At 68.7% G+C, this 57671-nt stretch carries 46 protein-coding genes and 3 pseudogenes; 26 read left to right on the forward strand and 23 right to left on the reverse strand.

Annotated features, from left to right (window positions below):
• Nucleotides 1–29: 29 nt before the first annotated feature.
• Both AB8998_RS27565 and AB8998_RS27570 read left to right on the forward strand, forming a co-directional pair.
• Complete coding sequence (locus AB8998_RS27565) at nt 30–161, forward strand: hypothetical protein (protein WP_369741078.1); 132 nt, start codon at nt 30–32, stop codon at nt 159–161.
• Nucleotides 158–841, forward strand: coding sequence for a TetR/AcrR family transcriptional regulator (locus tag AB8998_RS27570; protein WP_475582077.1), 684 nt, complete (start codon nt 158–160; stop codon nt 839–841). The genes AB8998_RS27565 and AB8998_RS27570 overlap by 4 nt, the downstream gene beginning before the upstream one ends.
• 2 nt (nt 842–843) lie before the next feature.
• On the opposite strand, the gene AB8998_RS27575 is transcribed toward AB8998_RS27570, so the two are convergent.
• The 6 genes from AB8998_RS27575 to AB8998_RS27600 all read right to left on the reverse strand — a co-directional run bounded on the left by AB8998_RS27575 (nt 844) and on the right by AB8998_RS27600 (nt 6985).
• Complete coding sequence (locus tag AB8998_RS27575) at nt 844–1140, reverse strand: hypothetical protein (protein WP_369741079.1); 297 nt, start codon at nt 1138–1140, stop codon at nt 844–846.
• Nucleotides 1137–2648, reverse strand: a complete 1512-nt coding sequence (locus tag AB8998_RS27580; RefSeq protein ID WP_369741080.1) for a class I adenylate-forming enzyme family protein — start codon at nt 2646–2648, stop codon at nt 1137–1139. Before AB8998_RS27580 ends, AB8998_RS27575 begins: the two co-directional genes overlap by 4 nt.
• A 45-nt stretch (nt 2649–2693) precedes the next feature.
• A complete protein-coding gene (locus AB8998_RS27585; RefSeq protein WP_369741081.1) occupies nt 2694–3485 on the reverse strand; it encodes a crotonase/enoyl-CoA hydratase family protein in 792 nt (263 codons plus the stop codon).
• Between the two features lie 116 nt (nt 3486–3601).
• Complete coding sequence (locus AB8998_RS27590) at nt 3602–5011, reverse strand: WS/DGAT/MGAT family O-acyltransferase (RefSeq protein ID WP_369741082.1); 1410 nt, start codon at nt 5009–5011, stop codon at nt 3602–3604.
• Between the two features lie 42 nt (nt 5012–5053).
• The gene (locus AB8998_RS27595) at nt 5054–6238 is read right to left on the reverse strand and encodes an alpha/beta hydrolase fold domain-containing protein (RefSeq protein ID WP_369741083.1); all 1185 of its coding nucleotides are present in this window, start codon (nt 6236–6238) and stop codon (nt 5054–5056) included.
• A gap of 84 nt (nt 6239–6322) precedes the next feature.
• Nucleotides 6323–6985 carry a class I SAM-dependent methyltransferase gene (locus AB8998_RS27600; protein ID WP_369741084.1) on the reverse strand — a complete coding sequence of 221 codons (663 nt, stop codon included), beginning with the start codon at nt 6983–6985 and terminating at the stop codon, nt 6323–6325.
• 252 nt (nt 6986–7237) lie between these two features.
• Here AB8998_RS27600 and AB8998_RS27605 point away from each other — a divergent pair, with 252 nt between their 5' ends.
• Entirely contained in the window at nt 7238–8131 is an 894-nt protein-coding gene (locus AB8998_RS27605; RefSeq protein ID WP_369741085.1) for an alpha/beta hydrolase, read from the forward strand.
• A gap of 31 nt (nt 8132–8162) precedes the next feature.
• Here the strand turns inward: AB8998_RS27605 and AB8998_RS27610 are convergent, their stop codons facing one another.
• Together AB8998_RS27610 and AB8998_RS27615 are read right to left on the reverse strand one after the other, a co-directional pair.
• A complete protein-coding gene (locus tag AB8998_RS27610; protein WP_369741086.1) occupies nt 8163–9476 on the reverse strand; it encodes an amidohydrolase family protein in 1314 nt (437 codons plus the stop codon).
• Nucleotides 9470–10663 carry a CoA transferase gene (locus AB8998_RS27615; protein ID WP_369741087.1) on the reverse strand — a complete coding sequence of 398 codons (1194 nt, stop codon included), beginning with the start codon at nt 10661–10663 and terminating at the stop codon, nt 9470–9472. The genes AB8998_RS27610 and AB8998_RS27615 overlap by 7 nt, the downstream gene beginning before the upstream one ends.
• 970 nt (nt 10664–11633) lie before the next feature.
• Between AB8998_RS27615 and AB8998_RS27620 the strand changes: the two genes are divergently transcribed.
• The 7 genes from AB8998_RS27620 to AB8998_RS27650 all read left to right on the forward strand — a co-directional run bounded on the left by AB8998_RS27620 (nt 11634) and on the right by AB8998_RS27650 (nt 20943).
• A complete protein-coding gene (locus tag AB8998_RS27620; RefSeq protein WP_369741088.1) occupies nt 11634–12797 on the forward strand; it encodes a PPE family protein in 1164 nt (387 codons plus the stop codon).
• Nucleotides 12798–13056: 259 nt separating this feature from the next.
• Nucleotides 13057–13998: a WecB/TagA/CpsF family glycosyltransferase gene (locus AB8998_RS27625; RefSeq protein ID WP_369741089.1), complete on the forward strand. Its 942-nt coding sequence runs from the start codon at nt 13057–13059 to the stop codon at nt 13996–13998.
• Nucleotides 13999–14014: 16 nt separating this feature from the next.
• Nucleotides 14015–15520, forward strand: coding sequence for a sugar transferase (locus AB8998_RS27630; protein WP_369741090.1), 1506 nt, complete (start codon nt 14015–14017; stop codon nt 15518–15520).
• Nucleotides 15521–15532: 12 nt separating this feature from the next.
• The gene (locus AB8998_RS27635) at nt 15533–16084 is read left to right on the forward strand and encodes a hypothetical protein (protein WP_369741091.1); all 552 of its coding nucleotides are present in this window, start codon (nt 15533–15535) and stop codon (nt 16082–16084) included.
• A 292-nt stretch (nt 16085–16376) separates the two neighbouring features.
• Entirely contained in the window at nt 16377–17840 is a 1464-nt protein-coding gene (locus AB8998_RS27640) for an oligosaccharide flippase family protein (protein WP_369741092.1), read from the forward strand.
• A gap of 44 nt (nt 17841–17884) precedes the next feature.
• Complete coding sequence (locus AB8998_RS27645; RefSeq protein ID WP_369741797.1) at nt 17885–19888, forward strand: glycosyltransferase; 2004 nt, start codon at nt 17885–17887, stop codon at nt 19886–19888.
• An 11-nt stretch (nt 19889–19899) separates the two neighbouring features.
• On the forward strand, nt 19900–20943 hold the full coding sequence (locus AB8998_RS27650) for a glycosyltransferase (RefSeq protein WP_369741798.1): 1044 nt from the start codon (nt 19900–19902) through the stop codon (nt 20941–20943).
• A gap of 21 nt (nt 20944–20964) precedes the next feature.
• Here AB8998_RS27650 and AB8998_RS27655 read toward each other — a convergent pair whose 3' ends face one another.
• Both AB8998_RS27655 and AB8998_RS27660 read right to left on the reverse strand, forming a co-directional pair.
• A complete protein-coding gene (locus tag AB8998_RS27655; protein ID WP_369741799.1) occupies nt 20965–21918 on the reverse strand; it encodes a class I SAM-dependent methyltransferase in 954 nt (317 codons plus the stop codon).
• A gap of 80 nt (nt 21919–21998) precedes the next feature.
• Nucleotides 21999–24014, reverse strand: coding sequence for a hypothetical protein (locus AB8998_RS27660; protein ID WP_369741093.1), 2016 nt, complete (start codon nt 24012–24014; stop codon nt 21999–22001).
• Between the two features lie 430 nt (nt 24015–24444).
• Between AB8998_RS27660 and AB8998_RS27665 the strand changes: the two genes are divergently transcribed.
• Nucleotides 24445–25569 (forward strand): glycosyltransferase family 4 protein, encoded by a 1125-nt coding sequence (locus tag AB8998_RS27665; RefSeq protein WP_369741094.1) that lies wholly within the window; start codon nt 24445–24447, stop codon nt 25567–25569.
• Here the strand turns inward: AB8998_RS27665 and AB8998_RS27670 are convergent.
• Nucleotides 25523–26620, reverse strand: a complete 1098-nt coding sequence (locus AB8998_RS27670) for a polysaccharide deacetylase family protein (RefSeq protein WP_369741095.1) — start codon at nt 26618–26620, stop codon at nt 25523–25525. The genes AB8998_RS27665 and AB8998_RS27670 overlap by 47 nt on opposite strands.
• 224 nt (nt 26621–26844) lie before the next feature.
• Between AB8998_RS27670 and AB8998_RS27675 the strand changes: the two genes are divergently transcribed.
• The 3 genes from AB8998_RS27675 (at nt 26845) to AB8998_RS27685 (ending at nt 28983) form a co-directional block, all read left to right on the forward strand.
• A complete protein-coding gene (locus AB8998_RS27675) occupies nt 26845–26985 on the forward strand; it encodes a hypothetical protein (RefSeq protein WP_369741096.1) in 141 nt (46 codons plus the stop codon).
• Nucleotides 26982–27926 carry an FkbM family methyltransferase gene (locus AB8998_RS27680; protein WP_369741097.1) on the forward strand — a complete coding sequence of 315 codons (945 nt, stop codon included), beginning with the start codon at nt 26982–26984 and terminating at the stop codon, nt 27924–27926. The genes AB8998_RS27675 and AB8998_RS27680 overlap by 4 nt, the downstream gene beginning before the upstream one ends.
• 118 nt (nt 27927–28044) lie before the next feature.
• Nucleotides 28045–28983: a class I SAM-dependent methyltransferase gene (locus AB8998_RS27685; RefSeq protein ID WP_369741098.1), complete on the forward strand. Its 939-nt coding sequence runs from the start codon at nt 28045–28047 to the stop codon at nt 28981–28983.
• 45 nt (nt 28984–29028) lie between these two features.
• Here the strand turns inward: AB8998_RS27685 and AB8998_RS27690 are convergent, their stop codons facing one another.
• From AB8998_RS27690 to AB8998_RS27705, 4 genes and pseudogenes are all read right to left on the reverse strand, one after another.
• Complete coding sequence (locus AB8998_RS27690) at nt 29029–30495, reverse strand: O-antigen ligase family protein (protein WP_369741099.1); 1467 nt, start codon at nt 30493–30495, stop codon at nt 29029–29031.
• Nucleotides 30492–31873: pseudogene (locus tag AB8998_RS27695) on the reverse strand (tyrosine-protein kinase domain-containing protein). Before AB8998_RS27695 ends, AB8998_RS27690 begins: the two are co-directional and overlap by 4 nt.
• Before the next feature lie 181 nt (nt 31874–32054).
• Nucleotides 32055–33887 carry a hypothetical protein gene (locus tag AB8998_RS27700; RefSeq protein ID WP_369741100.1) on the reverse strand — a complete coding sequence of 611 codons (1833 nt, stop codon included), beginning with the start codon at nt 33885–33887 and terminating at the stop codon, nt 32055–32057.
• A gap of 233 nt (nt 33888–34120) precedes the next feature.
• Nucleotides 34121–35760 (reverse strand): annotated as a pseudogene (locus AB8998_RS27705) (copper resistance CopC family protein).
• Between the two features lie 184 nt (nt 35761–35944).
• Between AB8998_RS27705 and AB8998_RS27710 the strand changes: the two are divergent.
• The 3 genes from AB8998_RS27710 to AB8998_RS27720 all read left to right on the forward strand — a co-directional run bounded on the left by AB8998_RS27710 (nt 35945) and on the right by AB8998_RS27720 (nt 38833).
• Complete coding sequence (locus tag AB8998_RS27710) at nt 35945–36763, forward strand: FkbM family methyltransferase (RefSeq protein WP_369741101.1); 819 nt, start codon at nt 35945–35947, stop codon at nt 36761–36763.
• 151 nt (nt 36764–36914) lie between these two features.
• Nucleotides 36915–37991, forward strand: coding sequence for a class I SAM-dependent methyltransferase (locus AB8998_RS27715; protein WP_369741102.1), 1077 nt, complete (start codon nt 36915–36917; stop codon nt 37989–37991).
• A 404-nt stretch (nt 37992–38395) separates the two neighbouring features.
• Nucleotides 38396–38833 carry a methyltransferase type 11 gene (locus AB8998_RS27720; protein WP_369741103.1) on the forward strand — a complete coding sequence of 146 codons (438 nt, stop codon included), beginning with the start codon at nt 38396–38398 and terminating at the stop codon, nt 38831–38833.
• 45 nt (nt 38834–38878) lie between these two features.
• Here AB8998_RS27720 and AB8998_RS27725 read toward each other — a convergent pair whose 3' ends face one another.
• Complete coding sequence (locus AB8998_RS27725) at nt 38879–39883, reverse strand: MaoC family dehydratase (protein WP_369741104.1); 1005 nt, start codon at nt 39881–39883, stop codon at nt 38879–38881.
• Between the two features lie 38 nt (nt 39884–39921).
• On the opposite strand from AB8998_RS27725, the gene AB8998_RS27730 reads away from it, so the two are divergent.
• Nucleotides 39922–41076, forward strand: coding sequence for an acyl-CoA dehydrogenase family protein (locus AB8998_RS27730; RefSeq protein WP_369741105.1), 1155 nt, complete (start codon nt 39922–39924; stop codon nt 41074–41076).
• A 2-nt stretch (nt 41077–41078) separates the two neighbouring features.
• On the opposite strand, the gene AB8998_RS27735 is transcribed toward AB8998_RS27730, so the two are convergent.
• Together AB8998_RS27735 and fadD4 are read right to left on the reverse strand one after the other, a co-directional pair.
• Complete coding sequence (locus AB8998_RS27735) at nt 41079–42029, reverse strand: enoyl-CoA hydratase/isomerase family protein (RefSeq protein WP_369741800.1); 951 nt, start codon at nt 42027–42029, stop codon at nt 41079–41081.
• Nucleotides 42030–42031: 2 nt separating this feature from the next.
• Nucleotides 42032–43573 (reverse strand): fatty-acid--CoA ligase FadD4, encoded by a 1542-nt coding sequence (gene fadD4 / locus AB8998_RS27740; protein ID WP_369741106.1) that lies wholly within the window; start codon nt 43571–43573, stop codon nt 42032–42034.
• A 98-nt stretch (nt 43574–43671) separates the two neighbouring features.
• Between fadD4 and AB8998_RS27745 the strand changes: the two genes are divergently transcribed.
• From AB8998_RS27745 to AB8998_RS27760, 4 genes are all read left to right on the forward strand, one after another.
• Nucleotides 43672–44031: an AAA family ATPase gene (locus tag AB8998_RS27745; protein ID WP_369741107.1), complete on the forward strand. Its 360-nt coding sequence runs from the start codon at nt 43672–43674 to the stop codon at nt 44029–44031.
• A gap of 26 nt (nt 44032–44057) precedes the next feature.
• The gene (locus AB8998_RS27750; protein WP_369741108.1) at nt 44058–44363 is read left to right on the forward strand and encodes a hypothetical protein; all 306 of its coding nucleotides are present in this window, start codon (nt 44058–44060) and stop codon (nt 44361–44363) included.
• A gap of 239 nt (nt 44364–44602) precedes the next feature.
• Entirely contained in the window at nt 44603–44935 is a 333-nt protein-coding gene (locus AB8998_RS27755) for a helix-turn-helix domain-containing protein (RefSeq protein ID WP_369741109.1), read from the forward strand.
• Between the two features lie 160 nt (nt 44936–45095).
• Nucleotides 45096–45236 (forward strand): hypothetical protein, encoded by a 141-nt coding sequence (locus AB8998_RS27760; protein ID WP_369741110.1) that lies wholly within the window; start codon nt 45096–45098, stop codon nt 45234–45236.
• A gap of 10 nt (nt 45237–45246) precedes the next feature.
• Here the strand turns inward: AB8998_RS27760 and AB8998_RS27765 are convergent, their stop codons facing one another.
• The 3 genes from AB8998_RS27765 to AB8998_RS27775 all read right to left on the reverse strand — a co-directional run bounded on the left by AB8998_RS27765 (nt 45247) and on the right by AB8998_RS27775 (nt 49908).
• Nucleotides 45247–47076, reverse strand: a complete 1830-nt coding sequence (locus AB8998_RS27765; protein ID WP_369741111.1) for a phosphoenolpyruvate carboxykinase (GTP) — start codon at nt 47074–47076, stop codon at nt 45247–45249.
• 172 nt (nt 47077–47248) lie between these two features.
• Nucleotides 47249–48802: a hypothetical protein gene (locus AB8998_RS27770; RefSeq protein ID WP_369741112.1), complete on the reverse strand. Its 1554-nt coding sequence runs from the start codon at nt 48800–48802 to the stop codon at nt 47249–47251.
• Nucleotides 48799–49908, reverse strand: a complete 1110-nt coding sequence (locus AB8998_RS27775) for a hypothetical protein (RefSeq protein ID WP_369741113.1) — start codon at nt 49906–49908, stop codon at nt 48799–48801. Before AB8998_RS27775 ends, AB8998_RS27770 begins: the two co-directional genes overlap by 4 nt.
• Nucleotides 49909–50139: 231 nt before the next feature.
• Here AB8998_RS27775 and trmB point away from each other — a divergent pair, with 231 nt between their 5' ends.
• Genes trmB through mmpL3 form a run of 3 tightly spaced genes read left to right on the forward strand, consistent with a single transcriptional unit; the run spans nt 50140 to nt 54543 of the window.
• Nucleotides 50140–50952, forward strand: coding sequence for a tRNA (guanosine(46)-N7)-methyltransferase TrmB (trmB, locus tag AB8998_RS27780; protein WP_369741114.1), 813 nt, complete (start codon nt 50140–50142; stop codon nt 50950–50952).
• Nucleotides 50949–51662 carry an NYN domain-containing protein gene (locus tag AB8998_RS27785; RefSeq protein ID WP_369741115.1) on the forward strand — a complete coding sequence of 238 codons (714 nt, stop codon included), beginning with the start codon at nt 50949–50951 and terminating at the stop codon, nt 51660–51662. The genes trmB and AB8998_RS27785 overlap by 4 nt, the downstream gene beginning before the upstream one ends.
• A gap of 49 nt (nt 51663–51711) precedes the next feature.
• Nucleotides 51712–54543: a trehalose monomycolate exporter MmpL3 gene (mmpL3, locus tag AB8998_RS27790; protein WP_369741116.1), complete on the forward strand. Its 2832-nt coding sequence runs from the start codon at nt 51712–51714 to the stop codon at nt 54541–54543.
• Between the two features lie 18 nt (nt 54544–54561).
• Here mmpL3 and AB8998_RS27795 read toward each other — a convergent pair.
• Nucleotides 54562–55714, reverse strand: a pseudogene (locus AB8998_RS27795) (AI-2E family transporter).
• A gap of 127 nt (nt 55715–55841) precedes the next feature.
• Here AB8998_RS27795 and AB8998_RS27800 point away from each other — a divergent pair.
• Nucleotides 55842–57017 carry a lysylphosphatidylglycerol synthase transmembrane domain-containing protein gene (locus AB8998_RS27800; protein ID WP_369741117.1) on the forward strand — a complete coding sequence of 392 codons (1176 nt, stop codon included), beginning with the start codon at nt 55842–55844 and terminating at the stop codon, nt 57015–57017.
• Nucleotides 57018–57048: 31 nt separating this feature from the next.
• Here AB8998_RS27800 and AB8998_RS27805 read toward each other — a convergent pair whose 3' ends face one another.
• The gene (locus AB8998_RS27805) at nt 57049–57573 is read right to left on the reverse strand and encodes a hemophore (RefSeq protein ID WP_369741118.1); all 525 of its coding nucleotides are present in this window, start codon (nt 57571–57573) and stop codon (nt 57049–57051) included.
• Nucleotides 57574–57671 lie beyond the last annotated feature (98 nt).

The following is a 57671-nucleotide window of genomic DNA, read 5'->3' on the forward strand; positions in this document are numbered from 1 at the left end:
AAAGGCCCCACACGGCCGGGGAGAAAACCATGTGGATCATCGAGCTCAACGTCGGCGGCTACCAGTTCACGCGACAATTGCCGGACCTCAAGCGGCGGCCGTTCCGCTTCGGTCCGCGCGACATACACTGGCCGGTACCCCGGCATTCGCACGCTGCATGACCCCGGCCATTGGAGGTACGACCGTGCCGACTAACAGGCCGACGACCACCGACAAGGCTCCCGACCGTCCCGCCGCCAAGCGGTGCGACACGCGCACGAACATGCTGATCAGCGCTGCCGAGGTGATGCGCGAACGCGGGGCGGCCGGCGTGACCATCGACGAGGTGCTCGCCCGCAGCGGCGCGCCACGCGGCTCGGTGTATTACCACTTCCCCGACGGGCGCAGTCAGATCCTCAGCGAGGCGCTGCGGTACTCCGGGGACTCCATCACCGCGATGATCGACGACGCCGCCGGCTGGGGCGCGCGGGCGCTGTTGCGCGAGTTCGTCGAGTTCTGGGAGCGCCTGCTGACCGAGGGTGACTTCGGCGCCGGCTGTCCGGTGGTGGCGGCCGCGATCGGGTCCACCGACGACGAACGCGCGCTGTCGACGGAGGCCGGTGCCATCCTCGGCCGCTGGTGCGCGGCGATGACGCGGGCGTTCGTCGCCGACGGCTTCGACGAGGGCGACGCCGCCTCACTGGCGGTGATGTCGATCGCCGCGCTGGAGGGCGCGATCCTGCTGTCCCGCTCGACGCGCAGCATCGATCCGCTCCACCATGTCTGCGATCAGATCGAATTCCTGATCAAGGCAAAGGAATTCGTCATCCGCAACGGCCTGCCCGACAAGCGGGAGAGCTAGTGCTAGTCGCTGGCCGGTAGCGGCTTGACCTCTTTGAGCTGCAGCGGGGTCGCGCCGATGCTCAGGCTTCCGGCGCCGGGCTTGGTCACCAGCACCTCGGCGCCGTCGTCGTCGACGTAGCGCTTGCCCATCACGCTGCCCCCGGCGAACGCCGGGTCGAGCTCGCCGGACCGCGGCGCGCCGATCTCCACCATCGGCGCGCCACCGCAGCGCAGGTCGTCGAGGCTGTCGGCGCTGCGCACCACGATGACCTGGGTGTCGCACACCTGGCTGGCCAGACGGGTTCCGTTCTTGATCATGCGTGCAGTCCTTCCAACTGTTCGACTATCTCGCGGCGCAGCACCTTGCCGGTGGGGGTGGCCGGCAGCTCGTCGCGGAACACCACCCGGTCCGGGGTCCGCGACCCCCGCAGGTTTTTGCGGACGTACTCGCGCAGGTCCTCGGGGTCGGGCTCGCACCCCGGGGCCGGCACCACCACGGCGACGATCGCCTGGCCCCACTGCGGATCCTCCACCCCGACCACGGCGACGTCGCGCACGTGCGGGTGCTCGACGAGCACCTCCTCCAGCTCGGCGGGGGCGATGTTCTCCCCGCCGCGGATGATGGTGTCGTCACTGCGCCCGCCGATGAACAGGTAGCCGTCCTCGTCGAGCATGGCGATGTCCTTCGTCGGGAACCAGCCGTCCTCGTCCAGCACGGAACCGATCCCGGTGTAGCGCCCCGAGACCTGCTCGCCGCGCACGAACAACTCCCCGGTCTCCCCCGGCCCAAGCACCGTGCCGTTCTCGTCGCGGATCTGCACCTCCACGCCGGGCAGGGGCCGCCCGACCGAGCCCAGCCGCCGGGCGCCGGCGGCGTCGGACGCGGCCTGTGCCGCGCGGTGGTCGTCGGGGGTCAGCACCGCGATCGTCGAGCTGGTCTCGGTCAGGCCGTAGGCGTTGACGAACCCTACGCCCGGCAACAGTTCCAGCGCCCGGCGCACCAGCGGCAGCCCGACCTTGGAGCCGCCGTAGGCCAGGTTGCGCAGCGACGGCAGCTCGCGGGAGGCTGCGCCGCCGGCCTCCAGCGCGGTGACGATGCGGTCCAGCATCGTGGGCACCACCGTCGCCGTGGTCACCCGCTCGGCGTTGACCAGCCGGACCCACTCGCGGGCGTCGAAGTTGGGCAGGTACACCATCTTTCGCCCGGCGTACAGGTTCGACAGCGCGGCGCTCACCCCGGCGATGTGGTAGGGCGGCACACAGATCAGCGCCGCGTCGGTGTCGTCGGCCGAGGCGAATTCGACGCTGCCGGTCACGTAGCTGGTGAGGTTGTTGTGCGTGAGCTCGACGGCCTTGGGTTGCGACGTGGTGCCCGAGGTGAACAGCACGATCGCGACCGAGTCCGGGTCGGCGAACGCAGGGACGTCGGGGCCCGGCTCGCACTCGCGCGCGGCGGTCAGGAAGTCGTCGGAGACCAGCACCCGCGGCGAGGCGTCCCCGACCGCGTCGCGGTAGCGGGCGTCGACGATCACCAGCGGTTCGGGTAGCCGCCGGATCAGGGTCTGGATGCCCTCGGCCGACAGCCGGTAGTTGATCGGGGTGAACGCCACCCCGGCGCGGGCGGCCGCGAAGATCAGCACCGGCAGCATGTCGCCGCCGGTGCCGACGTAGGCCACGTGCCCGGCGCCCGAGGCCGCGATGACGCCCGCGCCGCCGTCGGCGAGATCGCTGAGCTGCTGCGTGGTCAAGCGCACGTCGTCGCAGACGACCGCCGTGCGATCGGGGTTACCCGACGCGGCCATCTCGAGCAGCAGCGAAATGCTCATCCCCGAACCCCCGAAGTGGACTCTACGAACATAGTGTATCGGTGATCAGGAGCCCGTCCAGCGCGGCGGACGCTTCTCGGCGAACGCGACGGCACCCTCCTTGGCGTCGTTGGACGCGAACACCGGGCCCAGGATCTTCATCTGTTCGGCGAACATGGTGTCGCGGCTCCAGCCGCGGGACTCGACGATGATCCGCTTGGTGGCCGCGACCGCCAGCGGCCCGTTGGCGGCGATCCGCTCGGCCAGCGCGATCGCTCCGTCCAGCGCCCCGCCCGGCTCGGCCAGCGCGTTGACGAGCCCGAGGTCGTGGGCGCGCTCGGCCGACAGGTTGTCCCCGGTCAGCGCCAGCTCCATCGCGACCGCGTACGGGATGCGCTCGGGCAGCCGCAGCAATCCCCCGCCGCCGGCGACCAGACCCCGCTTGACCTCGGGGATCCCGAACGCCGAGTCCCTCGACGCCACGATCAGGTCAGTGGCCAGCGCCAGTTCGGTGCCCCCGGCCAGCGCGTATCCCTCCACCGCGGCGATCAGCGGCTTGTCCGGCGGACGCTCGGTGAACCCCATGCCACGGCCTTCGACGACGGGCAGCTCACCCCGGGCGAAAGCCTTGAGATCCATACCGGCGCAGAACGATCCGCCCGCGCCGGTGATGATCCCCACCGACAGGCCGGCGTCGGCGTCGAGCCGGTCCATGGCGTCGGCCAGGCCCCGGGCGACCGCGGCGTTGACCGCGTTCTTGGCCTTGGGGCGGTTGATCGTGACGATCAGGATCCGGTCCCGTTGCTCGACCAGGACCTCGGGTTCCCCCGCGCCGGCCTCTTCATTCCCTGTGTTCACGGTGCGCCGAAGCTCCTTACCAAGTCGGTGGCTGTTCCCGGTTGATGGTAGCGGTCGCCGGAAACGGCGTTAGCGGCAGTCGAGAGTCCGGTTACCCGCCGCGGCGCGGGCCGCGTTCAGGCGGGAGCCATCGCCGTCTCGACGACCGTCAACTCCTCGGAAAGCCCTGCGGCGCGGCGGATCTGGACGAAGTCGGCGACCATGGCCTCGGTCACCTCGTGGGGATCCTTGAGGGTGGCGCCGTCGGACAGCACCGAGATGTTGAGCTGGTCGACGTAACTCCACACCGTGATGTTCAGTCCGCTGCCGGCGGTCAACGGGCCCACCGAATAGATCTCGGTGACCAGCGCCCCGCCCACCCGGCCGCGCTGCCGGGGACCGGGAACGTTCGAGATGTTCAGGTTGAGCACTTTGTTGTGCGCCTCCCGGCCGGACGCCCACCGGAAGAAGGATTCCGTGGGTGCCGGCGGCATGTAGGCGGCCCATCGGCTGACCAGCTCGGGGCCCATGAGCTGGTTGCTCTCCTTGGCCAGGAGGGCGTTCTCGCGGCTGCACCGCACCCGCGCCAGCGGGTCGTCGGAATTCGTCGGGAGGCCCACCAGCACGCCGGTGAACCGGTTTCCGGAGATTCGCTCGGGAGAGAAGTCGAAACTCATCGGCACCGACGCCAGCAGCGGTTCGGCTTTGCCGTCGTAGCGGAGCAGCAGCGTGCGCAGCGCTCCCGCCGCCATCGCGAGCACCATGTCGTTGATCGTCGCCCCGAGGCGCTTGCCGGTCTCCTTGACGTCGGCCAGGGCCAGCGTGGCGGTGGCGAATCGCCGCTCCGGGGTGATCTTGTGGTTCATGAACGTCGGCGGCGGCTCGAACGGCCGGGTCAGCTCCGGGGACAGCTTGCGCGAGCTGCGGCGCACCCGGGCCAGGCCGTCGGCGGTGTAGCGGATCGTGTGGGGGATCCGGCTGATGTGGCGCAGGTGGTCGGCGAACGCCGAACCCACCAGCCGGCCCGTCGTGGGCGCCGGGTCCGGCACGTAGGGGCCGCCTTCGGGCCCGGGCTGCAGGTCCATGCCGCGGGCCATCAGGTTGGCCGAGGCGACGCCGTCGGCGAGCGCGTGGTGGATCTTGCCGACCACCGCGATCCGGTTGTCGGCCAGCCCCTCGACGAAGTACATCTCCCACAGCGGCCGGTCGCGGTCCAGCGGGGTGCTGGCGATGCGTCCGATCGCCTCGTCGAGTTCGCGGCGACCGCCGGGAGCCGGCAGCCGCCACGGGCGGATGTGGTAGTCGAGGTCGACCTCGCAGTGCTCGCGCCACATCGGGTGGTGGAACTTCAGCGGGATCTCGACGAGCTGATAGCAGAACGGCTCGAGCTTGTTCAGCCGGCCGCCGATGACCTGGCGGAACTCTTCGATGCCGAAGTCGCGTCTGTCCTCGCTCAATTCGATGACGGCGACCTTGATCGTGTGCATGTGCACGTTCGGCGTCTCGCTGTACAGCAGGACCGCGTCCCAGCCGCTGAGCCGTTTCACCGCTGCCCCTTGCCCATACGGCGACGATACTCAGCGGTGGCCTCAGATGACCTCTTTTGCGCCGATCCGCGCCTTGGTGCGGTGGACCTGGTTGAGGAATAGCGCCGTCGCGTGCGCCATCTCGCCGGCCCGCTCGCCGTCGACGAGGTCAAAACCGTGGCCGGCGCCGGGCAATTCGACGTAGCCGACCTTCGAATGCGACGCCGCGCGCAGCCGTTCGACGAAGCTGCGGGCCTGCGCCACGGGGATCACGGAGTCCTTGCTGCCGTGAATCACCAGAAACGGCGGGGCATTGCGATGGACCCGCGCGATGGGCGACGCGTCGCGGAACAACTCCGGGTGCCGCGCGATCGAGCGTTTGACCACAACACGTTCCAGGAAGTCGACGAAGCGGGCGCGCTCGGGAGTGGAGCGGTCCTCCCAGTCGTAGCGGCCGTAGATGCCGACCACCGCGTCCACGGAAGTGTCGGCCCCCTCCGGCAGCTTCTCCCGGTGCGCGGGGTCGCCGGGGGTCAATCCGGCCAGCGCCGCCAGGTGCCCGCCGGCCGAACATCCCGCCACCGCAACGAAATCGCGGTCGCCGCCGAACTTGTCGACGTTGGCCCGCGCCCAGGCGATGGCGGTCTTGGCGTCGACGATGTGGCGCGGCCACCGGTGGTGCGGCGCGACGCGATAGTCGACCGCCAGGCACACCCAGCCCTGCTCGGCCAACCGTGACATCAGGGCGGACCCCTGGCCCACGCACCTGCCGTGCACCCACGCCCCGCCCGGGAGGAACACCAGGACGGGCGCGGGCTGCGCCGGCAGGTCTTTGCGCCGCCACACGTCGAGGACCTGCGCGGGGTGGTCGCCGTAGTGCACCGCGCGGCGGTAGAGGTAACGGCGTCTGCGCAGCGCGTCCCAGATCGGCGGGGTGCGGTCCGCGGTGGGCCATTCGCCGTCGAGATCGGCCGTCGGCACGACTTCCCGCAGCGCCGCGACGGAGACGTCGCGGGTGGACTCCCGGTCGCGGCGGCGCGCGTCCTGGATGCCGGGGGTCAGCAGGTCTTTCGTCATCGAGGCCAGGGCCTCGGGCGCCTGCCGCACCCCCCAGACGCCCATCGCGGTGACACCGCCCAGCGGCTCCAGGTGCTTGCCGACCACCGGCAGCGACGCCCCTGCAACGCTGAGGGCCAACGCGTAATCACCGGGGCGGGTCCGTAGCAACCACTTCACGCACGATGTCATGCCCGGTACCTCGCCGTCATTCCGCGAGGGTACCCCCGCGCGCCGCGCGGAAACTGACGTTTGCGTCGAACACGTCCGCGTCGCCTAGAGGGCCGTGAGGCTCGCGATCACCCGGGCGCCGACGAGGCGCACGTCGGTCAACGTCAGCCCCACCTGCGCGGCCAGCGTGTCGGCGCTGTCGACACCGACGGACGCCCAGCGGAACCACGGCCCGACGTCGCCGCCGGACTCCAACCGCACCCAGTGCACCCGGATGCCGATGGCCTCGGCGTCGAACTCGGCGACGCAGCGTCCGCCGCGGCACAGCAACTCGGCGGCGCGGCCCAGGATGCGCAGCGGGTCCCCGCCGAGGCCGATGTTGCCGTCGACCAGCAGGACCGTCTGCCACTGCCCCGTCCCGGGCAGCGGCTCGAAGACATCGCCCAGCAGGGCCGGCGCACCCCCGCGGCCGGCCAGGCGGATCGCGGCCGCGGATCGGTCGATACCCAGCGCGGGCACCCCCCGCTGGATCAGCCGTGCCACCAATCGCCCTGGGCCGCAACCGAGTTCGATCGTAGGACCGTTGCACAGCTGGGTGACGGCCTCGTCGAAGTCCTCGTCGAGCGCCTCATCGGGGGCGGCCGCTTCGCCCGGCGGGGACCGCACCCCAAGCCAGCGGTGAACCGGCAGCAGCCGCACCTCTCCGTCCTCGTGGCGGATCCAGCATCGTTCACCGCCCAGCGCCCGATCGTAGAGATGCCCCAGCAATTCTGTCCCTCGCTCCTGCCCGGCCCGCCGGCCCGGGCGCGTGGGGCGCCCGTCGGGGAGGGGTTGTGGCCAACCCGCATCGCCGGGTGCCGGCATGCGCCGCGTCCACCGGCATTCCCACCGATACCCCGATCTTTGCTCGGCTAACCCAGAGCCTGCCAGAGCCGCGCGCCGGCGGCGCGCGGTGGTTCGGCGTGCGGGTCACCGGTTCCGCCGGCGCGGACGAATCGCCGCGTGCGTAATACTCGATCCATGCCGAACAGCGACGTTCACCCCGACTTGCGCAGAGCCGCCCGATTCACGCCGCGGCACATGATCGGCCCGCGGACGCTGCGGATCATGCGGGCGGCGACGAGGCTGCGCGGGCGCGGCGGCGCCGGCGACGTCGAGGTGGTCGGGTTGGGTCCGGGTAACGGGGTGCGGGTGTCCCGGCCCGTCGGCGTGACCGGGCCGACGCCCGCGCTGCTGTGGATCCACGGGGGCGGCTACGTGATCGGCAGCGCCGACCAGGACGACCCGGTGTGCCGGCGGTTCAGCACCCGTTTGGGCATCACCGTCGCGTCCGTGGAATACCGTCTGGCGCCCGAACATCCGTATCCGGAGCCGCTGGAGGACTGCTACGCGGCGCTGAGCTGGCTGGCGGGGCTGGGATCGGTGGATCCGGGGCGGATCGCGATCGGCGGCGCCAGCGCCGGCGGCGGGCTGGCGGCGGCCCTGGCGCTGCTGGCCCGGGACCGCGCCGAGGTCGCCCCCCTGTTCCAGCTGCTGGCGTATCCCATGCTCGACGACCGCAGTTCGGCGTCCGGGGATCACCCGGACCACCGGCTGTGGAGCGCGCGCAGCAACCGGTTCGGCTGGGCGGCCTATCTGGGCGGCGCCGATCCGGAACTCGCCGTCCCGGGCCGGCGCACCGACCTGGGCGGGCTGGCGCCCGCGTGGATCGGCGTCGGCACCCACGACCTGTTCCACGACGAGGACTTGGCCTACGCCGAACGGCTGCGGGCCGCCGGGGTGCCGTGCCAGGTCGAGGTCATCCCCGGGGCGTTCCACGGCTTCGACATGTGGGTGCCCAAAGCCGCAGTGTCCCAAAGGTTCTTCGACAGCCAGTGCGACACCCTGCGCGCGGCGCTCACCCGGGCGGCCTGAGCGGCGCTCACATGGCCGCTCACATGGCCGCTCACATGGCGAAGTAGACGAGCTCACCGCCGATGACGGTGGCCGCGACCATGCCGGCATCCAGCTCGGCCAGCGCCGTGGCCGGCGGCTCGCTGAGCACGCAGAGGTCGCCCGGCTGCCCGGGCTCGACGCTGCGGGACCGGGCCGGCCGATCCGGTTGGCCCGTGAACATCGTCAGAGCCCGGCGCGCCGAGACGCTCTCGCCGGCGTTGAGGACGGCCCCGCTCGGCGTGGTGCGGTACACCGCGGCGCGCATCGCCGTCCACGGGTCCCCGTGGCCGAACGGCATGTCGGTGGCCAGCGCCACGGGCACCGCCGCGGCGAGCAGCGACGCGACGCGCCACAACTGCCCGTGCTCGGCGGCGGGGACGTCGGCGAGGTACTGATCGCCGCGCTCGGCGACGAAGTTGGGCTGGGTGACCACCGTGACGCCGAGATCGGCGAGGTCGGCCAGGGTGTCGTCGGGCACCACGGCGGCATGCTCGATGCGGTCCCGCGGATGGCTTCCGGCGGCGCGCAGGGCCGCGATCGTCACCACCAACTGGGCGGCGGTGACGCAGTGGACGGCGACCGGCCCACCGCCGGCGTGGCGGTCGGCGATCCAGCCGGTGAGCTCGTCGAGGTCGAGGCGGTCGTCCTGCAGGATTTTCTTGCCCGGGGACAGGAAACGCAGCCGTGGCCGGAACTCGCCGCCACGGTGCGCCTCGACCAGCGAAGCCATGCCGGCCGGATCGAGGTCGGGGGTGGCGTCGGTGACGCCGGTGACGCCGTACGCGGTGATGCGACGGCTCAGCTCGGCGAGGTCGCTTTCACGCCGCAGCACGGCGTCCGACCAGCCGCCGTCGGCGCTGCGCAGGCGCCCGTCGGGATGATCGGCCAGCCCGACCCGGCCCAGCGCCTCGGAGTTGAGGATCCACAGCGCGCCACTGCGGTGCTGGATGCGCACCGGGATCGTGGGCACCATGGCGTCCAGGGCGCTGCGGTCCAGATCGCCGGCGACCGATTCGTGATAGCCGATGGCGCGGATCCATCCGTCCGGGCCCGGCGTGGCGTTCGACAGCAGTTGGGTCAGCTCGGCCTCGGTGCTGACGCCGGGGGGCCCGACGACGAACGAGTCCAACGCCGACGCGGCCGAGCGCACGTGCACGTGGTGGTCATGCAGCCCGGGCAGGACGGTGCCGCCGTTGGCATAGAGCACGCCTTCCCCCGGCCTGGCCTGCAGGCCGTCAGAGAGCGCGGCCACCTCCTCGATCCGTGCGTTGACCCGGACGTCGACGATTCGGCCGTCGAGCAACGTCGCTTGCTTGATCAGCATGACGGGCAGCGTCTTTCGGCGATCAGGCGGCGCACGGTGCGATTGTCCGCGCCGAGTTCGGCCGCCCGGCCCGAGGGGCGCGGCGGGCGCGGCGGCAGCGCCGGGCAATGCGACACCGACGGCTCGGTCGGCAGCGCGGCATAGGTCGCGGCGACGCCTGCCATCGCCACCTCGATCAGCTCGCCGCCACCACGGTCGAGCGAGTCGGCCAGCGCCGCGGCGGCCTCCAGCCCGGTCAGCGGGTCGGCGATGGCGTCACCGCAGAACACCGGCCCCTGCGGGCTGGCGCCGACCAGGCCGCCGCCGACCGCGGCGTCGTCGCCGAACGCCGGCCTGGGGTCGCCATATCCGCTGATGCGCAACCAGATTCGGCCCGGTCTCGGTGCAAGGTGCTCCGGCCCGAGACCGCGCCGGGCCAGCGCGGCCGGACGCGAGCCCTCGATCACGACGTCGGCCACCGCCAACAGTTCCCGCAACTCGTCGGCCTGTTTGTCGAAATCGACACAGCACGAAAGCTTTCCAGCGTTGACCCAGTCGAAGAACGCGCGGTTGCCGTTTCGGGTGCCGTCCGGGCGGCGCGGGCTTTCGACCTTGACGACGGTGGCCCCGGCACGCGCCAGCAGTCGCCCGCACAACGGTCCGGCCCACATCGAGGACAGGTCGGCCACCAGCAGGCCCGGCCCTCCGCGGGCGGGCGCGCGCGGGCCCGTTCGGCGGATCCGGGGCGCCGTGGGCGTGGCCTCACCAAGTCGGGCTGCCGGAATGTCCAGCAGGGTGGCGCGTTCGGTGATCTCCGACGCCGGACGCGTTGCGGCCCAATGCGCGAGCGCCGGCCACGGGTCCTCGGGCACGTCGTCGGCCCGCAGCAGCGCCGGGACGGCCGCGCGGTCGTCGGGCCGAGACAGCGTGAGCGCACACCAGTCGTCGCGGGCCGCCAACAGCCGCGTGGCGCCGCCGACCGACACCCGGCCCCCGCGGGAAAGTTCGAGCAGCGCGGCGCGCCCGGTCAGCAGTCCGGCCGCATCGACGTCGACACCTAGCCGGCGAGCGGCGGCGGCGCCGACGGCGTCGGCCCGCGCGAGCACGTTCGCCCGGGAGAAGTCGGGGGGGCCGTCGGGCCGGCCCGTCAGACAGGCCAGTCCACTGTCACCCCACCTGCTGAGCCACGTGTTCGGCGCCGAACTCACCCCACCATGGTGCTCGCAGAGCGCCGGGCCCGCGGCGCAGGGGCGAGTCGGTCACGACGGGCGATGCGCCAGCGAGTGCCCGCGTTTGTGCGCCCCGGGGACCGGGCGATCTCTCCCCTCCGATAAAGACTGGAAGGATCTTTTGCCGACATTAGCAACACTTTTGGTACGCGGCTGGGCGTACACCCCGTCCCCCGCTTTTGACGATGACCGGGCCCAGCGGAGCCGTGGGGCCGAATCCCTTGCGCCCGTCGGCTCGCCCGATCCGACCGCCATGGGGCCTGGGCGTATCCGGTCCTCAACGCCCGCGATGCGATGCTTCCGCGCCGATTGTACTGGCCTTTTCCTTGGCGCCGACTCGTGTGTAGCAGGGCCCGGACGCTTCCGACGCCCTGCGCCGCGAGGTCGCCAGGGTGTCCCATGACATGCAGGCCGCCGACGGCGGGAACGGACTAGGCGGCATTACCGGCAGACCCGCCGGATCCGACGGACCTCGGACTACGTGCGGCGCGACCGAGCGAGCGCGCAGCGGCGGGTAGCGCAGCGGTCGACATCAGATGCCGTTGACGCAGCTCACACCGGTGCGAGCCCAAACCTTGAGGCGGAACGGTGCGCCATGGGCGTAATTGTGACGCGGAGCATATTGTACTTGTGTTTTACAGATAATCGGTTTTAAATAGGTCGGTCCCTCATACTCTGAGTGCACTACGGGTCGTAGTCATCGTTGACACATCGGGCCTCGGGAAGGCAGTCGGACAACCTCCAGCGTTGTTCGACGGACCAGGTGTCACCAAACAGGCAGGCGGTTTCGGATGCAGTCATGCAGGCAGGTGAGTTGCGGGCCTCGGTGGACGCGTTCACCGGGTCGGCTCGGTGACTCGCATGCGCCTGGGCGGGACAACCGCTGGTGCGGTTGTCGCGCAATCACGGCCCGCACGACGCAGGAGTCCACCGCCGTTCGGGGCTTGACATGATCGACTTTGGTGCCCTGCCACCGGAGGTCAACTCCGCGAGAATGTATGCCGGTCCCGGCGCCGGTTCGCTGGCTGCCGCCGCGCTGGCCTGGGACAACTTGGCCGCCGAATTGAACTTCGCGGCGGGCCACTACAGATCGGTGGTCGCCGGTTTGACCGCGGGACGATGGCTGGGCCCCGCGTCGCTGTCGATGGCATCCGCATTCGGACCGTATGTGGCATGGACGGTCGGCCTCGCCGCCCGCGCGGCGGAATCTGCCGGCCAAGCCAGACTCGCCGTGGAGGCCTATGAGGCCGCGTTCGCGATGACGGTGCCGCCGACCGCGGTCGCCGCCAACCGGGTTCGACTCGCGACGTTAGTTGCCACCAATTTTTTCGGCCAGAACTCGGCGGCAATCGCCGCCACCGAAGCCGAATACGGCGAGATGTGGGCGCAGGATGCCGCGGCCCTCTACGAATACGCCGCACATTCGGCCATTGCTTGCGAATTGACGCAACTGGTCCAGCCGCCGCAGGTGGTCAACCCGGCGGGGGCGGCCGCTCAGGCGACGGCGGTTGCCAACTCCGCGGCGGCATCGCCGGCACAGCAGCTGTCGCTGACCAACCTGGTTTCCTCTATTCCTTCCATGCTGTCGGCACTTTCGTCGCCCGCTTCGACCCTGGCGGGCCTTAGCGGCTCGTCGCCGGGTTTCGAGGTGGCGGCCTACGCATTGCCCTCCTGGTCCATGGCGGCGGCAACCCCGGTCTACGCACTGTCCTCCATCCTCGGAATCGCCCAGAGCGGCCAGGGTTTGGCGGGGGCCTTCACCGCTGTGGAAGGAGCTGCGGAAGGTGCGGCCGCCGAGGCGGCCGGGGCGGCCGCCTCGGGAGCCGAGGCGCTCGGATCGCTCGGCCCCGGACTGGTGGGGAGCCTGGGCACCGCGACCTCGCTAGGCCCCTTGTCGGTGCCGGCGAGCTGGACGAGCGTCATTCCCTCGGCCCAGATGATCGGCTCCGTCACCCCTTTGTCGGGCGCCGGCCTGCACGGAGCCGGCATGTCGCCAAGCGTGCTGGGCGCGGCCCCGCGCGCCGCCATGGCTGGTGCAGCGAGATCGGTCGGGCCCCGGTACGGCAACATCCCCACGATCATGGCACGCCCTCCCTCCGGCGGATACGTGTAGGCCGGGTGATGACCACAGACCGGCTCTTTCCCGGAGCACATTCAGCAGTGGCGACAGCCGGCGGCTTCGTCGACGGCGGCGGTTTCCCCTCCTACTCGTGGTCGCGGCGCCAAGGCAAGCAATCGTGCGTAGTCAGCTATCACGCCAGCGGCGGGCGGGTCCCGGCGGGCGAGTACCGGATCCGCTGGCATGGAGGGGACGTCGGCGTCGAATGGCCCCTGGCGACGAGCCGATTGGCGGCGGTAAAGAAGGCGGCATCATGCTGATCGCCCCCACCGGATCCCGGCGCCGCTTTGAGATATCGTCGCATCGCCAACCGCGGGAAAGCATCGACATGATCCCCGACACGCGATCCGCTGCAGTTGTGCGAATGGCCCTCAGCGGCAGCATCGTTGAGCGTCGCGAATTCGACGAGGTGTTGTCGGTCATCGCGTCCCGGCTGCAATCGGCATCGGGTGTCGGCTTGGCGGTGGGGTCGGTCAACCTCGACCACTTGGGCCATTTCCACAACGTCAGCGCGGCGCCCGTCGGCGCGCTGGAATGGCTGTTTCTGGCCGACGGCATGCCGATCGCCTGGCGAGGCCGGCTGCTCACCGGCAAACGGTGGCCTCGAATCACCGGCACAGACCTGCTCCCCAGCGTGCTGCTGTTGGCCGAGAGGACCGGTCAGCGGGTCGGCTTCTTCGGCGGCAGCGTCGAGACCCACCGCCTGCTCTCCGGTGTTCTGCGTGAACGTTTTCCGGCACTTGCTATCTCAGGAATGTGGGCGCCGGACGCACGCAGCATCGCGTCGTCCTCCGCCGAGTGGGTTGCGGCGATCCGCAATGCGCGCACCGACATTCTGATCGTCAGCCTCGGCAAGCCGCGGCAGGAGCAGTGGATCGACCAGCACGGCTGCGCGTCGGGCGCGCGGGTCTTCCTGCCGTGCGGCGCCGCGATCGGCCACTTGGCGGGCAACGTCAAGCGGGCTCCCGGCTGGATGCAGGACTGCGGACTCGAATGGCTCTTCCGGTTGATCCACGAGCCCCGCCGGCTGGCGCGCCGCTATCTGCTGAACGGTCCCATCGCTTTACTGCGCGTGACACGGGCACAGCTCATCCGCTACCCGGGCGCGCATCGCGCGGTCACGCCGGTCGGCGCCTGCGCCGACCCGTCCGGCACCGGCCAAGTTTGGGTGCAGTCCGAAACGACGAGTGTGTAGGCACAGGTTGACGGCGATGACCTCAGTAATCCAGCGGCCGACGAACGGTTCACCGGTCACCGCTTGTCCGACACCGCCGCAGGGTCGAAATACCCGGCAGCGCTGGCAGATCCGGTATTCGCACCGGATACGTGCCACCGATTCGCTGATCGTCTGCGGGTCGGTGATGCTCGCCCAATACCTGCGGTTCGGCACCTACCCGGAACTTTCGGGTTACCCGGGCCCGCTGATGACGCTGTTCTCATTGGTTTTCATCGGTCTCTGGCTGTCGTGTCTGACGATATTCAGGACAAGGTCGACGCACGTCATCGGAGCTGGGATCGACGAGTATCGACGCATCTGCAGCGCGTCGTTCTGGACGTTCGGAATCATCGCGATGGTGACGCTCCTCGCCAGGATCGAGCTGGCCCGGGGCTATCTGGCCGTTGCCCTTCCCGTCGGCACCATCGGACTATTGACCAGTCGCAGCATGTGGCGCAGATACATCTGCGCCAGGCGTGGGCACGGCGAGTACCAGACGGCGGTATTGGCGATCGGACACCGGCGCGAGGTTTCACGCATGGTGCACGAAATGCAGCGCAATCCAGTCGACGGTTACGTCGTCGTCGGGGTGTGCATACCGGGATACGGTCCCCCCCGCGGCGAATCCCTGACGGCCGGATACCGCGAAGTACCCATCCTCGGCGACGAATCCCACGCGCTGGACGCGATCACCTGCTGCGGTGCGGACGCCGTGGTGGTGACCCAGACGGAGAAGTTAGGTTTCCACGCGATCAGAAACCTGATGTGGCAGTTGGAAACGACGGATGTGGACCTCACGGTGTCGCCGGGGGTCGTCGACGTCGCCGGGGCACGGTTGACCCTGCGGCCCATCGCCGGATTCCCGCTTCTGCATGTCGAGAAGCCGCGATACGAAGGGACCCAGCGATTTCAAAAGCGCGCGTTCGACTTCTTCTTCGCGCTGGCAGCGCTCTGTGTATCGTCGCCGCTTCTGGTCGCGTGTGCGATCGCCATCAAGCTGACGAGCAGAGGACCTGTCTTCTACCGTTCCGAACGCATTGGTCTCAACGGTCAGCCCTTCACGATGCTGAAGCTGCGCACGATGACGACAGGCGCCGATACCCAAGTCGACCGTCTGCTGCACCTCAATGAGGGAGCCGGCGGGATCTTGTTCAAGATGCGTGACGACCCGCGCATCACACCCGTCGGCAGAGTGCTGCGCCGCTTCAGCCTCGACGAACTTCCCCAGTTCATCAACGTGCTGAAACAGGAGATGAGTGTGGTCGGGCCACGGCCGCCATTGCGGCGCGAAGTCGAGAACTACGACCGTCATGTCAATCGGCGGCTGCTGGTGAAGCCGGGCGTCACCGGAATCTGGCAGGTAAGCGGCCGTTCAGAACTTTCCTGGGACGAGTCGGTCCGGCTGGATCTGTCCTATATCGACAACTGGTCGATGGCGGGCGACCTCATGATCATCACCAAAACGGTGAAAGCGGTATTGGCAGGCCACGGGGCATACTAGGTGGAGTCAAACATGCCGACCCATAACCGGAACACTCCAGCGCAGCAACCGATTCACCGCCCGGTTTGCCGGTCGCCGTTTCTCGCGCCGCCACCGTGTGCCCAACCCCCGCGCAGGCACCGCGGCCGAGTCGGCGCAATCGTCGGCGCCGCCTTTCTGGTCGCCGGGATCGCGACGATTGCCGTGTTCTCGCGCCTGCAGAGCAGCGACTTCAGTTCCCAGGACCGGCACTATCTGGCGGTGATCCGCAATCCCTGCGAACACAGCGAGGTCTTGGACACGACTCGTTGCAGCAGTTGGGGCCAGCAGCGTTGGCACTGGCCGGATGACAAAACACTGGTCGAGGATGCAAACGACGTCTGCGCGGCGGAGGCCGATGCCCAGTGGGAGGTGAAGATCCGGACCGGCGGCAGCTTGATCGCGGCACGCCATCCCGCTTTCTTCGATTTGCAAGTTGGGGTGGAGGAGGTCGCCGCGCGCAATGTCTATTGCCCGAACGTGATTGCGCCCGCCGGCGAGAGCCCCGACCTCGCTGCGGCGATCGGGCTCAAGGGGACGCCGTGACGGTTTGTGTCACCTACGCAGCCTTGCCGCGCCGCTGCCCCTACCACCGCTCTCCGAGCGTCTGCACTGCCGGCGACGGTGCCCTGCCCGCGAAGTGTGGGCCGGCTTCGATGTAGGCATCTCGGCGGCGCCCGGGCAAAGCCACGCGTCTAGGCCATGTCGGCCGCACCGCCGTACGTCGGCGACCGCCACGAATTCGCGCAGCGGGCGACCGCCTTCTGGTTTATTAGAGGTGCAAGCCGTCTGAGCAGACCTCTGAGCAGGTATGGAGAACACGAGGTGGCCCCCGGTCATGACTGAGCCGACCGCACCCGGAACCGACGCGCCGGCGATACCCGTCGCGCGGCTGGCCCATGCGTTCTCGGTCCAGCTGGTCTGCCGGGTACTCGGGATGCTGGCCTCGGCAGTGTCGGTGGCGATGACCGCGCGGTTCCTGGGTCCCGGACGCTACGGCCAGCTGACCGTGGCGGTCGCGTTCGTCGGCATGTGGATCAGCCTGGTCGACCTCGGTATCGGTCGCGTGATTGTGCGCCGCGTCGCCGCCGGGGGCGCCGACCTCGAACGACTCGTGCGGGTCTACAACGGATTGTCCCTGGTGTACTGCGTGCCGTTGGCGGCATTGGCAGCGGGCTCCGGGTTGCTTCTCTATCACGATCACGACGTGCGCGTGATGCTTGTGGTGTTGTCGGCACAGCTGCTCATGTTGACGATGACGACACGGCTGGAGCCGGTTTTTCTGGTCACCGTGCGGTTTTCCGCGGTGGCCGTCTCCGACCTCGTCAGCCGACTGGCCACGCTGGCCGCGGTGACTTTTCTGGTGTTCGAACGCGAGGACGTCATCTGGTTCGCGGTCGTACAGCTGATTCCGACAGCGTTGCAAGTTCTGATCCAGAGCCATGCGGCCGGACGGCACGTGTCGTTGCGACCGGTCTTCGCGCCGCGGGAGGCTGCTGATCTGTTGCGGGACAGCTTTTTTCTGATGGGAGTGACGGTAGTCACCGTCCTGTACTGGCGCGTCGACGGGGTGATCTTGTCTTTGGTGAACACGCATACGGAGGTCGGCGTCTACGGGCTGGCCTTCTCGATCGCGATCAACACCCTGATCGTGGCGGTGTTCTTCCTCAAATCCACACTTTCGACTGCCACGGAGCTGTTTTCGCGTGATGTCGTGGCATTTGCCGGGTTCATCCGCCGCAGTGTCGAGTTGATGTATTTTGCGGCGGTCCCGATCGCCGTAGTCGGCGCGTTGGTCGCCGAACCTCTGACCGCATTGTTCGGCAGTCAGGCGTTCGTGGAGCGCGGCGCGCCGACGCTGACGTTGCTGTTGACCGCAGTGGCGCTGCGCTTCGTCACCACCACCCTCGGCGAGGGCCTGTTCGCCAGCCACCACCAGCGGTTCTGGTTCGGTTTGTCCGCCGCCACCTTGGCGATCAACGTCGTGCTCAACCTGGCTCTCGACGGCAGATTGGGCGCCGTGGGGGCGGGTGTCGCATTGGTGTGCACGGAAGCGTTCAACATGACCGTCGCCAGCTGGTGGCTGCGCCGCCAGTGCGGTTACCGTACGCCGGTGCTGTTCTTACTGCGGGTGCTGATACCGACGGGAGCGAGTGTCGTTGTGACGGAGCTCCTTTCGGGTCAGCACGTGGTACTGGTTCTGGCCGCCGCGGCCATCGTCTACCTCGCCACCAGTGCGGCCGTCGGCCCGCTCACCTGGTCGACGATGTCCTCCCTGCGCCGGATGCAGGCGACGCCATGACCCGTCGGGAGCGGGCCTACATGACCCGTCGGGAGCGGGCACAGATGAAGCGCCAGATGGACCGCGCCTATCTGCGCCAACCGGCCGGCGCCGGCGTCGCGCCGCATTCCGAGCGCCCGCTCGCCGTGCTGATCGTGTCCCACGCGCCCCACGAATTGCTCGAGATGTGCCTGAGCAGCGTCGCCGAGCAGGTACCCGAACTACCGGTCTACGTCCACTGCAGCGGCGCCGACGCAGATCCCCGTCGCGAGCAACTCGCCACCCTGTTCCCCACGGTCCACTGGGTGCCGCAACAGGAAAACCTTGGCTCCTCCGCAGCGTTCAACGCGTTGGTGGCACAGACGCCGGGCGGCACAGACCTGTTGTTGCTCAATCCCCACTACCGCCTACAGAGCCCGTTGGACCGCACCCGTGAGTTGCTGCGCCGGCCCGGCGTGGCCGCCGTTTCGCCGATGGTTCGTGACGACGCCGCACCCGGTCGAGAGCCGTGGGACTGTGCGTCACGTCGCCGGACACTGATTCGCTCGCTGGTCGCGGCCGCCGGCTACGCCGAACCGCTCCGCGGCACCCCCTTGTCACACCTTCATGCCCGGCAGCCTCCCGAATCGGAAAGCATAGCAGGCCATCTGAGCGGCAACTGCCTGGCGATCAGTCGGGCGGCGTGGGACGCGATCGGCGGTTTCGACGAGGAATTCCTCTGCCACGGTGAGGAAGCCGATTGGCAGGCCCGTGCCCGCGGGGCCGGCTGGCACATTCTGCTGGCCGACGAACTCGGCGCAGTCCGCGCCCAGCCGGCGCCCGGCGCGGCCGGGCGCGGAACCGATTCCACGGTCGGTCGCCCAGCGGCTGGTGATCGCCGCGACCGGGATGTGGAACGCACCAACATCGCCCTGCTACTCGAACACCAGGCCGGCGTTCACGCCGCGGACCTGTTTCTGGTCGGCACGACGCTGCTGGAACGAGTGCAGCGCCCGAAAACAGCTGTGCGGTGCCGTGATCGCCGCCGCACAGATCTGCCGGCGATCGTGATCACCACCAACCGCCTCGTCTACGGGGGCGCCGAGCGGCAAAAAGCCCTGCTGGCCACGGAGTTGGACCGCCGCGGCTACCCGGTCACCATCGTGTGCATGCAACGCTTCGGCCCTTTGATCAAGGAAATTCCCCAGGGCGTGCGCGTGGTGCGCCAGCCCTGGTGGGCGCCGCTCGTCGACCTGCCCACGGGTCCGGCGGTGCTCATCAGTGGCGACACCAACACCGAGACGGGCTTCGCCACGTTGTGGCGCGCGGCATCCCGCGATCGGCGCTGGTTGGTCGCTCCGCATGTCCCTCCCGAGGAGGACCGGCCGATCTACTCCAGGCCGCTCACCGGGGCGATGTGCCGCGCGGACGGTTTCGTTCTACTGGCACAACGTCATTGGGACATGCTTACGGCTACTCATCGGCTCAGCGGACGGTGCTTCACCGCACCCAACGGCGTCGCCTGGACCGGCTCGCCGCCCCCCCGCGTCCGGGCGGCCGGCGAGCCGCCACACCTGGTGATGCTCTCGCGGATCGTCGAGCACAAAAACCCGCATCTGTTGATCGACGCGCTGGGCGGCCTCACCGATGCGCGGTGGAGGCTTTCGATCTTCGGTGACGGTCCCGATCGGGAGCGCTTGCAGGCCCTCACCCCCGCCGGGCTGCGAGATCGGGTGCGGTGGTGCGGATGGTCAACCGGCCCGGGACCCGCACTGGCCGACGCCGATCTGCTCTGCGTCCCGAGCCGATCCGAGGCGTTCCCGCTGGTGATTCTCGAGGCCATGGCTCGGGCCGTTCCGGTTGCCGCGTCGGCGGTCTGCGCCGTTCCGGAGATGCTGGATTTCGGAGCAGCCGGCTTTGTCGTGGAGCCCGTGTCGGTGTCGGGATGGCGGGAACACCTGGCCCGGATCCTGGCAGACCCCGCCATTCTGCCGTCCGTTGGCCTCCGCGGCTTGGAACGCATGCGCAAGCACTACACGGTGGACGCGATGACCGATGCCTATCTCGACGCCGTCAACGCCGTACTGTGAACGCCTCTCGAGTGCTGTGGCTTTCGCCGTGGATGCGGTCGCTGGCGCGCGTGCAGGCCGAAGCTCTGCGGCGCCGGGGAACCGACGTACTGTTGGTGACCACCGACCAGCATCCGGAGTCCGACGCCGCGCGCGACTACGAACTGGTGCTCGACCCGGGTTTGCGAACCGCCGCGTCGTGGCCCGCTATCGTCTCGGCCCGGCGGCGCGTTCGCGAATTTCGACCCGACGTGGTGATCACCGAACTGGTGCGCGATCCCCGCTGGATCGCGCTGGCCGGCCGGACACCGCGGATTCAGCTGGTGCACGACGCCGGCCCGCACGACGCCATAGAACAGCGGCGGGCCTACGAACCGGTGATATTCGACCGATGGGGCGCCCGCTCGGCCGCCACCCTCAGCTACAGCGAGTACGTCGCAACCGCCGTCGCCACTCGCCGCGACGTAGCCGGCACGCATGTGTATGTGTCGCCGCTCACCAGCGACCTCGACCCCACGCTGGTCCCGCCGCTGGTGGGGCCGCAAGGACGGCACGGTTTCGCCATGGTCGGCCGGCTCTACCCGTACAAGAACGTCGATGTCGTGCTGGCCGCCTGGCAACGACACGTCGACGGCGGCGGCTGGCGCGGCGACGACCTCACGCTCATCGGCGACGGACCTGGGTACGAGGGCGCCCTACCCGAACACACGTACCGGCTCTCCGGCTGGTACCGCTACCGCGACGTCGTGGCGTTACTGGCCGCCGCTAAAGGGTCGGTCATCCACTACCGGCGTGCCTCACAAAGCGGCGTTCAGGTGCTCTCGATGCAGCTGGGCGTGATGCCGATCGTCTCCCCCGCCGGCGGCCTGCCCGAATACCAGCCTCCTGGCTGCCCGCCTGTCGGTGTGGACGACGTGGCCGGGCTCGCCGCCACCTTCGATGCCCTGGCAGACCCGTTCACCGCGGCGACCCAGGGCGCCGCGGCGGCGCGCCACTACGCGCGCCGATTCGCCGTCGACCGCGTCGTGGATCGCTTGCTGGACGTCATCGCCGAGGTGCTGGCCGGTGCGGTGTGACGGCAAAATCGGCATACCCGTTCACCCCTTCTGGGCGACCAGCGCGACATTGTCCGAGAAAAGACCGAGCTTGCACAGCAATGTGCCACACCAGCGGCGCAACGCAGACGCGGGCAACAGCCCCAAAATCTTTTCGACTGACGACTCGATCCGCAGGAATAAGAATCCCAACTTGTCAGAGTCAGCGAAATTTCCGGCGCCCAGGATCGTCGCGAGCACACGAAATCTCCGGGGCACGAAACCACAGTAGACGGAGACGAAACCGGCCCGCCGCACCGCCTCGGCCAGTTCGCGGTTCGTATATTCTTTAAGGTGCATCCCTTGCGGTTCGGCGATTTTGAAAACACGAGAAACGTCGTGTGGTCCGGTAAATCTGTTCGGCGTGTTGAATACATATCGCCCACCCTTTTTCAGGATGGAGTGGACGCCCCGCAAATGCCAATCCAGATCGTCGGGATGAAGATGTTCGATCACTTGATCTGAGACCACGGCATCGTAAGTCCCGGCTGGCTCGAACGTGCCCAGGTGCACACCGTCCGACCTCCCCCAGGAAAGGTTCGGGGGCGCGTCGGCCACCAGCGCTTCTCCGCGTTTGCCGGTGATCTCGCTCCCCTTGCAGTGGTGACCGTTGCGGGCTAGGTACACAATCAGTTCCCCTTGCCCGGATCCGATTTCATAGACCGACTTCGGCGGTGGACCGACTAATTGCAACCATCTCGCGAATCTTTCAGTGGGCGGTGCGGTGTCGGCATCGCCGGAGAACTTGTTGAGCCAGTCCAACTCGTCGTACAGCCGCGTGTAACAACGATCGAAGACGCCCCATCTTTCGCCGGGGGCGGATTGAAGCAATTCTGCCGTCAGTTGTCTCTCAAGCTGCCAATGATGCAAAATCATCTGCCGGGTGATATCGACCTCGGCCGGGATGTCGTAGATCTTCTTGTAGCGGGCGATCAACTTTTCTTCCCTGGGTTCCATCAAGCTTCTATCCCTAGCTTCGCGATGAGCGGCCAACGGCGCGGGACGCGGTACTGCGTGAACACCCCGACGTCGATATTTCAGCGTCGCAGTGAAATGCGCCCGCTGCGCACCACGATGACCGCGGCACCGACGACGGCCACGGCAAGCCACGCTCCGCCGAACCACCACAGCCAGCCCAGGTCGGAGTTGCTTCCCGGTGTCGCACCCGCAGCAACCACGTTCCTGGGGTCGACGGTCACAGGGTCATGGCCGGGTACGGACACCACCGCGACACCCCTGATACCCGACCAGTGCTTCCTGTCGCTGCCGAGCCACCGGAGGAGTTCGTCGAGCTGCGCGGGCGCGCCGTTGGATGTCGCGACCAGCAACGACCGGCCACGGTCGAAGACCGCTTGCAGGGAGCCGAACTGGATTGTCGGGTCCAGCGAGAGCGTGGTCGGCTTGCCGTCGGTCCCGAAGGCGTTGAGGGTGATCGGCCCGCTGGACCCCGCGGACACCGGTAGCACGACGTCGGGATGCTTCCATCCGTCCGCGGCGATCACCACGGCGGGATCGGAGGATTCGAGCGCCTTTTTCGGTGTCGTCACGACGGTGTCGATCGGGATCGAGCTGATGCGCTGCAGACCCACCATGATGTCGGCGGCACGCGCGGTGTCACTGAAGGCGCGTGGCTCGATGCCCACCTGCACCTTGGGCAAGAGCGCCTGCGGTACAGAACGCAGGCCGTCGGGCACCGGTGGCTTGGCCGGTCTGCTCTGCACGACGGTGTCGCCATCGATGGTCAAGGTGAGGGCCCGGTCTCCGGCGCCGACGATGGAGAAGTCGCCGCAACGTCCTGCGTTGGCAGCAAGATCCAATGTCACGTCAAGGGCGGTCCATCGCTGCAGCAGCCGATCCGGGACATCGATCCAGTTGTCGATAACACCATGACCGTCGGTGGGCCAATGGTCGATGGTCTCCTGTCCGATCGTCACGGCGATCTGGCCGCCCATGTCGGCCGGCGTCGGCGAGTAGGAACCCTGCAGGTGCACCCGGACCCCGTGGATGGACCTGCCAAATCGGGTCTGGTCCAACGGGATCGACACCTGTGGCCGCAGCGCCGTGGACGTGGCGAAGGGCATCCCCAATTCACGCAGCGTGGTGCTGTCGCCGGGCAGCCGGACGCTGGGCTTCAGCGATCGCACAGAAGCCCGCGAAGCAAGGGCGAGTCCGGACAGATCGCTGAACAGCAACGCCGCGTTCGATTCCTCGGTCGGCCCCAGAGTGCCCGAGATCAACAGCCACGGCACACCGGTCGCACCCTGCAGGGAAAGCCCGTTGTCCGGTCCCTCTTTGACGACAATCTGCCGCTCCTGCGGTCGCGGCGGCGTCGGCGGCGCCGCCTGTCCGTCGCCCAGCGAGGCCATGACGATGTCGGGATCCTGCTGGCCGTAGTGCGCGGCCAAGGAGGTGGCGAGTTGAATCGCCGTGTCGGATTCCGCGGGCGAAGGCGACTGTGGCACGAAGATGGTGATTTTGCGCAGCACCGGGGGCAAGAATTGGGCCACGGTGATGGGCGGTTGCTCGACCCCGGTGTAGCTGATCGATGCACGGACAAGACGCAAAGGGCTCCACGGGTAGACGCAAAACCCTTCTTCGGGGACGAGATAGGCGCGCACCGACAACGTCATCCAGTCGTCGACCACTTCTGCCCCGGTCAGCGGTATGACGATCGGCGCCTGATCGGCGGTGGGCAGATTCATCCTCACGATTTCGCGATCGTCCTGGGCGACGGAGATGATTCCCGAGCGAAAATTGACCGGCGGCTCGACGGTCGCATTCAATGCGGCGGGCGTCAATCCGTGCGGGACCGGCACGCTCAACTGCATTACGCCGTCTAATCCGTAGAAGACCATGTCTGAGTCAAACCCCAGATCCTTCAACGACAGAGTCAACCTGGCGGTCGTGTCGGTTTCAGCAGGCTCGGTCGTCGTACCCGGTTCGTCGGGTTCGGCCCACGATGGCGGCGCACTCAGGGCCAGGAATCCGATCACACCGGCCAGTGCAATCGCTCTGCCCAGTGACTTCGGCATCATCACCCGATCAGTATGCATTGCTCATTGCACTTCAACCCAATTCATTGATGATTCCCTCTGCCCCGGGGTGCGAAAGTCGATCCGGCCGGGGTTCCCGCGATCGCGCCTCACCGCCGAAATGCCGACGTGAATTGGGCGAATTCAACGCACGAGGAAGGCGCCAGCCGGGTGAACGCAGATATCCGCCATGACCGTGGATCGGCGATCTTGTCGGCGTGGACCGATCCGGTCGTGGCGACCATGCCGTCGGCCGGATCGGCCCTCGCCCTGCGGGCCTTGAAGGTCCCGGAGGCGGCCGTGGCATGTGTTTGCTAGGGTCGCGACTGACGCCGGCCTCGCGGCCGGGGATTCCCCAGCGGGATGCAGCAGGTCGCCAGGAAGGACGCCGTCGGGTGCGCGAAGCACGGCCGCCGAGAGAGCGTCGTTCGCCGCGTGGGCCGGCTCGCGGGTGAAGGCACCGGCAGCGACACGGCAGCCGATCCGGGTGCTCACGATCGGCAACGCACCGGCCGGGCCCGACAGTCGCGGCGGCATGGCGACCGTGATGCGATTGATCATCGAGGACACCGACCCGCGGTTCCATATCCGCCACGTGACCACCTATGTCGACGCCTCCGCCGCGACGCGGCTGCGGACGGGCATCTCGGGCATGCTGAAGGCATCGGGGCTGCTGTTGTTCGGGTCCGTCGACGTCGTACACGTCCACTACTCGTGGCGCGGCAGCATCGTGCGCAAGTCCGTCCCGTTGTTCGTCGCGCGGCTGCGGGGCGTCCCGTCGATCGTCCACGGCCACACCTCGCATTTCTTCCCGTGGCTCGACGGCCTGCCGCCGCCGCTGCGACGCGCCGTGCGGGCGGCGCTGCGCGCCGACTATTCGGTGGTGCTCGCCAGATCCCACATCGAGAAGTCCTGCACGCGGCTGGGATTCGACGAATCCCACACCAGGCTGCTCTACAACCCGGTGGTCATGCCTGCCGCCACGCCGTCGCCGCGTTCGGGTCAGCCGGTGCGAGTGGTGTCGCTGGGCAGACTGGGCACCAACAAGGGAACCTACGACCTTGTCCGCGCGGTCGGCATGCTGCGCGACGACATCCGGGCCAACGTGCGGATCACGTTGGCCGGCGACGGGGATGTGGACCAGGTGCGCGCATTGGTCGAGGCCAGCGGGCTGGAGGACATTCTCGCCGTCGTCGGCTGGGTCGACTCCGCCGAGCGGGACCGACTGCTGGCCGAGTCGGCGATCTTTGTCCTGCCCAGCTACAGCGAGGGACTGCCGATGGCGGTGCTGGAGGCCATGGCCAACGGGGTGGCGCCGGTGACCACCGCGGTGGGCGCGATACCCGAGGTGGTCACCGACGGGGTGAACGGCGTGCTGGTCAGTCCCGGCGATCCCGTCCAACTCGCGGCCGCGCTGCAGTCGCTCGTCGCCGATGCCGAACTGCGCAACCGCCTGGCCGCCGCCGCGCACGCGCGCGCCGGCGAGTTCGACGTCGCCCACTGGCGGGCGGCGCTGCACGACCTGTGGCTCACCGCCGCACGCCAGGGGGCCGGGGGGCCCGGCGCGCGGCGGTGATCCCGCGGCCGCCGCCGTAGCGGCGCGGCAGCCCCCCGGAGACCATGAGCCGGAAGTAGGCGAACGACGAATCGCTGCCCACTGCCAACCGCGGCAGCGCCAGCGGGTCACAGTGCGCATCGGCGAATCCGGGGGCGGTCGACAACGCCCAACGCACGCCGCGGCCACGCAGGACATCCTTGGCGCGCTCGTCGAAATCATGCGGGCGGCCGTTGGGATACGCGAAAATCGTGGGCTTCGACCCGGTCTCATGTTCGAGCACCGAGCATGAATCGATGATCTCGCGCTGGACGTCTTCGTCGCTGCAGCGCGCCAGAATCGGATGGGTCACGGTATGGGGATGCAGTGTCACCAGGCCGTCGTTGATGATCTCGTGCGCTTCGTCCCAGGAGAGCATCTCGAACGGGCCCGGGTCACCGTCGCGGTAGCCCAGCACCGCGAGAATCTGCTGCAGCACCGCGATACGTCGCGCGTCGGCCAGGTCTTTGAGACGATCAACCGCGGCCGCGTAGACCCCGCCGCGGGCAGCGGTACCGCCGAGGGAACGTGTGCCCAGCCCCAGCGCGCTCAGGTCGACCTCGGTTGCGGTGGTGCGGGCGATGGCCAGCCAGAGCCGGTCGGCCCACAGGGTCTGGTCGCTGCCCATCGGACCCGTCGCCAGAAACACCGCCGCGGGAAGCGCCAAATCCCGTAACACCGGAACCGCGTTTCTCGCCAGATTGCGGGTGCCGTCGTCGAACGTGATGGCCAGGGCGCGCGGCGGCAACGTCCCCGCCGCTAGCCGATCCAGGGCCTCGGCGAGCTGCAGGACGGTGAAATGCGCGCGGAGATAATGCAGTTGACGGCGAAAAAGCGCCGAGCCGAGCACATGCCAGCAGGGCGGCGACAGTGGTTCTTGTTCGACACCGTGGAACATCACGATCAGGAGCCGGTCGCGGTGGCGCCGCCGCGCGAATGCCGGAACCCCGAGGGCACACAGCAGTCCGGCCGCGACGTTTTTCGTCCACGTGCGGATCGCGGCCGGCGCAAACTCCCTGAGCCCTGCCATCATCTGTGAGACCCTAACGCGACGCCGAGCCTGACTTGAAGACCGATGCCCGTACCGCCGGCGGCCCGGCGCGATGATGCAGGCCGACAACAGATCCCGGCTGCAGGGACGCCGGTCCGATCCGGCCGATGCGTCCCAGGCCGCGACGTGCCGCGGCGGGCCGCGAACCGGTGCAGCCATCATCACCACATGCGCGACAAACCGTGGATACGGTCTAAGGTGGCGACGTGGCCAGCCCGAGCGCTGAACGGCTCCCCGAAACCCGTCGATCGTTCGACGGGACCGCGACGCGTGGCCGCCACTGCTACCACGGATTTCAGGCCGAGGTTGCGGCCGGCCGGTGCGAGCACCTGACGGTGATCGGGTGAGCGGGCCACTGCGGGACATCCTGTGCCCGGCGCGTCTGACACACATCGTGGATGTCGGGGCGAGCCGGAGCTGCGGCGACTGGCCCTACACGCCGATGCTCGAAGCGGGTTTGTGTCATGTGACAGGCTTCGAGCCGGCGCGCGAGGCGTTGCTCGCCCTGCAAAAAGCGTGTGGGCCCAACGAGTCCTACCTTCCTTACGCTCTGGGTGACGGCACCACGCAGACCCTGAAGGTTTGTCCGGCTCCGGGCGGGATGACCAGCTTGCTCGAACCCGATCTGACAGCGCAAGGACTTTTCACCCTCTTCGATCCGTTCGGCGTGGTGGTCGATCGCGTCCCGGTCGACACGCACCGGCTTGACGACATCGATGAAATCGAGCATCTCGATCTGCTGAAGATCGACATCCAGGGAAGCGAGCTTTCCGTCTTCGAAAACGGCCGGAACAAGCTGGCCGGGGCGGTGGCAATTCAGACCGAGGTGTCGTTCATCACGTTGTATCAAAACCAGCCCTCATTCGGCGAGGTCGATGTGGAGTTGCGGCGTCAGGGGTTCCTACCGCACTGCATTGCCGGGGACGTGAAGAAATGGATGATCGGCGACTTCGCTGTCGGCGGAAATCCCGAGCGGGCGCTGAATCAGATCCTGGAAGCCGATATCGTCTATGTGCGCGATTTCTTCCGTCCAGACGGGATCTCCGACGAGCAATTGAAGCATTTGGCGCTGATAGGGCACCACTGCTACGGGTCCTACGACTTGGCATTTCGCTGTCTGCAATTGCTGGAGGAACGAAACGCGGTGCCGGCACGCGGCGCGCAACGTTATCTGAAAAGCTGCAAGAGTTCCTTACGGGGCAAAAGAGCGCGCTGGTGGGCGGAGTACAACGTGGCACGCCTGAAACAGCGCGGACAAAAATGGGTGAGGTCGGCGGCGCCGAGTTAGCAAACCGGCGGGAGTGGCGCCCCGGCAGTTGATGCCGCGCAGCTGTCTACGGTCGCCACGATCGGGCCGCCGGGTGCACCGGGAACGCTACAGTGACCTGGTGCTCAGCCTCGAGACGATGGTCGCCGAGGGCCTCTTCATCTGCCCACGCTGCGCCGGCCCGGTGCGCCCCGCCGATGGATCATGGCGTTGCTCGAACGCGTCCTGCCGATACGCCGAGGAGCCCTTTCCCGTGGTTTCGGGCGTACCGGCACTAGTCGACTTCGACCGCAGCGTGCTCGACGTCGACAAGTTGCGGGCTTCGGGGGGCGCATCGCCGATCCGCCGGACCGGGTTCCACCGCGTGCTGAATCGACTGCTCCATCCGGCCAACACCACCGCGTCCGCCAGCGTCGCCCGCATGCTGCGCCTGCTCGGGGCCGATGATGACGCGGCGCGGCGAAGACCCCGAATTCTCGTGATCGGGGGCGGTACCCGGGGCGACGGCCTGGCGGCACTGTATGCCGAGCCGGCGGTCGATCTCATCGCCTTCGACATCTACTTCAGCCCCGCGGTGCAATTCGTCGGAGACGGTCACGCGATCCCGCTGACCGACGGCTCCGTCGATGGCGTGGTCATCCAGGCCGTGCTTCAGCACATGCTGGAGCCCACGGTTGTGGTGAACGAGATCCACCGCGTTCTGCGCAGTGGCGGAATCGTCTACGCCGACTCGCCTTTTCTCCAGCAGGTGTGCGAAGGGCCGTACGACTTCACCCGTTTCACCGATAGCGGCCACCGGTACTTGTTCCGCAGCTTCGAGTGCGTCGACTCCGGCTGTGTGGCCGGAGCCGGCACGGCGTTGCGGTGGTCGCTCGACTATTTCGTGCGGGCGCTGACCCGATCGGTCCGGCTCGGCAGAGTCACGTCGCTGTGCTTTTTCTGGCTCAGCTTCGTCGACCGAATGCTCGACCCGGGACATTCCCTGGACGCGGCCAGCAGTGTTTTCTTCCTCGGCCGCAAGAGCGCCGCCCCGATCACGCCGACCCAGATCATCGGCTACTACCAGGGCCGAACGTGAGGGCCTTCGGGGCCGCACCGGCGCCGACGTCGCACACCGCCGAAGTCAGACGCGCGCAGCCGCATACGCCGGCGCCGGGTTGACACCGATCCGGGCCCCGTCCCGGCCCGTGCTTGCCATGCCGGCGAACGCCGTCGTCGCACCGAGAGCAAGGCCCAGCGCCAAGGCGTCGATCGGCATCTCCGGCAGCGGCCACACGGCCGATATCGCCAGGAGTGCGGCGCTGACCGCGGCGCTGATCTTCGCCGGCGCGGACGCACGACGCAGCGCACGGATCAGCGGAGTGAGGGCGAACAGAGCGAACACCACCATGCCCACCGCCCCGGCTTTGACCCACCACCACAGGTAGAAATTGTGCGAGTAGGTGGGTTGGTACTTCGTGCTGAACTCGTCGTCTCCCGACGGCAGCTGATAAACGTAGCCCAAGCCGTGGCCGAACACGGGTGCCCGCGCGATCGCGCGGTTGAGGTTCCTGATTTCCTGCAGCCGGTCCAGAGTCGACGTGTCGACGGCGAGCGCGCCCGTCGAAACCCCGCCGAGCACCCGATGGTTGAACGCGGCGAACTGCTTTGCCAGCCATACTCCGCTCGACGAATCGCGCAGGACGAACAGTGTTGCTGCGACCGTCACCACTGCCACCAACGCGGTGATCACCGCAAGGGCGACCACCCGGCTCAGGCTCGACCATCTGAAGCTGGCGAGCAAGGCCACGATGGTGGCCACCGCCAAGGCGATCAACGTGTTTCGGCTGACCGACAGCAGCGTGATGATCAGCGCCGGAGGACCCAGTGCGAGAAACACCGCGGGCCTGATCTGCCCGACGACCGCGGCGGCGGCCAAACCGGCCAATACGGCGACGGCCGGAGATTGGGTGGCGACGATGATGCGGAGGGCATCGCCGGCGTCGGTCCCCGTCAGGTTTTCCGCCCGGCCGGCCAGTCGGACGGCATGCAACGAACTCACGACTGCCATGCCCGCGGAGAACCACAGGATCAAGACCATCGTGCGCACCACCCCCTTGACGTACCCGCCGTACACGACCAGCAACGCCAAGATGTACCCGCCGACCATTTCGAGCAGGGTCGTCGATTCGAGCATGACGATGTCGGCGGCATGTCCGGTGACCACACCGACGACGGTGAAGAACAGCACCGTCAACGTGAGCAGTCCGGGCAACAGGTAGTCGGCGAACCGCAGTTTCACCACCGGAAGCAGGTAGCAGATCGCCAGCAGCAGCGCCACCTGGTAGGCGTTGATCACGCCCGGGCCGACGACTTTGCCGACGTGTAAGCCCGCCGGCAGCGCCGCGAAAGCCCAGAACAATGCCACCCCCACCATCGCCTCCCGTTTAGCCCAGTAGACGACCAGACTGAACATCGCTGCGATCAGCAGCGCTCCGTGGACGCTGTCGCGCACCGAGAACACCCCGACCAGGAAGCAGCCGAACAGGAAAAGCCCTAGCGCCAATCCAGCCACCGCGAGGCGGTAGCGACCCCCCATGTAGAGGATCACGCCGGTCTCCTGGCCTTCCCCCGATAGGTCTGGGCCGCGGCCCTGGTATGTGCGGGCATGCGGGTGTTGGTCAGCACGACCCCGACGACCTTCGCGCCGGCCAAACGCAGAGCGCTCAACGCCTCGGTGAGTTCGTCGATCGTGGTCCGCCCCGCCCGCACGACCAACACCGTGGCCTGCGTGGCTCCGGCCAAAAGTCCGGTATCGGCCGTCGCCAGCACCGCTGGGCCGTCGACCACCGTCCGGTCAAAGTGTGACGACAGCTCTGCCAGTACCGTGTCGATGACTTCCGGGAGGTAGGCGCTGCAGGGCAAAGCGTCGCGGCGGATGGATCGCGACGCGAGGATGAACAGCTTCGAAATCGCCGTCGGCTTGGTGGCTTCCGCGGCGATGTCGGGGTTGGCCAGCGCGCTCGCCAACCCTTCCCCCGATGCGACCTTCAGCAGACTGGCGATCACGGGTCGACGAATATCGCCCTCGACCAGCAATACATCTTCGCCGAGTTCGGCGAAGGCCATCGACAGATTCAACGCCGTCGTCGTGGTTCCTTCACCGCCGAACGGCGCCGCTATCAGCACCCGACGAACGTCGGGCCCCATTGCCCGGAGCAATCTGGTGCGCAAGCCGCGGACAGCGTCGTCGAAGGTGACGTCGGTGCCGAACCGCGGCGCGGTGCCGCGCTTTCCGGGCAGCTCCGCCAAAGTCGGCAGGCCCGTGACTTGTTCCACCTTCGCCCGGTCACGCACGCTGCGATCGCTGGCGTCGCGGGTCAGCGCCACCGCGATACCCAAAAGCACTCCGGCGACAAGCCCGATCGCCATGTTGCGCATCGGCACCGGCCTGCTCGGCCGATCGGGTATCTCGGCCTGTTTGACTACCGTCGCCCTGGCGACCGGTCCGGATTCATTCGCCCGCCGCTCACCCGCGTTCATCGGGACAAGATTCGAATCGAGCGTCGCGACCATCCCGGCAAAAGAATCGGCCATCGCCGCCGCGAACAATGCGGCGCGCTTGGGACCGGTGTCGGTGACGGTGATGGTGAACAGCATCGATTTCGCCGCGTACTTCACCTCGGTTTCGCTCGCCAGGGTGTCGGGGCTGATCTGGAGCTGGAATTGGTTGACCGCGCGTTCTGCCACGGCTCGGCCACCGGCGATCTCGGCATACGACGACAATCGGTCCAGGGCGGCCTGCCCGCCGTAGTAAACGTCAGTGAGGTCGGTCGCCCCGGAAAAGGAGACGAGAATTGTTGCCGAGGACGGTATGCCTTGTTCTGAAAGACCGTGACGACCGCCGCACCGACCAGACACGCCAGCAACGCGCTGACGACGAGTTTCCAGCGCACGAGGAGGGTCCGGACAAAGGTGCGGAAATCCATCCATTAGCCTTCCTCGATACGGGTCACGCGAATGGCGTCGGTCCTCTGCACTGAATACCGCGGCGCAAATTCCAGTGGCATTATGCCGCATCGCCGACGGGTGGCATCCCAATCTAGTCCCGCCGCCTGAGCGGGCAACGCATTGTGCAATGCATTGCGCCGCCTTGTGCCCGCCGGCCGATCATCCTTGCGGAAGGGGCGTTCCGGCGCTCCCCACGTCCAGCGTCGCAATCGGATACGACCCGGAGTCATCCCGCCCGTCGCACGCCAACTGCATGGGCGGATAGTTCACCACGTGTGAGGCGCCGGGTACGTGCTGTTGCCAGTCGACCGATGCCCGCAGCGTGTAGCGTCCCGGCGACAAGCCCGACACGTCGATGCGCACCGCCTCGGTGCTGGAAGCCGGGACCACCGCCCCGCGCGACGAGCCGGGTTCGTCGCGAACGAGTTTGTCGAGCTGGACCTTAGCCGGCAAGGCCCACACCCGTTTCCCGGAGGAATCCACCAGCCTGTAGACCGGTGCCCACCGCTCGAAGGCGGCCGCGGCACCGTAGTTGGTCCACACCACCGGCACGGTCACCACCTTGCCCGACACCGGGTACGGCTTCGAGACACGTATCGCCTGCGATCCGGGCCGGGCCTCGACCGCATACCGATAGCCGGAAGAAGCGTTGGCCTGCGCCCAGAGCGCATACAACGCCGGGTCCATCGTCGATGCCGAATCCCGGTCCGGGAAATTGAAGCTCGACATCATGCCCACGTGATAGCGGACCACGTCGTCGAGGCCTCTCCGGTAGTACGCGTGGGGGTCGGATCCGTGGGGCAGCTGGCACCACTCGGTCATCACCAGCGCCGAAGCCAGCCGCTGTTGGATCTCAGCGACGACCGGATCGTGGGTCTGCACGTAGTGAGATTGGGCGGACTCAGCCCATTCCGGCAGCACCGGGTAGACACCGAGGCAGTCCGAGCGAATCCCGACCGGCGCGGACAGTTTCCTGGTCACCTCGCCGGAGAGCATTTGGCGCACGATCTCCGGATTCGGCGGGTTGACCACCAACTGTTTGTGCGGGAAGGCGCTCACATTGGCGGCCACCAGTTGCCGAATGGCGCCGACGGTGATGCTCTGATCGCGGAATTGGCTGTAATACCCCAGCTCAGCGATGCTGCGGTTGGGGGCCGGACCCGGCGCACCCAGCGCACTGCGCAGATAGGCGACGTGGTTCTCGCTGAAGTCCCCGTAACCGGAGAACTCGAACACACTGAGCCGCTCGTCCCGGTCATAGCGGCGCCCGAGCGCGGCGAGCAGATGCGAAAAGGCATTCAGGTAATCGGGGTTGTTCCAGTTGGGCACCACCTGCGTCACCCAGGCCTCGGGACTGTTCTGCGGTCCCGGATAACTGGTGGTGGCACCCGGAATGGCGGCGACCCAATCGGGAACGGCGATATTCGTATGGTTCGGATAGAACTCGTCGCAACAGGAGTTGTACGCGAACACGCGAAGGGTCAGCCTCATGTTGCGTTTTTCCAGCTTCGTCAACGCGTCGTCGATCATCCTGAAGTCGAACAGACGGTCGTCGGGAGAATCGGCCGGTAATGTTCGCGGGTCGACGGGTTGCAGCTGACGCCATGAGACGCGCAGGCTGGCGTCGTAGGAGCCGGGCCATGCCGGATACTGCTCGTCGGCCGGATTGCTCTGCGGGAAAAGCGGCTCCAAGAGATCCTCGTATTGGCCACGCAACGGATTGGGCATCTCGCGCACGGTAACCGGTAATTGGTGGCTCACCAGCGCGGACGACCTCAACCGGGCGCCGAGCGCCCCGGACAACGGTCCGTAGTTGATGTGCGCGGCACATCCGCTCAACAACGCACATCCGCACAACAACAACGTCGAGCATGCGGCCACTACCGGCGCGATCTTCTGCAAGGGACGGGATGACCTCGCGGTGGCCGCACAGCTCGGTTGGCCCGCGCGGCGAATCACGAGGCCACTCCTCGGGCGACCGGCCGCGCTCATTGCCCACCTCGTTACCCGTCATGAGCCGCGCAGCGGGACGCGGCGTCGGACTTCTTATTTAACTCCCGCGGCGCGGCTTGTAAACCCGTTCGAGAGGTATTTTCAGTAGCCTTCAGAAAATTGTTGGATGGGCCAACAGCAAAGGGATTCCGGCTTGATGCCCCGAGCGCGGCGACGGCTCCCGCGCCGGACCACGTGGGCTTACCCCCGCCCGGATGGTGGTCGGGCTCCGCTCATCGCCGGGTGAAGTGCGACGCATCGCTCGGGATATCCAGCGTCGCAAGGGGATAGCTGCCGGAGCCGTCGCGTCCGTCGCGCGCCAATTGCATCGGCGGGTAGTTCACCACCCGAGAAGCGTCGGGTTTGTGCTGCTGCCAGTCCACCACCGCGCGCAGCGTGTAGTGCCCCGGTGACAAACCCTCCAGGGCTACAGTCACGGATTCGGTGAACGACGCCGGCGCCGGTTGCGCACCGGAATCTTTACCCCCGGAAGCGAGCAGATTACGAAGGACAACGGTTGCCGGAATCGTACGGACCACCGCTCCCGAGAAATCCACCAGCCGGTAACCGGGTACCCATTTCTCGGTAGCCGCGGCGGCGCCGTCGTTGGTCCAGGTGACGTCGATTCGCGCATTCCCGTCACGCAGCGACTGCGAACCCGGCCGGGCTTCCACCGAGTACCTGTAGCCGGCGAACACGTTGGCTCGCGCCCACAACACATACAAATCGGGGGCCATCGGTGCGTCCGAATCCCGGTCCGGAAAGTTGTAACTCGCCGTCATCGACACGTGGTAGCGCACCACGTCGCGCAACGCCTTGTCGTAGTAGGACCGCGGGTCGGTTCCATCGGGTAACTGGCACCACTCGTGACCACGGGCGCCGTGGCAAGCCGGTTTTTCAACTCGTCGACGAGCGGGTCTTTCGACTGGACGTAGTACGACCCCTCTGCGTCTGCCCACACGGGCAATGGCGCGTACACGCCGAGGCAATCCGAGCGGATCCCCACCGGCGCGGACAGTTTCTTGGTGACATCCTCGGCGAGCAGTTGGCGCACGATTTCCGGGTTCGGCGTGTTGACCAACAATTGAGTGTGAGGGAAGGCGCTCACGTTGGCCGCGACCAGCCGGCGAATGGAGTCGATGGTGATGCTTTGATCGCGAAACTGGCTGTAATAGCCTAGCTTGGCGACGCTGTCTTCGGGCGACGGGCCGGGGGCGCCCAGCACGTCTCGCAAGTAAGCGATGTGGTCTTCGCTGAAGTCCCCATAGCCGGAGAACTCGAAAACGCTCAGCCGCTCGTCTCCGTCGTAGCGCCGTCCGAGCGCGGCGAGCAGCCCGCTGAACGCGTTCAGGTACTCGGGGGCGTTCCAGTTCGGGACCACATTTGCCACCCCGGGTGTCCACCACACTCGTTCCGGCCCGGGGTAAACGGTCGCGGCAGGGCGCATCCAGTCCGGAATCGCAATGTTGGTGTTGTCCGGATAGGACGCGTCGCAACAGGAGTTGTAGGAATACACCCGAAGCATCAGCCGCATGTTGCGGTCGCCCAGACCGGCCAGCGCATCGTCGATCACGCTGAAATCGAACTTGCGATCGTCGGGAGCGTCGGCGGGCAGGGTGCGTGGATCGGTGGGCTGCAACTGCCGCCACGAGACACGGATGCCCGCGTCATAGGACGCGGGCCACGCCGGATACTGCTTGTCGGCCGGATTTCCCTGCGGGAAGAGCGGTTCCAACAGGTCCTCGTACTGACCGCGCAGCGGACCGGGAACATCTTGAACGATAGCCGGGATCGCCGGACTGACTATCGCGGACAGTGGCCCGGGGTTGACATGCCCGCCACCACATCCGGCCAGCACCAGCGCCATGCACATCGCCGGCCGCCATTGCCTCGACAAACGCAACATCGCCGATAAGTATGCAGGTCGCACGCCGACGGTCACGATCCGTGGTCGGTCAAGATCCGGGGCCAGAGCAAGTTTTCGCTGCAGCCGCGCCAGCGGGGCACACCTGTCGACTATTCTGACGCTCAGGACACCGCCGCCGGAAAGACGACAGATGCCCGTCGCACACTCAGCCAAACACTGGCTCGCCCCCGCGGCACGATCTGTCGTGCCGCGCCTGTTCTGGCGACGCAAGTACCACATTCTCCGCCGTCTCGGAGAATCCCGCCCGGACGTCCAGTTGGCGGCCTCCCTGTGCGACCCGGACCGGGTTTCGCTCGACATCGGCGCCGACGTCGGCGAGTTCACCATCGCAATGTCCGCGTCATCGCGATCGGTCATTGCGTTCGAGCCCAGACCAGCCCAGGCCCGCGACCTGGCATCGATGTTCCACGCGGTCGGAGCGGCGGTGCGGGTGGAAGCGGTGGCGTTGTCGGACACATCCGGTGTGGCCACCATGCGGTTGGTCGAGTCCGAACCGGGCCGAAGCACCATCGACACCGACAACGTCCTGGGCAACGTGAACGGCAGCCGGGTCACCCACCTCGACGTGCCGGTCACGCGCCTCGACGATCTGCGCCTGGATGATATCGGCCTGATGAAGATCGACGTGGAGGGCCACGAATTCGCCGTGTTACGGGGGGCCGCGGACACCCTCACCCGTAACCGGCCGGCTGTTCTCGTGGAAGCCGAGGAACGCCATCACCCCAACGCCCTGGCCGAGATCACCGAGTTCTTGGCCGGACTCGGTTACGCGGGCCACTTCCAGATCGGCGAGGAACGGCTCCCGGTCGAGGAGTTCGACGCAGCCGAATATCAGAATCCGGCGAACATCGGCGGCTCGCAGGACGGGTGGTCGGCGCATGGCGTCTACGTCAACAACTTCGTCTTCGTGCCCGACGAAATGCGAGACCGGCACCCGGCTACGTGGTGACCCCAGCGCCTCCAGGCCAAGGCGGGGTCGGCATCTGACGCCGAACCGACTTCCCCGGCGTGTGCCGTGCTCGTCGGCGCAAGGCTCGTGCTCGTCGCACCGGTGCGGCCGAACGCGAGGGCCTCCCATGTCGCCGGGAGCTGGCGCTAGCATGGCGTACCGACCTTTGCGGCCTCACTACCGACGCGGGAGACACGTCGTGAACAACTGCCGGCGGGGAGCACGGGGTGCTCAGCGGTGGCTCGCCAAGGATGGCGCGAAAGAGCTGGCCCGCGCCCTGGTGTGGCGCACCGACAAGACCGTCACACCCGACCTCCGTCGACGATTCGTCGCCCTCGGGCCGGCCGAACTGGACAGGTTCCGCAGTCACCTTCGGGAGAACTGGTCGACAAAGGATTATTGGAATTCAGACATCGGTCGCGAGCAGCTCGAAGCCCACACCGTCGGGCGCCTGACCTATGACCGACACGAATACGTCCCGTGGCTCAACTCGTTGCATCGCCTCGATGGGGCAAGGGTTTTCGAGATCGGCTGTGGAACCGGCTCGTCACTCTGCGCCTTGGCCGAGCAGGGCAGCGACGTCGTCGCCATCGACGTCGCACCGGAGTCGGTGGCGGTGGCCGAGGCGAGATTGCGGTTACTCCGGCTCGGGGCGCAGTCACTTCATGCGATGAACGCCACCGAGATGGACTCCCACTTCGATCACCAAAGCTTCGACTTCGTGATCTTTTTCGCTTCGCTTGAGCACATGACACTCGAAGAGCGTCTGCGTAGTTTGCGGGCAGCGTGGAAGCTCCTGGCAGATAACGGCATTCTTTGTATCGTCGAAGCACCGAACCGCCTCTGGCTTTTCGACGACCACACCGCGGACATGCCGTTCTTTCACTGGCTGCCCGACGAGATGGCACTGGAGTATTTCCGGCAGACACCCCGGTACCAGGCGTCACCGTTCGACACGAGTGCGGCGGGCGCCGGGCTCGAACTCACCCGCCGCGGCCGCGGTGTCAGCTTCCACGACATCGAACTGGCACTGGGGCCCATCGGCGACCTGGAATTCCTGGCCGACCGGCACAGTTTCCAGATCGAGCACAACGCACTTCGCCGGCTTCGCTATCGCCTCTCCGACACCCGCCGCTACGCCGGTTTGTTGCGCCGACAGCGCCCCGACCTGCCGATCGGGCTGTTCCTGCCCTACCTCGACGTCGCGATCCGCAAAAGGCCCGCGTAAAGGACTGGGGCCGGACGGTTTTGGACGACTCGGAGGGTCGCTTCCGGCTGGCCGGGTACGAGGTTGTGTGCTTGCGTCTGAGGGCGGGAGGGATTACTCTTTTCCGGGCAGTTGCCTCCCAGAGATGACACGCCCGCGCCGCTCCTCGCTTCTCTCTCGCGGAGCGAGACTTCACAGACCGGGGATGGATGTCAAACTGGTTGCGGGACGCGGTCACGGACGTCAATTCGAGGCGGTCATTGTCGGGGCGCGCCCGCACTCGGCGATGGCGGCATCTTCTCGAGTTCTTCCCGGCTTTCGCGGAGATGCGGGTGCTGGACTTGGGGGGCACACCCGAATCGTGGCGACTCGCGCCGGTGCGGCCCGCGTCTGTCACCACGGTGAACCTACTGGCGCCGGGCTCGGTGACCGAGGGCGTCATCGCGATCCAGGGCGATGCGTGCGACCCGCCGAGGGCGGTTGCCCGCGACCGCTTCGACCTCGTGTATTCCAATTCTGTGCTCGAACATGTCGGCGGGCACACTCAGCGCCGACGCTTCGCGGACAACGTCCACGCCCTGGCCGACCGCCATTGGGTGCAGACGCCATACCGGTATTTTCCGATCGAACCGCACTGGCTCTTTCCGGGCATGCAGTGGCTGCCCTACGAAGCGCGCGTGCAGGTGTCGATCCGCTGGAACCGTGGTCACGTTCGGACCTACACCCGTGAGGACGCGCAGGAGCAGGTCGATGAGATCGACTTGATCGGAATTTCGCAGATGCGCCGCTACTTTCCCACCTCGGTCATCTGGTACGAACGATTTGCTGGATTGATCAAGTCCTTGGTTGCGGTCCAGACCTGACGGCCGACCCCGGGGCGACACCACATAGCGCCACCGCCGTTCAGATCAGAAATGCAGCGCGCTGAAACGCCAGTCCAGCACCGGCCGGTCGGGCTCGCCCTCGGTGTCGCCGGCCGCGTAGACGAGTGAGCGAAGCCCGAGGACGCCCCCGTCGCCGGCGGGCTCGGCGGATTCGACCTGCAGCTCGCTGTAGAGGGTGTCGCCCTCGTACACCGGCCCGGTGTGGTCGCAGGACTGCCAGCCCAGCACCGTCGCCAGGTTGGGCAGCAACCTGCTCGCCTGCGCGAACGCCAGCCCGATGGTGTGGCCTCCGTAAACGAGCCGGCGTCCGCCGATTCGCGAATCGTGATGGGCGGCCGCGATGTTCAGCGTGAGACGAGCGAGTTCGGGAGCACTGCTGACCACGTCACCGGTGCTGTGCAGCACCGCACCAGCCAGTCCGGCGTCAAAATGCGGGCCGGGCACCATTTTCCGAAAGACATCGCCGTCCCAGTGCACGGTAGGGCCGGATGCCTGCGGCACGTCGGCGCCAATGGCCGACAGGTCGTCGCCGGGCTCCGCCGGGGGTGTCCAGCCGGGGCTCGCCGGCAGCATGGCGCACCGGTAGAAGTCGAGCACCACGCGCTCGGCGTGGTCGATCGTGATCATCCGCAGCGCCGCCATGCCCGTCGGCGCGCGTCCCGGCTTCACCGAGTTGGCGCGCAGCCCAACCACTTCCGTGCGGGTGTAGATGGTGTCGCCGACCACCGGGAAGCGGTGGAACATCAGACCGCGGTAGAACAGGTTGGCCTTGACGCGCTGGGTGGCCACGGTGGACTGCCCGATCGCGACGTCGCAGACCAGCGCCGGGTGTGCCAGCGGGCCGGGCTCGCCGGTCACCGCGGTGCACAGGGCGCCGTCGAGGGACAGCCGCAACCGGTCCCCCACGATCGCCTGGTGCGCGGCCGCCAGGCCGGGCGAGAGCGTCGCGGCGGGCGCCCAGTCGAACACCTGGCCCACCGACAGGTCGTCGAAGTAGGGGCCGCCCTCGCGGGTTCCAACGTAAGTCACAACGCCACATGCTGGCAGCCCGTTCGATCGGGGGCAATATGGCATGCGTGACAGACGAAGAAGACATGCTGGTGGCCACAGTTCGGGCGTTCGTCGACCGCGACGTCAAGCCGACCGTCCGCGAGGTGGAGCACGCCAACACCTACCCCGAGGCGTGGATCGAGCAGATGAAGCGGATCGGCATCTACGGCCTGGCGATCGGCGAGGAGTACGGCGGGTCGCCGGTGTCGACGCCCTGTTACGTGCGGGTCACCCAGGAGCTGGCGCGCGGCTGGATGAGCCTGGCCGGCGCGATGGGCGGCCACACCGTGGTGGCCAAGCTGCTGACGCTGTTCGGCACCGAGGAGCAGAAGCGGACGTACCTGCCGCCGATGGCCACCGGTGAGCTGCGGGCCACCATGGCGCTGACCGAGCCGGACGGTGGTTCGGACCTGCAGAACATGTCGACGACCGCGCTGCCCGACGGCTCCGACGGCCTGCTGATCAACGGGTCCAAGACCTGGATCTCCAACGCGCGCCGCTCCGGGCTGATCGCGCTGCTATGCAAGACCGACCCGTACGCCACGCCGCGGCACACGGGCATCTCGGTGCTGCTCGTCGAGCACGGGCCCGGCCTGACGGTCTCGCGGGACCTGCCGAAGCTGGGCTACAAGGGCGTCGAAGCCTGCGAGCTGTCCTTCGACGGTTACCGCGCTCCGCGCTCGGCCGTCCTGGGCGGCGAGCCGGGCCGGGGTTTCGCGCAGATGATGAAAGGCCTCGAGACGGGCCGGATCCAGGTGGCGGCCCGGGCGCTGGGGGTGGCCACGGCCGCGCTCGAGGACGCGCTGGACTATGCCCGGCAGCGGGAGAGCTTCGGCCGGCCGATCTGGCAGCACCAGTCGATCGGCAACTATCTGGCCGAGATGGCCACCAAGCTGACCGCGGCCCGTCAACTCACCCGCTATGCGGCCGAGCGCTACGACAGCGGCGAGCGCGCCGACATGGAGGCCGGGATGGCCAAGCTGTTCGCGTCCGAGGTGGCGATGGAGATCGCCCTGAACGCCGTGCGCATCCACGGCGGCTACGGCTACTCCACCGAGTACGACGTCGAAAGGTATTTCCGCGACGCGCCGTTGATGATCGTCGGCGAGGGCACCAATGAGATCCAGCGCAACGTGATCGCCACGCAACTGGTGGCCCGCGGCGGCCTCTGACGTCACTGGGTGATCGCGTCCACCAGCCCCCAGGCGAGCGCGGTGTCGGCGCCGATGGTGCGTCCCGACAACACCAGGTACGCGGTGCGCCAACGCCCGATGCGCCGGGTCACGCTGACGGTCCCGCCGGCGCCCGGGATCAGGCCCAGCGCCAGCTCGGGCAGCCCGAACACCGAGTCGGCCTCCGCGGCGACCCACCCGCAGAAGGCCGCCATCTCCAGGCCGCTGCCCAGTACCCGGCCGTGCACCTCGGCGCGGCAGTCCCGGCCCAGCCTGGCGGTGAGCGCGTCGAGCGCCAGGGCGGGGCTGTGGCGGGTGCGGGCCAGGTGTGCGCTCGCCGGGTCGGCGAGCGTGCCGAACTCGGCCAGGTCTCCCCCGCTGCAGAACGACGGCCCGTTGCCGCTCAGCACCACCTCGGTCACCGACGGGTCCAGCCGGGCGACGGCCAGCGCCTCCAGCAGCGCGGCGCGCGCCCCGGTGCAGAACGCGTTGTGCCGGCGCGGGCGGTTGAACCTGATCCGCAGGACGTCGCCGTCGCGGCGCGCCTGCACCGGCTCGGCGCTGCCGGGCACGCGCGCGGGCCCACGCTGCGCGAGCCAGCGCGCGAACTCCGGACCCGCCTGCAGTGTCGAGTAGGCCAGCGACTCGGTCAACACGCCGGCCAGCGCCGGGCCGACGGGGTCGATCGAGCGCAGCACGTCGTCGCAGACGCTGCTGGCGTGCGGCCAGCGCCCGCAGCGCTCGCCGAGCTCGGCCAGGGCGTCGGGCACGGAGTCGACGGTGACGGCCCGCCGGTCCGCGCAACGCTGTTCGGTGAGGGTGAAAGTCGCTCGCTCGAGCCAGAATTCGGATGCACCGGCGACCGGTCCGGCGGCGACCAGCACGCCGGGCGGCTCCCCTGCCGGCAGGAGCTCGTCGGCGTCCGCCGGCTCGGCCAGGTCGACGACGCGCAGCGTCACATCGAGTACTTCTTGACCAGCTCCCCCTTGTAGAGCTTGCCGGTGTCCGTGCGCGGCAGCTGCGCCTCGAACGAGATCGACCGCGGACACTTGTAGTGCGACAGGCGATCCCGCAGCCAATCAAGCAGTTCCGCGGCGAACGCCTCGGTGGCGTCGGCCGGGTCCACCGTCTGCACCACCGCCTTGACGCTCTGGCCCATCTCGTCGTCGGGGATGCCGAACACCGCCGCGTCAAGGACTTTCGGGTGGGTGACCAGAAGGTTCTCGGCCTCCTGCGGGTAGATGTTCACCCCGCCGGAGATGATCATGTGGTGCCGGCGGTCAGTCAGATAGAGGTACCCCTCGTCGTCGACGTAGCCGACGTCGCCGACCGTCACCCATCCGCGGTGGTCGCGTGAGGAGGCGGTCTTCTCCTCGTCGTTGAGGTATTCGAAGTCGTAGCCTCCGGCGAAGTAGATCTCTCCGGCCGCACCCGGTGGCAGCTCATTGCCGGCCTCGTCGAGGATGTGGATCTCACACGACATCGGCTTGCCGACCGAACCCGGGTGGGCCAGCCACTCCTCGGAGCTGATCAGCGTCGACCCGATCGCCTCCGAGGATGCGTAGTACTCGTCGATGATGGGACCCCACCAGTCGATCATCTGCTTCTTGATCTCCACCGGGCACGGGGCCGCCGCGTGCATCACCCGCTGCAGGCTGGACAGGTCGTACGAATTACGCACCGCCTCAGGCAGTTTGAGCATCCTGGTGAACATCGCCGGCACGAACTGACCGTGCGTGACGTGGTAGCGCTGGATCGCCTCGAGGCAGCCCTCCGGGTCGAACTTCTCCATCACCACCGTGGTGATGCCCCCGGCCTGCGCGCTCATCGACCACACCGACGGCGCGGTGTGGTACAGCGGCGCCGGGCTCAGGTAGATCGAGTCCGGGGTCATCCAGAAACTCACCAGCGCCGACATCATGCCGGGCGCGTCGGAGGGCGGGAGATGCGGGAGTTCGCGTTTGATGCCCTTGGGGCGGCCCGTGGTGCCCGAGGAGTACTGCAGCAGGTCGCCCTCGAGTTCGTCGTCGATGGGCGTATCGGGTTGGTCGGAAACGCATTCGGGGTAGCGCTGCCACCCGGGCAGATCGGCATCCTCCTCGCCCGAGGCGATCAGCAGCAGCTCCGGCAGGCCGCCGGGCAGGTGCTCGCCGAGGTTCTCGCAGATCTTGCGCAGCGCCGCCGAGCCGACGATCGCCTTGGCGGCGCTGTTGTCGACGATGTAGGCGGCCTCGGCCGCGGTCAGGTGGGTGTTGATCGGCACGTAGTACAGGCCGCTGCGGCGCGCCGCCCACATCACCGCGTGGATGTGCTCGTTGTTCTCCATCAGGATCGCGACGGCGTCGCCCTCGACCAGGCCGGCCTGGCGGAAGTAGTGCGCCAGCCGGTTGGCCCGCGCCTCGAGCTCATCGAAGGTGACGACCGTGTCCGTCGGGTGGAGGATGACCGCGGGCTTGCCCGCGCCTCCCCGGGCGGAAGTGTGGGGGCGGATCTCCATGCGCAGACTGTATTACCCACCCGCCGACCAGACGTAAAAGCCCCCTTTCTGCACCGGAAAGGTGGGGCTTTTACCTCTGCTGGCGCTAACTTGCTCTGGTGGGCGCCGACGATTGGCCGCTGGTGCGCCGCGAGCCGGAGTTCGCGGCGGTCCGCGCCGCCCTGACAGGGCGGGGCCCCACCGCCGGCGTCGTGGTGGTCGGGCAGGCCGGCGTCGGGAAGACCACCCTGGCCCGCGACGTCGCCGGGTCGCTGCCCAACCGGGTGCGCTGGGTGGCCGCAACGGCGTCGTCGCGCGGCATCCCGCTGGGCTCGTTCACCTACCTCGTCGGGGCGGGGACCACCCGCGACCCGACGGCGTTCCTCGCGGCGGCCCGCGACGCGCTGACCGCCGATCCCGGCACGGTGCTCGGCGTCGACGACGCGCACCTGCTCGACGACCCGTCGGCCACAGGCTAGTGCATCAACTCGCGCTGGAGCGGTCCGTGCCGCTGGTGGCCAACGTCAGGGCCGACGAGCCGGTGCCCGACGCGATCACCTCGCTGTGGAAGGACCGCTATCTGCGGCGCCTGGACCTGCGGCCGTTCGACAAGAAGCAGTCCATCGAGCTGGTCGGGCGGGTGGGCCGTGGAGGCCGGCACACTGCGCCGGGTGCGCGGCATCTGGCAGCTGCGCGGGCGCGCCACGGTGAGCGTCCTCGCCCTTCCTGGGGCGCGGCGACCATGTCGCGGCCCTGGCCGAGCGGGGCCGCCAGATCGAGAACCGGGTCGACGGCGTGTTGCGCCACCTGATGGCCTACGCCGAGACCTGGGCCCTGGTCCTGGCCGGGGAATTCGACGCCGCCGAGGCACCCGCGGGCGACGGCGGCCAGATCTTCTCGACCCACCAGTAGCTGCGCTGGGGGCTGGTCACCATGTCGGCCGGCACGGTCGACCTCGCGCGCGGGAACTTCGCCGCGGCCGCGGCGCGCCTGGAACAGACGGTCGCGGCGCTGACCACCGAATCGGCCGCCTGATGGCGCGTGCCGAGAATGTCTCTGGCTCAGGCTTATTGCGGGCTCGGGCGGGCCGAGGCCGCCGCGCAGGCGGCCGAGATGTTCCGCGCGCACGGCGATCGCCGCCGGGCCACCGAGGCGGCCGCGCACGCCGCGCGCATCGCCCTGGCCTGCGGCGGCATGCACACGCCGGCGCTGACCGCGGCCACCCGGCCGCTGCCGCTCAGCGCCCGGGAACGCGAGATCGCCAACCTGCTGGTCGCGGGGCTGAGCACCCGCGAAATCGCAGAGCGGCTGGTGGTCTCGACGCGAACCGTCGAGGGCCACATCCTGCACGCCTGCACCAAGCTCGGGGCCGCCGACCGCTAAGCCCTGACGGCGTTCGAGATCGCGTACCCGGCTACGGATGTGCGCCCGCGATCCCCGCCATAGCGTGGCAGCACAGCCGCCGCCACGGCGGCCGAACGCCCGAAGAAATCCGGTGCACAACCGCAGTCACGATCGAGGGGACGAGTCGGCGACCGCCGAGGTGATCGATCTGATCGGCCGCAAGCGCGACCGGCTGAGCAAGAAATTCGGCGGCGTGCATCCCGCGCTCAGGAACCCCGAAACACCGCCCACCCCGGCAACGGTGAAGCCGATCGAGAGCCGTCGACGGCGCAGCTCCTGACCGCGAGCGGTTACCCGGCCTCGGCCAGCCGCTGCTTGAGCGCCTCGAACTCGTCCTTGACGCCGGTGGGCAGCTTGTCGCCGATGAACTCGAACCACTCCTTGATCAGCGACAGCTCCTCGCGCCATTCGGCGGGCCGGACGGCCAGCGCCGCCGCCACATCCTCGGCACTGGCGTCGAGGCCGTCCATGTCGATGTCCTCGACCGACGGCACCGTGCCGATCGCGGTGTCCTGGCCACCGGCCGTGTGCTCGATGCGGTCGATGACCCACTTGAGCACCCGGCTGTTCTCCCCGAACCCGGGCCACAGGAACTTGCCGCCCTCGCCGCGGCGGAACCAGTTGACGAAGAACACCTTCGGCAGCTTGGACTCGTCGGAGTTCTTGCCCACGTCGATCCAGTGCTGCATGTAGTCACCGACGTGGTAGCCCATGAACGGCAGCATCGCCATCGGGTCGCGCCGCACGTCGCCCACCTTGCCCTCGGCGGCGGCGGTGCGCTCGGAGCCCATGGTGGCCCCCATGAACACCCCGTGCTGCCAGTCGCGGGCCTGCGTCACCAGCGGGACCGTCGTCTTGCGGCGGGCGCCGAACAGGATCGCGGAGATCGGCACACCCTGCGGGTCGTCCCACTCCGGCGCCAAGATCGGGCACTGCGACATGGGGGTGCAGTAGCGCGAGTTCGGGTGCGCCGCCGTGGTTTCGGTCTCGCGGAAGTACCAGTCGTTGCCCTTCCAGTCGATCAGGTGCTGCGGCTCGCCCTCCAGGTCCTCCCACCACACGTCGCCGTCGTCGTCGAGCGCGACGTTGGTGAACACCGTGTTGCCGGCCGCGATGGTCCGCATGGCGTTGGGGTTGGACTTCCAGTTGGTGCCCGGCGCCACGCCGAAGAACCCGGCCTCGGGGTTGACGGCATAGAGCCGGCCGTCCTTGCCGAACCGCATCCAGGCGATGTCGTCGCCCAGGGTCTCGGCGCGCCAGCCCTCGATGGTGGGCTGCAGCATGGCCAGGTTGGTCTTGCCGCACGCCGACGGGAACGCCGCCGCAATGTAGTAGGCCTTGTTCTCCGGGGAGATCAGCTTGAGGATCAGCATGTGCTCGGCCAGCCAGCCCTCGTCGCGGGCCATGACCGAGGCGATGCGCAGCGCGTAGCATTTCTTGCCCAGCAGCGCGTTACCGCCGTAGCCCGAGCCGTAGCTCCAGATCTCCCGGGTCTCCGGGAAGTGGGTGATGTACTTGGTGTCGTTGCACGGCCAGGGCACGTCCTTCTGGCCCGGTTCCAGCGGCGCGCCGACGGAGTGCAGCGCCTTGACGAAGAATCCGTCGTCGCCGATCTTCTCCAGCGCGGCCTTGCCCATGCGGGTCATCACCTTCATGGAGACAACGACGTATTCGGAGTCGGTGATCTCCACGCCCAGCTTGGGGTCCTCGGCGCCCAGCGGGCCCATGCAGAACGGCACCACCCACATGGTGCGGCCGCGCATGCAGCCGCGGTACAAGTCGGTCAGGGTCGACCGCATCTCGGCGGGGTCTTTCCAGTTGTTGGTCGGCCCCGCGTCCTCCTCGCGCTCCGAGCAGATGAAGGTCCGGGACTCCACCCGCGCCACGTCGGAGGGATCCGACTGCGCCACGAACGAATTGGGGAAGTTCTTCGGGTTCACCCGCCTGAACGTGCCCGCCGCCACCAACTGCTCGCACAGGCGCTGCCACTCCTCGTCGGAACCGTCGGCGAACGCCACCCGGTCGGGCTGCGTGAGCTCGGCGACCTCCTGGACCCATGACAGCAGACCCTGGTGCTTCGTCGGCGCGTTATCCAGACCGGGAATGGTCGCTGAGGTCATCGAACTCTCCTGGATTCTCCTGCGTGCTTACGGGCGTCTGTACTTATAGCCACGCCCACACAACGATTGACATGGTGGCGTTAACTACAGGTTATCGTGAGCAACTTGTCGAGTAGGGCTCGGGCGGGTATAAGCCTGCTCACTACAACGATTCAGAAACCAGGGCCAAAAGTCAGCAATCACGGTCATTCGCGCTCCTAGGCGGCGGTTCGCTGGCATCGGCACCCTCGGCCGGGCACTCAGGCGGGCGCATACCCGGTTCGCCCAATTCCTCACGCACGATTTCGAGTGCAGCATCCAGCGCCGGCATCTCCCTGTCCCGCGTCGCGGCGGCCCGCGCCGCCGCGACGGCGTGCTCGCGCAGCTCGGAGTCGATGGCGCTGACCCGCTCGCCGACCTGCGCGTTCTCGGCCTCGTCACGGACGACCAGGGCGGTGCTCAGCGCCCACTCGGCGGTCAACACCCGGGTCGCGACCAACTCCTCCGCAACGGAGCGCAGCGACGACGTCAGCTCGCCCGCCCAGCGGTCCAGCAGCGCGCGGTCGTGCAGCAGGCCGCGCAGGTAGACCACCAGGAACGTGACGGCCAGCCCGACCGCCACGCAGACCACCGCACCGGCGATCTGAAGTCCGGGAGCTAGCCGCGGGGCCAGGCCGGACACCGTCCGGCTCAGCGTCAGCGCCACGCCCAACCCGAATCCGGCGCCCAGCAGCGTCATCAGCCAGGTCTCCTGCCGCCGCGACCTGAGGGGCGGGGCGGCGGCGGCGACCGACGGCAGCTCCCCCGGGTCCAGCTCGAGGCCCGGGAGATCCAGGGGCAGGCCCACCACCTGGGCCACGTCCGCCAGGTGGGCGGCGGTGCCCTCGCTGACCTCGGCGACCACCTCGTCGGCCCGCCCGCGCGCCCGAGCCTCGAAGCCGGGCATGTCCCGCCGCGACAGCCTCGCGGCGTCCTCCTGCAACTCGGTCCGCACCGACGCGCAGCGGTTGCGCGCGAAGTGGGACAACTGGACCCGCGCCTGCTGCATCTGACCGCGCAGCGTGATGGTCCGCTCGGATCTCGTCTGGCGCCGCTGCCGCAACGCGGCGCCGCGCTCGTCCCGCAGCGCATCGACGCGGGCCCGGCGGCCGGGCCCGTCGGCGTCGCGATCGAAGCGTTGCGCGGCGCGCCGCAGCCGCGCCTCCCACGCCCGCAACCGGTTGCGCCGAGCCAGGTCGGGATCGGCGATCCGGGCGCTCACGCACTCGACCACCTCGTCCATCCGGGGCTCGCCGAGGTCGGGCAGCGCGGCCGCGCCCACCCACGGCACCGCGGCGTAGCGGGGCGCGTGCGCGGCCAGCGTCTCGCGGTCGGTCTCGAGCACGTCGCGCCAGCCGTGCTGCACATCGATCTTCGACACGACCCCCACCACCACGTCGGTGCCGGCGGCCGCGGCGTCGAGCAGCGCGCAGTCGGACGGGGTCAATGGGGCCGCCGCCGACACGACGAACACCACCGCCGTCGGCGCGTCACCGGGACCGAGGTCCGTCGACTCGACGAACTTGTGCTGCGGCAGCCGCTCGCGCAGCGCGTCGGCGACCGCGGTCACGCCGGCCAGCCAGGGTCCGGTGACCAGCACCACGTCGCGGCGGGTGAGGGTGGGCGGACCCAGCTGGGGCGCCGCCGCCCCGACGCGGGCGTCGACCCCGGCGACCGGATCGTCGCTGTCGGGCGCGTCGCCGCTCACCACGCCTTTCCCGACTGCTCGGGCAGCGAGCCGCAGGCCCGTGACCACAGCCGCAGCGACCCGCGGGCGATGTCCGCGCCGCAGGCGCGGTGCAGGTCGCTGACGGGGCCCAGGCTGTAGCGCTGCCACCGCACGGCCCGCGGTAGGTGTGCGGCCGCGTCGGCGTCGGCGCCCTCGGCGGAGACGGGGCCGACCTCGAGCCCGGCCGCCTCCGCGACGTCGACCGCTGCGGCCATCCTGGCCACCACCGTGTTGTCGCGGGTGAGGAAGCCGCTGATCCGCTCGTCGCCGACGGCGAGGGCCTCCAGTTCGGCGACGGCATCGAGGACCCGCCGGTAGCGCACCTCGGCGCCGACGGCCGACAGCCCGCCCAGGACGGCATCGACGCGGCTCATCCGGCGCAGCAGAACCCGGATCTGCGCCTCCGTCCTGCCCTGGCGCAGCGCGGCCACCGCGAGGGCGGCGCCGAACAGGCCCAGCGCGTCCAGCAGGCGCAGCCGGACGTCGGCGGGCACCGCGACGTCCGCCGCGAGGAACCCGTCGCAGGACTGATCGAAGAGGTCGGCGTGGCCGGGCCCGTCGGCCAGCACCCGCAGCGCGGCCCACAGGCCGTCGTCGAGACCGTCGAGCGCGGCAACGGCGAGCAACCCGATCATCGGCTCGACGGGCACCCCGGCGAGTGCCGCGAGATCGGCGCACCGGGCGCGCGCCGCCGCCGTCGGCCCGTCACCGGTGCGGCCCGACAGCGAGCCGACCAGGTCGGCCTTGCTCAGCACCGCCAGCACCGGCTGCCGGGCGGCCGCGATCGCGTCGGCGTCCTCGGGTTTGATCACCTCGGCGACCACGTGGACGATCAGTTCGGCACCGGAGCCCACCGGGCGCGCCGCCGGTGTCTCCGAGAACGTCGCCGGCCCGGTGGCGGCCCGCTCCCCCGCCGCTTGCAGGGCGCGCGCCACGGTGCTGCGTCCCGCCCCCCGGCGCCCGCGGACCACCACGCGCAGCGGTTCGGCGGTGCGCTCGGCGATCGCCGTCACCCGGGGGTCGGCGTGCCCGGCGGCGAATCGCGTCAGCTCGTCGACGAACATCCGGTGACCCTGCCCGTTCATGCCCTGCCCCCGTCCGTCCGGCCCGCCCGCCCCGGTGCACCCGGCTGTAGCCTCGTTTCCGAGGCCGGTGCGTTTGCCGGGCACGGCCCGCGTCGTCGCCGGGCGGTACCACCGAATGGTGGCACCTGGACTAAAGAGATGCGAGCCACCGTTCATCTGTTACCAGCCGAAGGCAACCGTTGGGTATCAATCCGGACCAGGGGCGGCCACATCGCGCATTCAGGGGCGTTTATGGGCCACGATGAACAAATGCATTCGCAACCCGGCGTGGGGGTACGGCCCGACACACCGGTGGATGCGGGGGCGCAGGGCATGCTGCCCGCCCCGGGCCCGTCCGGGGCCGGTCACGAACAGCGTCGCCTGCCGGCCACGGCGTTCCGCTCGCGGCGTTCCGCGCTGTCCGGGGCCCAGCGCGACACCTGGGACCGCCGGTGGCCGCAGCTCGGTCTGTCGCTGGGTGAGCAGGAGGTCCCGGGCGGCGAGCCGCTGGACACCCGTGCCTGGTTCGGCCGCGCCGCACCGGTGGTGCTCGAGATCGGTTGCGGCAGCGGGTCGTCGACGCTGGCCATGGCACAGGCGGAGCCCGACGTCGACGTGATCGCGGTCGAGGTCTACCGGCGGGGCCTGGCCCAGCTGCTCTGCGCGATCGACCGGGAACAGGTCGGCAACATCCGGCTGATCCGCGGCAACGGGATCGACATGCTGCAGCGCCTGATCGCCCCGGGCTCGCTGAGCGGGGTCCGCGTCTTCTTCCCGGATCCATGGCCGAAGGCGCGCCACCACAAGCGCCGCTTCCTGCAGCCGGTCACGATTGGCATGATCGCGGACCGGCTACTCCCCGGTGGTGTCCTGCACGCGGCGACGGACCACCCGGGTTACGCCCAGCACATCGCCGAGGCCGGGATGGGCGAACCGCGACTGCGCCGGGTCGAGCCCGGCACCGAGTTGCCTATCTCGGTCGCCCGCCCCACCACCAAGTACGAGACCAAGGCGCACGAGGCGGGCAGCGCCGTGACCGAGTTGATCTGGACGAGGCGAGCATGAGCCTGGCGGAAGAGGCCACAGCGACGCCGGAATCCCTGGAATCCCCGGCCGACGCGGCCGGTTCCGGCCTGTCGGGCTTCTCGCCGTCGGGCGGGCGGGTCCTACTGGTGTGGGACGCACCCAACCTCGACATGGGTTTGGGTTCCATCCTGGGCCGGCGGCCGACCGCGCTGGAGCGTCCGCGTTTCGACGCACTGGGGCGCTGGCTGCTGGCCCGGACGGCCGAGGTCAGCGCCGAGAGTCCCGGGGTCGTCGTCGAACCCGAGGCGACCGTCTTCACCAACATCGCCCCGGGCAGTGCCGAGGTGGTCCGGCCCTGGGTGGACGCCCTGCGTAACGTGGGGTTCGCGGTCTTCGCCAAACCGAAGATCGATGAGGACAGCGACGTCGACCGGGACATGCTCGCCCACATCGAACAGCGGCGCCGAGAGGGGCTCGCGGCGCTGGTCGTGGCCTCGGCCGACGGTCAGGCGTTCCGGGAGCCGCTCGAGCAGATCGCCCACACCGGGGTGCCGGTGCAGGTGCTCGGATTTCGCGAACACGCGAGTTGGGCGCTAGCGTCGGATACCTTGGATTTCGTCGACCTGGAGGACATCGCCGGTGTCTTCAGGGAACCGTTGCCGCGGATCGGTTTGGATTCGCTGCCAGATCAGGGGGCGTGGCTGCAGCCGTTCCGGCCGCTGTCAGCGCTGTTGACCACCCGTGTGTGACACTGGGAAACCTATGCGCGGGTCGGTAACGATCCAGTAAGGAGCTTGCGTGTTCGCCTGGTGGGGTCGAACTGTGTACCGCTACCGGTACATCGTTATCGGGGTCACGGTAGCTCTGTGCCTGATCGGTGGCGTGTTCGGCATAAGCCTGGGCAAGCACGTCACGCAGAGCGGTTTCTACGACGACGGCAGCCAGTCAGTGAAGGCCTCGATCCTGGGCGACAACGTCTACGGACGGGACCGCAGCGGCCACATCGTCGCCATCTTCAAGGCCCCCAACGGCAAGACCGTCAACGATCCGGCCTGGTCGAAGAAGATCACCGACGAGCTCAACAAGTTCCAGAAGGACCACTCCAAGGAGGTGCTGGGCTGGGCCGGCTACCTCCGCGCCCCCGACACCACCAACCCCGTGGTCAAGGGCATGGCCACCGACGACAAGAAGTACACGTTCGTCTCCATACCGCTCAAGGGCGATGACGACGACACCATCCTGAACAACTACAAGGACGTCGCCCCGGCCCTGCAGAAGCTGGACGGCGGCACGGTGCAGCTGGCCGGGCTCGAACCGGTGGCCAACGCGCTGACCGGGACCATCGCGACCGACCAGCGCCGGATGGAGGTGCTGGCGCTGCCGCTGGTGGCGGTGGTCCTGTTCCTGGTGTTCGGCGGCGTGATCGCCGCCTGCCTGCCGGTGATGGTCGGCGGGTTGAGCATCGCGGGCGGCCTGGGCATCCTGCGGCTGCTCGCGGTCTTCGGGCCGGTGCACTTCTTCGCCCAGCCGGTGGTCTCGCTGATCGGGCTGGGTATCGCGGTGGACTACGGCCTGTTCGTGGTGAGCCGGTTCCGGGAGGAGATCGCCGAGGGCTACGACACCGAGGCGGCGGTGCGGCGCACCGTGATGACGGCCGGGCGCACCATCGCGTTCTCGGCGGTGCTGATCATCGCGTCGGGCGCGAGCCTGTTGATGCTGCCGCAGGGCTTCGTGAAGTCGCTGACCTACGCGCTGATCGCCGCGGTGGGGCTGGCCGCCCTGCTGTCGATCTCGCTGCTGCCCGCCTGCCTGGGCATCCTGGGTAAGCACGTCGACGCCCTTGGCGTGCGGACGCTGTTCCGCGTGCCCTTCCTGCGCAACTGGAAGGTCTCGCGCGCCTACCTCAACTGGCTCGCCGACCGCCTGCAGAAGACGAAGACCCGCGAAGAGGTCGAGGCCGGCTTCTGGGGCAAGCTGGTCAACTGGGTGATGAAGCGGCCGCTGGTGTTCGCCATCCCGATCGTCGTCGGCATGATCCTGCTGGTCATCCCGCTAGGCAACCTGAAGCTGGGCGGCATGAGCGAGAAGTACCTGCCGCCCGACAACTCGGTGCGCCTGGCGCAGGAGCATTTCGACAAGCTCTTCCCCGGCTACCGCACCAATCCGTTGACACTGGTGATCCAGACGACCAACCACCAGCCCGTCACCGACGCCCAGATCGCCGACGTCCGCAACCGGGCGATGTCTATCAGCGGCTTCATCGACCCGGACAACGATCCGTCGAAGATGTGGCAGGAGCGCAGCTACGCACCGGGAGCGTCGAAGGACCCGTCGGTCCGGGTGCTGCAGAACGGGCTGATCAACCCCGGTGATGCCCCGAAGAAGCTGAGCGAGCTGCGCGCGATCGCCCCGCCCAAGGGGCTCGAGATATGGGTCGGTGGCACGCCGGCCCTCGAACAGGACTCGATCCACAGCCTGTTCGCCCAGATGCCGCTCATGCTCGTCGTGCTGCTGACCGCGACCATGCTGTTGATGTTCCTGGCGTTCGGGTCGTTCGTGCTGCCGGTCAAGGCTGCGGTGATGAGCGCCCTGACGCTGGGGTCCACCATGGGCATCCTGACGTGGATCTTCGTCGACGGGCACTTCTCGAAGTGGCTCAACTTCACCGCCACCCCGCTGACCGCGCCGGTGATCGCCCTCGTCGTGGCGGTGGGCTATGGCCTGGCCACCGACTACGAGGTGTTCCTGGTGTCGCGGATGGTCGAGGCGCGGGAACGCGGCATGTCCACGGCGGAGGCCATCCGGATCGGCACCGCCACCACCGGGCGGATCATCACCGCCGCCGCGCTGGTGCTCGCCGTGGTCGCCGGGTCGTTCGTGTTCTCCGACCTGGTGATGATGAAGTACCTGGCCTTCGGGCTGATGGCGGCGCTGCTGCTGGACGCGACCGTGGTGCGGATGTTCCTCGTGCCATCGGTGATGAAGCTGCTCGGCGACGACTGCTGGTGGGCGCCCCGCTGGGCTCGGCGGCTGCAGAACCGCATCGGCCTGGGCGAGATCGACCTGCCCGACGAGCGCAAGCGGCCCACGATCAACGGCCGGCCCGCGCGGCCCCCCGTCTCGGCGGGCGCGCTGGTCGCCGCCGCCCCGCGGACACCGCACGACCCCACGCATCCGGGCGCGCCCGAGCCGGCGCGGCCCCGCCCGTCCGGCAGCCCGTCGGGACCCACCCGGGCCGACGCGCCGGACCGGAGCGCGAGCGCCGCGACCGGAAACCAGAAACCGCCCGGCCGGGAACGGCCCGCCGACTCCCGCGGCCCGGGCCAGCCCGCCCCCGCGCGGCCCCCCTCACCTCCGGCGCCGCCGCCGTCCGCCGGTCAGACCCGGGCCATTCCGGTCCCGGCCGAGGACGCGGCCAACAAGGCCGAGGCGGGCGATCCCGCGGACCCCACCAAGGCCATGCCGGTCATGCGCTCGGAGGCCGACGACTCCGAGACCGCCACGGAGAAGCTCAACGCCCGCGGGCAGGAACCCGGACAGCAGGACGACACCGACAAGGCGCGCCAGCGCCGTCGCATCGGCGGCGCGCTCAGCGCTCAGGACCTGCTGCGCCGCGAGGGCCGGCTGTAGGTCCGGCGGCGCTCAGTCTCAGGCGTCCGCGGGCTGGTCGGGTTCCGCCCGGACGATGACCCCGACGTCCTCGGCGTCGCCGGTCTGCTTCCTGACTTCGGCGTCGGGATCGCGGGCTAGCAGCACCTGCAGCGCGTTGTTGAGGAAGGCGACCGACGGCACGGCCAGCAGGGCGCCGACGATCCCGGCGAGCACACCGCCGGTGGAGATGCCAGCACCACCCCGAGCGGGTGGATGGAGACCGCGCGCCCCATCACCAGCGGCTGCAGCAGATGGGCTTCGATCTGGTTCACCACCACCAGCAGGCCCAGCGTGATGAGCGCGTAGACGAACCCCTTGGCCAGCAGCGCGACCATCACGGCCAGGAAACCGGCGATCACAGCACCGACCAGTGGGATGAAGGCGCCCAGGAACACCAGCGAGGCCAGGGGCAGGGCCAGCGGTATCCCCATGATCGCCAGGCCGGTGCCGACGCCGGCGGCGTCGGTCAGCGCCACCAGGAACGTGGCCCGCACGTACCCGATCAAAGAGCCGTACCCCGCGTGGCCAGCCGCGAGCACCCGGTCGCGGGAGTGGGCGGGGATGATCTTGGCGACGTACTGCCAGATGTTGCGCCCGCCGTAGAGGAAGAAGATCAGGGTGAACAGGACCAGCACCGCGGCCGTGACCAGCTCGGTGATGGTGGCGGCGGTGGACAGCGCGCCGCTGGCAGTTTCGCCTGATTGTTGCGCAGGGCCTCGATCGCGGCGTTGCCCGCGCTGTCGATCTGGTCGCCGCTCAGGTGCGGCGGCCCCTGGATGAGCCACCTGCGGGTGGAGTCGATGCTCTGGGTGACCTGGTCGGTCAGGCCGGGCAGGCCGTCGATGAACTGGGTGACGACGAAGGCCAGGATGCCGCCCAGGCTCGCGAGCCCGCCGAGCAGGACCAGCGCCACCGCCCCGCTGCGGGGCAGGCCGCGGCGGTCCATCCAGTCGACCGCCGGCACCAGCAGGGCGCTCAGCATCAGCGCCAACAACACCGGTACGACGATGATCTCGAGTTTCTTGAGAAGCCAGGCCAGTGCGACCAGCGCGGCAAAGATGACCAGCAAACGCCACGCCCAGGCCGCGGTTTTGCGGACCAGGGGCTCGACGGAGGCCGCATCAGAGGGTTTGTCGACGTTTCCCGACATTGCGCCAGCCTAGTCATCGCCGCGGCCGCCCCCGGGTCTCGAACGCCGGCACGATCCGGTTACGACGGCGACACGGCCGGAGCCGCGTCCCGACTGCCGCGCCACCTGCACCGTTACCCTAAAGCACGTGTCTCACGACGCACCCGCCCGCAAGCTCGACGTGTCGCGCGAGGAGACCTCGCGCGGCAAGTACTGGTGGCTGCGGTGGGTCATTCTCGGCATCGTCGGGATCGTGCTCGCCGTCGAGGTCTCGCTCGGCTGGGACCAGCTGACCAAGGGTTGGGTGAGCGTCTACGAGGCCAACTGGTGGTGGCTGCTGGCGGCGGTGGCGGCGGCCGCCGCGTCGATGCACAGCTTTGCCCAGATCCAGCGAACCCTGCTGAAGTCCGCCGGGGTCCACGTCAAACAGCTGCGGTCGGAGGCCGCCTTCTACGCCGCCAACTCGCTGAGCACCACCCTGCCCGGCGGGCCGGTGCTCTCGGCCACGTTCCTGCTGCGCCAGCAGCGGATCTGGGGCGCCTCGACGGTGGTCGCGTCGTGGCAGCTGGTGATGTCCGGGGTGCTGCAGGCGGTGGGTCTGGCGCTGCTGGGCCTGGGCGGGGCGTTCTTCCTGGGCGCCAAGAACAACCCGTTCTCGCTGCTGTTCACCCTGGGCGGCTTCGTCGCGCTGCTGCTGCTGGCCCAGGCGGTGGCCTCGCGCCCGGAGCTGATCGACGGCATCGGTTGCCGGGTGTTGTCGTGGGTCAACTCGGTGCGCGGCCGGCCCGCCGACACCGGCCTGGACAAGTGGCGCGAGACGCTGATGCAGCTGGAGTCGGTGAGCCTGGGCCGGCGCGACCTGGCCGTGGCGTTCAGCTGGTCGCTGTTCAACTGGATCGCCGACGTCGCCTGCCTGGGCTTCGCGGCCTACGCGGCCGGCGACCACGCGTCGGTCGCCGGGTTGACGGTCGCCTACGCAGCCGCCCGCGCGGTCGGCACGATACCGCTGATGCCCGGCGGGCTGTTGGTCGTCGAGGCGGTGCTGGTGCCGGGCCTGGTCTCCAGTGGCATGTCACTGCCCAGCGCCATCTCGGCCATGCTGATCTACCGGCTGATCAGCTGGTTGCTGATCGCCGCCGTCGGCTGGGTGGTGTTCTTCTTCGTGTTCCGCACCGAGAACGCCGATGACTCCGCCGTCCCGGACTACGACGACGCCCTGGCCGCGCGCTCACCCATGCCGGATCGGGAGTCGGCAGACCCGACCGAAACGGCCCTGCAGGGTCCCCTGCCGCCGCCCGAGCACGAACCGGAGACCGGGGGCTGACGCGCGTCCTCGGGCGGTGTCACCGACACCGCTAGCCGACGGTGTTGTTGCGCGACGGGCCCGACAGCGGGTTGGCGGCCACCGGCGCTGGTCCGGTCGCCGCGGGCGGGGCGCCCGTCCCACCGACCGGCAGCGCGCCGGCGCCCTGCATCTGCTGCATCATGCCCATGGCCTGCGGGATGCTGATCGGCACCTTGCACTGCAGCGACAACCCGGTCAGCGGGTCGGAGATCTTCTGCATGTCGGCGGCGACCTTGGGGTTGGCCTCGAAATAGGTCTTCAGCGACCCGAGGGACTGCGGCCCGGGCTGCTCCTGCAGCAACGCGGTCATCGTCTGGTTGGTCTCGGGGTGCGAGTCCAGGTAGTCGCCCATCGACTTGACGACCGAACCGGCCGTGCGGGCGACCTCGCTGGCCGAGCACGGGTCCTTGGCCCCACTCGCGGGCGGCCCGGCCGCCACCGCCACCGCGGCGACGGCGCCCGGCACCAACGCGGCGAGCGTTCCGAGCGAGAAGCTGCGCAGTCTGCGGCGCACGGTCGCGGGGCCTGTGGTCATCGAAGAAATCCTCCAAGCTTGCGACGGCGCGACCGGATTTCCCCCGGTTGGCACGCCGTCGGATCGACTGCGGTCAACGGCCCTTTTCTCGCAGAGTT

Source organism: Mycobacterium sp. HUMS_12744610, from assembly GCF_041206865.1.
Lineage (GTDB): Bacteria > Actinomycetota > Actinomycetes > Mycobacteriales > Mycobacteriaceae > Mycobacterium > Mycobacterium servetii.

Bases quoted from the DNA above. Each gene is read 5' to 3' on its own strand.
- AB8998_RS27620 (WP_369741088.1), top strand. From the start codon at position 11,634: ATGATCGACTTTGGTGCCCTGCCACCGGAGGTCAACTCCGCGAGAATG.
- AB8998_RS27660 (WP_369741093.1), bottom strand. From the start codon at position 24,014: ATGCATACTGATCGGGTGATGATGCCGAAGTCACTGGGCAGAGCGATT.
- AB8998_RS27670 (WP_369741095.1), bottom strand. From the start codon at position 26,620: ATGATGGCAGGGCTCAGGGAGTTTGCGCCGGCCGCGATCCGCACGTGG.
- AB8998_RS27625 (WP_369741089.1), top strand. From the start codon at position 13,057: ATGCTGATCGCCCCCACCGGATCCCGGCGCCGCTTTGAGATATCGTCG.
- AB8998_RS27565 (WP_369741078.1), top strand. From the start codon at position 30: ATGTGGATCATCGAGCTCAACGTCGGCGGCTACCAGTTCACGCGACAA.
- AB8998_RS27595 (WP_369741083.1), bottom strand. From the start codon at position 6,238: ATGACATCGTGCGTGAAGTGGTTGCTACGGACCCGCCCCGGTGATTAC.
- AB8998_RS27785 (WP_369741115.1), top strand. From the start codon at position 50,949: ATGAGCCTGGCGGAAGAGGCCACAGCGACGCCGGAATCCCTGGAATCC.
- AB8998_RS27715 (WP_369741102.1), top strand. From the start codon at position 36,915: ATGGCGTACCGACCTTTGCGGCCTCACTACCGACGCGGGAGACACGTC.
- AB8998_RS27765 (WP_369741111.1), bottom strand. From the start codon at position 47,076: ATGACCTCAGCGACCATTCCCGGTCTGGATAACGCGCCGACGAAGCAC.
- AB8998_RS27775 (WP_369741113.1), bottom strand. From the start codon at position 49,908: ATGAACGGGCAGGGTCACCGGATGTTCGTCGACGAGCTGACGCGATTC.
- AB8998_RS27610 (WP_369741086.1), bottom strand. From the start codon at position 9,476: ATGCTGATCAAGCAAGCGACGTTGCTCGACGGCCGAATCGTCGACGTC.
- trmB (WP_369741114.1), top strand. From the start codon at position 50,140: ATGGGCCACGATGAACAAATGCATTCGCAACCCGGCGTGGGGGTACGG.
- AB8998_RS27655 (WP_369741799.1), bottom strand. From the start codon at position 21,918: ATGGAACCCAGGGAAGAAAAGTTGATCGCCCGCTACAAGAAGATCTAC.
- AB8998_RS27640 (WP_369741092.1), top strand. From the start codon at position 16,377: ATGACTGAGCCGACCGCACCCGGAACCGACGCGCCGGCGATACCCGTC.
- AB8998_RS27755 (WP_369741109.1), top strand. From the start codon at position 44,603: ATGTCTCTGGCTCAGGCTTATTGCGGGCTCGGGCGGGCCGAGGCCGCC.
- AB8998_RS27700 (WP_369741100.1), bottom strand. From the start codon at position 33,887: ATGAGCGCGGCCGGTCGCCCGAGGAGTGGCCTCGTGATTCGCCGCGCG.
- AB8998_RS27605 (WP_369741085.1), top strand. From the start codon at position 7,238: ATGCCGAACAGCGACGTTCACCCCGACTTGCGCAGAGCCGCCCGATTC.
- AB8998_RS27635 (WP_369741091.1), top strand. From the start codon at position 15,533: ATGCCGACCCATAACCGGAACACTCCAGCGCAGCAACCGATTCACCGC.
- AB8998_RS27685 (WP_369741098.1), top strand. From the start codon at position 28,045: ATGGTCGCCGAGGGCCTCTTCATCTGCCCACGCTGCGCCGGCCCGGTG.
- AB8998_RS27710 (WP_369741101.1), top strand. From the start codon at position 35,945: ATGCCCGTCGCACACTCAGCCAAACACTGGCTCGCCCCCGCGGCACGA.
- AB8998_RS27580 (WP_369741080.1), bottom strand. From the start codon at position 2,648: ATGAGCATTTCGCTGCTGCTCGAGATGGCCGCGTCGGGTAACCCCGAT.
- AB8998_RS27730 (WP_369741105.1), top strand. From the start codon at position 39,922: ATGGCATGCGTGACAGACGAAGAAGACATGCTGGTGGCCACAGTTCGG.
- AB8998_RS27575 (WP_369741079.1), bottom strand. From the start codon at position 1,140: ATGATCAAGAACGGAACCCGTCTGGCCAGCCAGGTGTGCGACACCCAG.
- AB8998_RS27645 (WP_369741797.1), top strand. From the start codon at position 17,885: ATGAAGCGCCAGATGGACCGCGCCTATCTGCGCCAACCGGCCGGCGCC.
- AB8998_RS27570 (WP_475582077.1), top strand. From the start codon at position 158: ATGACCCCGGCCATTGGAGGTACGACCGTGCCGACTAACAGGCCGACG.
- fadD4 (WP_369741106.1), bottom strand. From the start codon at position 43,573: ATGGAGATCCGCCCCCACACTTCCGCCCGGGGAGGCGCGGGCAAGCCC.
- AB8998_RS27805 (WP_369741118.1), bottom strand. From the start codon at position 57,573: ATGACCACAGGCCCCGCGACCGTGCGCCGCAGACTGCGCAGCTTCTCG.
- AB8998_RS27630 (WP_369741090.1), top strand. From the start codon at position 14,015: ATGACCTCAGTAATCCAGCGGCCGACGAACGGTTCACCGGTCACCGCT.